This is a genomic window from Streptomyces sp. NPDC059649 (assembly GCF_042734445.1).
GTDB lineage: Bacteria > Actinomycetota > Actinomycetes > Streptomycetales > Streptomycetaceae > Streptomyces.
The window spans coordinates 1-57671 of record NZ_JBHWDV010000005.1 but is presented as its reverse complement, the minus strand read 5'-3'; the positions used below and the strand labels follow the sequence as shown (position 1 = coordinate 57671).

The following is a 57671-nucleotide window of genomic DNA, read 5'->3' as shown; positions in this document are numbered from 1 at the left end:
AAGGGGGCTGTCCGAGACGGCGCCTTCCCGGGACGGTGCCTTCCCGGGGTTCGCCCGTCCTCACAAGCTCCCGGTCATCCTGGCGAAGACCACCACATTGCCCGTGTAGCCGGACCCCGCCGCGTACGCACCGCCGCAGGTCAGCACGCGCAGCTCGGGGCGCCCGGTGCTGCCGTAGACCTTACGGGCGGGGAAGTCGCGCTTGTCGAAGATCCGGACGCCGTAGACCTCGAAGACCGCGGTCCGGCCGTCCGCACGGATCACCCGGATCGTGCTGCCCTTCGCCAGGCGGCCCAGCCCGTAGAAGACCGCGGGGCCGTTGTGGGTGTCGACGTGCCCGACGAGGACGGCGGTGCCCCGCTCCCCCGGGGCGGGCGCGTCCGCGTACCAGCCCGCCAGATTGGGGTTGCCGTCCGGTGGTGCCTCGATCCAGCCGTCCTTGTCCAGGCCCAGCGGCAGCACCGGCGCGGACACCGCGAGCGACGGGATGTCGACCTCGGCCGGGGCCGAGCGGGGCAGCGGCGCGGCCGCGGGGCCGCCCGCGCCACCGGGCACCACCGAGGTGGCGGCCCCCGGCTGCGGCGGCCCGTCCGGGTCGTCCGACAGCCCCTGCCGCAGCATCCCGAACCCCACCAGCCCGGCCAGCGCGAGCACCCCCCACCGCGGCCGACGCGCGACCGCGGCAGCCTCCCCCGCGGCCGCCTCCGGCGGAACCGTCGGGCTCATCGCTCACCTCCCGCACGCGGTGACCACCACCTGCATCTGACCCGGTCGGCACGCTAGGCCGTGCCCGGCCGGGGGGCGACACCGGACGACCGAACGGGTGGCGGTGCCGGGCCCGGTGCCGGTGCCGGGTCCAGGCCGGTCATGCGGGAGTCCGGGTCGGGCCCGGTCACGCGGGAGTTGCAGGACCGGGCCCGGTCGCGCGGGAGTCCCGGGCCGGGGACGATCACGCGGGAGACCTGAGCCGGGCGTCGGTGTGACCGGGCCGGGGACGGCCATGCGGGAGTCCGGGTCGGGCATGATCACGTCGCGGCCCGGGCCGGGCAGGTCACGCCGGGCCGAACACCGCGTCGGCGAGGCGCTCGACCTGGTCGGCGTCGGGCGACCAGCAGTAGAGCATCACCTCGTCCGCGCCGATCGCCCGGAAGGCGGCCACCGCCTCGCGGATCGCCGCCGGGGTGGTGAGCAGCCCCTTCACGACATGCTCCACGTAGTCGCCGGGGCTGTAGTACGCGTGCAGTTCGCGGCGGGCGCGGTCGAGCGTCTCCTCGGGGCCGAGGGCCGCGTTGACCTGGGCCAGCAGCCGCGGCCGGCCGTCGCGTCCGGCCCGCGACCAGGCCGCCTCCACGTTCCGGAACAGCCCGTCCATGTGCTGCGGGGGCAGCGCGGCCCCGAGGAAGCCGTCGCCCCAGCGGGCCACGCGTTCCATCACGGCCGGCACGAAGCCGCCGAAGAGCACCTCGGGCCCACCGGCCCGGGCCGGCGCAGGGCCGACCGGGCCGACGTCCGCGGAGAGCGGCTCACCGGCCCAGAGGCGCCGCAGGGTCGCCAGCTGCGCGTCGAGCCGCCGGCCGCGGCCGCGGAGGTCGACACCGGCGGCCTGATAGTCGTCGTCCCGGCCGCCGAGACCGATGCCGAGGGTGAAGCGGGAACCGGAGAGCAGATCGAGCGTGGCGGCCTGTTTGGCGAGCAGCGCGGTGCGGTGCAGCGGGGCGAGCAGCACCTCGGTCTGCAGCCGGATCCGGGAGGTGGCACCGGCCAGGGTGGCCAGCGTGATCAGCGGCTCCGGGTTGCTGAACACCAGCCGGTCGAGCAGGGCGAGGGTGGTGAACGGGGTGGCTTCGGCGCGCCGGGCCCAGCTCAGCAGCTGTGCGGGGTCGCCGATGGGAAGGCCGAGTCCTACGGACAAGGGAGTCCTCCAGAAGGAAGGGCGCCCGCCGGCCGACGCGCACGCCGCCGGCGCGCGCGTCGTGCGGGCAGGCACGATCGCGGATCGTCGTTGTCGCCCACTCATTCGGCCGCGCGTACGTAACGCGCCGGCTGCTCCCGTTCTGCGACGTCCTTCTGGAGAGCTGAAGTCAGAGTGCGCCCACTTTAGGACGGGCGAGGGCGGGGCCGCATCCGGTTTTCCGCCGCGGCGAACTCGCCTTTCCGCCGCGGTGAACTCGCCTTTCCGGCCTGCGCGTTCACCACCGACCAGGGGCGCGCACCCCTTGGAGCCGCCGCCTCAGGAGGTCAGCCACCCGCACCGACCGCCCGGCCGTAGGAGGTCTGCCACCTCCGCCCGACCGCCCGGCCGTAGGAGGTCTGCCACCTCCGCCCGACCGCCCCGCTATAGGAGGTCTGCCGCCTCCGCCCGGCCGTCGTCTCAGGCCGTCTGCCATCGCGCCCCGACCGCCGTCTTGGGAGGTCTGCTGCCCTGCCCGACCGTCGTCTCAGGTCGACTGCCACCCCGCCCAACCGCCCCGCGACAGGAGGTCTGCTGCCCCCCGCCCGACCGCCGCCTCAGAACGTCTGCCAACCCTGCCGGGCCGCCGCTGTCAGAACGTCTGACGCCCCGCCGGGCGGTCGCCGTCAGAACGTCTGCCGCCCCCGCCGGGCCGCCGCCACCGCCGGCGCCAGCGAGTGCGGCAGCAGCCGCCCGGTCCGTGCCGGCAGCCGCAGCTCCACCTCCACCCCCTCGGCGAAGCGGTACGGCCGGTGGGCCAGCACGCTCCCCAGATGGCGACGCAGCCGGGACAGCTCGGCGCGCACCGTCACCGTACGGCCGGCGTCCCCGAAGAGGTCCTGGGCCAGCTCGGCCGCGGTGCGCCCCTGCGGCTGCGCGGCCAGCACGAAGAGCAGCTCGGCATGGCGCGGCGACAGCTCGTGCGACCAGCTGCCGGCCGGCCCGCTGACCGTGATCGTCGAACCGTCCCGCCGACTGACGTCCAGTACGACCCGGGTCGGCGCCGATTCCCGCTCCGCCCGCCCGACCCGGATCAGCCAGCCGCCCGGCAGCGGCTCCAGGGCGCACATGCCGTAGCGCGGCAACCACAGCGGCCCGGCCTCCGGCGCCCTCGGCAGCGCCACCCGGTCCGGCGGCGTCAACCCCGTCACGCCCACGACCCAGCCGTTCGGATCGACGACCAACGCCTGACCGCCCAGCCGCGCCAGCACCGGCGCCGCGCTCGACCGCAGCCGCTCCAGGGCCCGGTGGTGCCGGGTGCGCAGCTCACCCTCGGCGAGCCGGGCGACCGCGGACACCAGCGAGAGCGTGGTGGGGTGGAAGGCGTGGGCCGGGCCGCTGACGTCCACGGTGCCCAGCAGCCGCCCGTCCCGCGGGTCGTGCAGCGGCGCCGCGGCACAGGTCCACTGATGGTGACTGCGTATGAAGTGCTCGGCGGAGTGCACCAGCACCGGGCGGCGGGCCACCAGGGCGGTGCCGATGGCGTTGGTGCCGACGACCTGCTCCGTCCAGTCGGCGCCCTTGTCGAAGCCGAGCCGGTCGGCCATCCGCCGTACCGGCGCGCTGCCCTCCCGCCACAGGACCCGGCCTTCGGCATCGGTGACGACCATGATCTGCTGCGCGGCGTCGGCGGCCGCCAGCAGCCCCTCGTTCAGCACCGGCAGCACCGGCGCCAGCTGCGACTTCTGCCGTCGGTGCTCCAACTCGGCGACGGGCAGCGGTTGTTGGGGCGGTTCGGCGTCCGGGTCGACACCGGAGTCCAGCGCCCGGCGCCAGGATTCGCCGATCACCGCGCGGGGGGATTCGGCCGGTCCGCCGGCCGCCCCGCCGGCGAGCGTGGCCTCGCGGGCGGTGGCGAGCCGGCGGGCGGTGGCGCGGATCTCCTGAGCCGACCAGACGGCGCTGTCGATCGTGCTGTCGCTCACGCTGCTCTCCGTTGTGCACTGTCCCCTGGGGGGTGACCCCCCGATCATGCCGGGGCTCACGGGTCCACGGGTTCGCGGGGTCACGGGTCGGCCCGACCCGGGGGGAGGCACCCTCCGGGCCCGTACGCCCATCGTGCCGTCACCAGCCTTCCGCCGAGGGCCCATTGCCCACATCGGCATCCGGGATGTGCTGCTATCGGGCGTCCATGGAGTGCTGTTATCGGGCGTTCCGGGACTGCTGTTGTCGAGCGTGCGGGAGGTGCGGCCGTCGGCGTGCGAGAGGTGCGGCCGTCGGCATCCGGGAGGTGCAGCCACCGCACCGGGGAGGCGCAGTCATGGGCACCCGGGACGTGCGAGTCATGGGCACCCGGGAGGCGCCGCGTCGGCATCGGGGAAGTGCACCCATCGGGACCAGGAGTGCAACGCACTGCAACCGTTGTGGCCTATGACGGGTAACCGGGACTCTGTGCCGGAGCGGCCGATGGCATCTCGCCACCGCGGATTCGCCGGTCACCCGTCGGAGAACCCGCCGGTTGTCGCCGGGGATCCCATCGGCCGCCGCGCGACGTCGGCACGGTGCGGGGAGGGGGCTCCATGGTGGCCGCTGCTCCGCGCGTCGTGGTGATCGGAGCGGGTGAGGGGGGACGAAGGGCACGGGCCGCCCGACTGGCCGGCCATTACGGGATACCCCTGCTGCCCGCCGTGGACATCCTGATCCAACGTCAGTCACCGCCCATCGACGGTTATGTGATCGACAGTCCGCCACAACTGCTCGACCGGGTTGCCGGGGTCGGTGGTCTGCTGTCCGTACTGGGCCTCGCCGACCTCGTCGTTCTGCTGCCCGGGCCGGGACGGAACGGCACGGACGAGACCTGCCGCGTGCTGCGCTACTGCGAGGCGCGCGGGGCGCTGCTGACCATAGGGGCGGACACCCCCGACGACGAGATCATCCTGGTCATCGACGCGGCACTGCGCGGGCGCGGCGACCCGGAAGGCCCACCCGGGACGCCCTGGCGGCCCTGAGACCGGGAGCGGTGCCGAGTCGGCGCGGCACCGCTCCCCGACCGGCGCGGCGGCGGCTTCCCCCTGTCCCCGTCCCTTCGCGAGGCCACGGCCCGGAGAGACGGGGAGCCGCCGCCGCGCCGAGGTTTTGGTGGACCGGGTCGAGGGGAGGGCGCGGGGGCCGGGGGAGACCGGCTCGCCGCGGCGTCGCCGCGAGACGGTCAGCGCCCGCCCTTGGTCGCCGCGAGACGGTCAGCTCCCCTGGTCGCCGCGAGGCCCTTCGAGGCCCTTAAGGGGCGGCCGAACGGATCCCGTAGGGGACACAAACGCCCCCTGCGGGGCCACAACGAGGGGACGGCGAGGGATATTCCCGGGCACGAGGACGAAGGAGATTCCCGGGCACGACGGCGAGGGAGATTCACGACGGTGACGGATATTCGCCAGCCCAGGCGCATGAGGTGCCGTTCTCAGCAATCCAGTACCGGTCGTGAGCGCTCCACCACCGCTGCCAGGTCCAGCGTGTGGGGCAGTGTGCCGAAGGCCGCGCCGGAGTCGCCGCCCAGGCGGGAGGCGCAGAAGGCGTCGGCGACCGCGGGCGGAGCGTGGCGCACCAGCAGCGAGCCCTGGAGCACCAGTGCCATCCGCTCCACCAGGCGGCGGGCCCGGGCCTCGATGCCCTCCAGGTCGGCGAGTTCGGTGAGCATCCCCTTGATCGCCCGGTCCAGCCGGTGGTCCGCGCCGCGCGCCGTACCGATCTCGGTCAAGTACGCGTCCAGCGCCCCCGGTTCGCGTCGCAGGGCGCGCAGTACATCCAGCGCCTGGATGTTGCCCGAGCCCTCCCAGATCGAGTTCAGCGGTGCCTCGCGCAGCAGCCGCGGCATCCCGGACTCCTCGACGTAGCCGTTGCCGCCCAGGCACTCCAGCGCCTCGGCCACCACCGGCGTACAGCGCTTGGTCACCCAGTACTTCGCCGTCGGCACCGCCAGCCGCAGCAGCTGCCGGTCCTGTTCGGTGCCGCCGTCGTACGCCGCCGCCAGCCGCAGCGCGAGCGTGGTCGCCGCCTCCGACTCCAGTGCCAGGTCGGCCAGTACGTTGCGCATCAGCGGCTGGTCGGTCAGCCGGCGGCCGAACGCCTCGCGGTACGCGGTGTGGTGCAGCGCCTGCGCCACCGCCTGCCGCATCACCGCCGCCGACGCGCTGACGCAGTCCAGCCGGGTGGCCGCGACCATCTCGATGATCGTCGCCACCCCGCGCCCCTCCTCGCCGACCCGGCGCGCCCACGTCCGCCCGTCGAACTCGACCTCCGCCGAGGCGTTCGACCGGTTGCCGAGCTTGTCCTTGAGCCGCTGGATGCGGAAGGAGTTGCGGGTGCCGTCCGGCAGCACCCGTGGCAGCAGGAAGCAGGTCAGCCCACCCCCAGCCGCCGGCCGGGACGTGTCCCCCGGCACCTGGGCCAGCACCAGGAACGCGTCGGACATCGGTGCCGAGCAGAACCACTTGTGCCCGGTCAGCACGTACTCACCGGGGGCCGACAGCGGTTCGGCGCGGGTGGTGTTGGCGCGTACGTCACTGCCGCCCTGCTTCTCCGTCATGGCCATGCCCGCCAGCGCGCCGCCCTTCTCGGCGGCCGGCCGCAGCTCCTGCTCGTAGATCCACGAGGTCAGCAGCGGCTCCCACTCGGCGGCCAGCTCCGGCTCGTGGCGCAGCGCGGGCACCGCCGCATGGGTCATCGACAGCGGGCAGCCGTGGCCCGCCTCGGCCTGGGTCCACACGATGAAGCCCGCGGTGCGGCGCAGATGGCCGTCCGGCCGCGACCAGGCGTCGTTCAGCCCGGCGCCGACGGCGTGGCCCAGCAGCCGGTGCCAGGCCGGGTGGAACTCCACCTCGTCGATCCGGTGGCCGTAGCGGTCGTGGGTGCGCAGCACCGGGGGATGGGCGTTGGCCTGCTCACCCCACTGCTGCGCGTGCGCCGAGCCGGCGGCTTCCCCCAGCCGGCCCAGTTCCTGGCGGACCTCGTCCAGCCGGTCGGCCGCGATGTACCGGGTGATGCCCTCGGTGAGGGCCGGGTCGCTCGCGAAGACGTCGTATCCGACCAGCGGCGGGGGCTGGTTCGTGACCGTGTGAGTGGTGGCTGCCATGCAGATACGGTAAGGAGGTGCAGCCGGAGAACGAACCAACCGAGCGACCCGCGGGCCGTCTGACCAGGGCCCGTGTGCTCTACCGCAACGTCTCCACGCGCCGGCTGGCCTGGCTGCTGCTCAAGGACATCGTCCACTCCTGCATGACCTACCGCGTCACCGGATTGGCCGCGGAGGCGGCGTTCTGGTGCCTGCTGTCGTTGCCGCCGCTGATCCTCGGGCTCCTCGGCGTGATCGGCTACACGCAGACCTGGATCGGGCACGACACCCTCGACAACATCCGGCAGCACATCCTCGGTGTGGCCGGCACGGTGCTCTCCGACAAGGGCGTGGACGAGATCGCCCGGCCGCTGCTGAACGACGTCTTCACCGGCCGCCGCCCGGACGTCATCTCGCTCGGCTTCGCCATCGCCCTGTGGTCCGGCTCCCGCGCCCTGAACGTCTTCGTCGACACCATCACGATCATGTACGGGCTCGACGGCCGCCGCGGCATCGTCAAGACGCGGCTGCTGTCGTTCGCGCTGTACCTCGCCGGGCTGCTGGTCGGCGCGGTCGCGCTGCCGCTGATGGTGGCCGGGCCGGACGCCGTGGTGAGCCTGGTGCCGGCCAGTGAGCATGTCGTCCGGGCGCTGTACTGGCCGGTCGTGCTGCTGCTGTCGGTCGCCTTCCTCACCACCCTCTACCACCTCTCCGTGCCCGTCCGGTCGCCCTGGCCGGAGGACATTCCCGGGGCGGTGGTGGCGCTCGGCATCTGGTTGCTGGGCAGTTTCCTGCTGCGGCTGTACCTGGTCTCGACGGTCGAGGGGCCCACGATCTACGGCTCGTTGGCGGCGCCCGTCGCGGTGCTGCTGTGGATCGGCGTCTCGGCCTTCGCGGTGCTGGTCGGGGCTGCGATGAACGCCTCCTTGGACCGGGTCTGGCCGTCGGCCGCCACCGCCGAGGCGCGCGAGGAGATGGCGCGGCGGATGGCGGAGAAGGTGGCGGAGAAGCGGGATGTGGAGTCGGGGAAGCGGGACACGGAGTCGGAGAAGCGGGACGCGGACGGCCCGGAGGGGCCGGAGGGGCCGGAGAACAGGTGACGGGCAGCGGGTGAGGGGCAGCCGGTGACGGACATCGGGTAGCGGGTATCGCGTAACAGCCTTACCCGTTCGAACCATTGACACCTCCCCGGATGGGCGCCGATGATCCTGGCCCACGAGCGAACGAAAGTTCACTAGGCGAACGGCTCTCCCCCCTGGAAAGCTCGAAGGATCGAGTTTTCGACGGTCCGGTGGTCCGGTGGTCCATTCGCCGCTTTCCGAAGACGAGGTGCCCATGTCGCCCATGCCACCCACGCCACCCACCGCTCCGCGCCATACCTTCCGCTCCGTCGCGCCCGTCCTGGCGCTGTGCTGGCTCGCCGTCTTCTTCGAGGGGATGGACGTCAACGTGTACGGCGCCGTCATGCCGCGGATGCTCGACGATCCCGGGCTCGGCCTCGGCCCTGCCACGGCCGGCACCATCGGCAGTTGGACCACCCTCGGCATGCTGGTCGCCGCGCTCGTCATCGGGCCCGTCACCGACCGCCTCGGCCGCCGCCCGGTCCTCGCCGTCAGCGTCGCCCTCTTCTCCGTCGGCTCGGCGATCTGCGCGCTCTCCGGCACGCCCGTGCCGTTCGGCGCCGGACGCTTCCTGGCCGGCCTCGGCTTCGGCTCCCTGCTGCCCATCTGCCTGTCCATGGTGCTGGAGTTCGCCCCGCCGCGCCGGGCCGCACTGGCCACCGGCCTGCTGATGACCTCGTACCACGTGGGCGGCATGGTCGCGACCGGCCTCGGGCTGACGCTCGCCCCCGCGTTCGGCTGGCGCTCGCTCTTCTGGGCCGGTGTGCTGCCCGCGCTGATCGCCGTCCCGCTGCTGCTGCGCCTGCTGCCGGAATCCCCCGGTGTGCTGCTCGCCAAGGGCCGTACCGCTGAGGCCGAGGCGATCGCCGACCGCTACGGCATGGTCCGCCCCACCCCCGCCGACGCCCCGGCTCCCGGAACCGGCGGTCGTCCGTCCGCCGTCCTGGCCCTCTTCCGCCCCGGCGCCCGCTGGGCCACGCCGCTCCTCTGGCTCGCCTCGTTCTGCGGACTGCTGCTGGTCTACGGCGTCGGCACCTGGCTGCCCCAGATGATGCGCGCCTCCGGATACGGCCTCGGTTCCTCGGTCAGCTTCCTGCTCGTCATCAACATCGGTGCCGTCGTCGGCATGTTCATCGCCGGCCGCACCGCCGACCGCTACGGCCCGGTGCGGGTCTCCGCCCTCTGGTTCCTGCTCACCGCCGCCGGCGCCCTGCTCCTGAGAGCACATCTGCCGCTCGCCCTCACCTACGCCGTGGTCGCGGTCACCGGTATCTGGCTCTTCAGTGCGCAGGTGATGGTCTACGCGGCCGCCGACCGGGTCTACCCGTCCGCCGACCGCGCCACCGGCATCGGCTGGGTCACCGGCATCGGCCGCACCGGCGCCGTGGTCGGCCCCTGGCTGGGCGGCATCCTCGCCGCCGGCGGCAACGACCAACTCGGCTTTGTCGCCTTCGCGTTGGCGGGTCTGGTGGGCGCCCTCGCCATCAGCCTGGTGCCGATGGCCCGCCGCATCGGCAGCGGGACGACCTCTCCGGCACCCGTGGGGCCGCAGGCAGGGGCACAGGCGGGGACACAGACAGGGGTGCAGGCGGAGTAGTGGAGTAGGGAGCAGCGGGGAGAGGCGGCGTGCGAGGGCGCCGGTCGTCGCTACGGGGGGCCACCACCGACAAGCCGACCACGCGATCGCCGATCATCAGCCATCGGCCACCGCCTGCCGCCCATCACCCGTCGGCCACCGCCCGCCGACCGCCAGCCACCGATCACCGCCCGCCGATCATCGACCGTCGCCCGCCTCCCCCCACCGCCCGCCGATCACCACCCCCCCCGCCCGCCAAGCACCCAAGGCCAACGGCCGAGATCAGGCAGGAGGCTCGCCGAAGTGCCTGATGCCGGTCGTTGGGTTGCCGACGAACCGCAGCGCGCGGTGGTCGAGGCCGCATACGTTCAGGAGCAGTTCCAGGGCGGCGTCCTCCTCGGGTGTCGCGCGGCCGAGCCACACCAGGACGACCTCCTGGCCGTCATGTCGGGTGAGGGCGAAGTCGATGGTCCGGATGCGGAACATGGCGAGCCGCATCGTGCCCAGGTCGTCCCAGCCGGGTTCGAGGGTCAGGCGGAGGCGGGTGGCGAGTGACTCCAGGGGCACCCGTAGGCCGGCGATCAGCCGGAAGTGTGCGGCGGCGTACTCCCATGCGCTGGTCTGGAAGGCCGGGTTGCGCTTTCCGCCCTGGTAGACGGGCGCCGCCTCCCAGTCCGGTTCAGGTGGCGGGACGGAGAGCGCCGTCACAGGACCGGGATCCGTACGTACCGGCCGGCCACCGCGAGGTCCGCCTCGATGGCGGTGGCCGTCTCGCGCAGGGCCGGGAGGATCGCGTCGCGGGTGCCGGCGGGGGTGGTGCGGCCCGCGTGGGTGGAGACGTTGACGGCGGCCACGACCTCGCCGGTGCGGTCGTGCACAGGGACGGCGAGCGAGCGCAGGCCCTCCTCCAATTCCTCGTCGACCAGGGCGTATCCGTCGGTGCGGACCTGCTGGAGGAGGGCGAGCAGGGCCTCCGGGTCGGTGACGGTGTGCCGGGTGAAGGGCCGGAGGTCGGTGAGGGACAGCCGGGCGGACACCTCGGCCGGCGGCAGACCGGCGAGCAGGGCGCGGCCCATGGACGTCGCATACGCGGGGAAGCGGGTGCCCAGGGTGATGTTGACGCCCATGATGCGCACGGTGGGGACCCGGGCGACGTACTGGATGTCGTCGCCGGAGAGGACCGCCAACGAGGCGGAGTCGTGCACCCGCTCGACCAGCGCGGCCAGATGGGGCTGTGCGATCGCCGGCAGTGTCAGGCCCGAGAGATGCGCGAAACCCAGCTCCAGCACCTTCGGCGTGAGCCGGAAGAGCTTGCCGTCGGAGGCGAGATAGCCGAGGTGCTCCAGGGTGATCAGGGCCCGCCGGGCGGTGGCCCGGGCCAGGCCGGTGGCCTCCGCGACGGCGGTGAGCGGAAGTGCCGCCCGACCGGCGCCGAAGGCGGTGAGGGTGAGCAGCCCGCGGGCCATCGATTCGACGAACTCGGGGCCCAGTTCCTGTTTGGAGGCCCGCATCCAGGAGGCATGGGAGGAGAGCCCGCCGGTGCTGGCGGTGGGAGAGGCGGCGCTCGTCGGGGGCTCCTGAGGGGCGGTCAGGGCGAGTTCCATCGCCGTGACCGTGTCGCGCAGCCGGGGGAGGACCGCACCGGGCAGCTCGGCGGCGGACAGCCGGCTGGTGTGGCTGACCACGCTGACCGCACAGACGACCCGGCCGGCGGGGTCCCGTACGGGCATCGCGACCGCGACCAGGCCCGGTTCGATGAGCTGGTCGTCCAGTGACCAGCCGGCCGCGCGGGCGGCGTCAACACGCTCCTCGAATACGACAGTTGAGGCGGCGGCGGGTGAGGAGGCCGCAGGTGAGGAGGTGGCAGGTGAGGAGGTGGCAGGTGAAGGGAAGCCTGACTCCGCCTCGTCGTGGGGGCGTGGGGGGACGGCCGGGAAGCCCGCGTCCGTCGGGTCGGCCGCGCGGCGGGCGCGCCAGCGCGCCCAGTCCGATGCGTCCCACGCGTCCGCGAACAGGGCCCCGGGCGCGCCGCGTTCGGCGGGCAGCAGATCGCCGATGCGGAAGGCGAGGGACATCGCGCGGCGGCGGGTGGCCTGGTGGACGAAGCGCACCCCGTCGCCGTCCGGGACCGCGAGCGAGACGGACTCGTCGAGTTCGTCGGCCAGCCGGTCGGCGAGTGGGCCGAGCCGGTCCGGGAGGCCGGACGCGGCGAGATAGGCGTTGCCCAGCTCCAGCAGCCGCGGCGCGAGCACCGCGTCCCGGCCCTCGACGCGTACGTAGCCGAGTCGGGCGAGGGTGCTCAGGACCCGGTCGACGGTGGAGCGGGCCAGGCCGGTGACCCGCACCAGATCGCCCACCGCCTGGCGGCCGCCGCCGGCCGACAGCTCCCGCAGCACGGTCAGGCAGCGGATCAGCGGACCCACCGCTTCCGGCGGCGCGGCCGGGGAGGACGGTGCGGTGGGGGCGGGGTGGGTCATGGCCTCTCCCTGGTGCGGTGATCTCGTCCGAACCGTACCGGGCGGACCGTTGACAGGGCCGCGGGCGGGGTCCAGACTCAGAGCGTCCTTCCATTATGAACTTAAGTTCACTACGCGAACAGGCGGCTTCCGTAGCCCGACCCGCATGAACGGCTCCTAATTTCTGGAACTCCCTGAACTGCCTGAACTACCTCAACTGCCTGAACTGCCTGAACTGCCTGAACTGCCTGAACTGACCCCGCTGTCCGGGCAACCCGGCAATCCCCATCCCTGGATCCACCCCTGGATCCACCCCTGAACCCGTCAGTGGCCCCCTAGCGCGCGCCCGCATCGTCGACAGAGGTTGGAGGACCTGGCCGATATGGCCGACATCCGTTCGTTGCACGAGGCCGTCGCGGAGCTGATCCACGACGGGGACACCGTGGCGCTGGAGGGGTTCACCCACCTCATCCCGTTCGCCGCGGCGCACGAGATCATCCGCCAGGGCCGTACCGGCCTCACGCTCGCCCGGATGACCCCCGATGTGGTCTACGACCAGCTGATCGGCGCGGGCGTGGCGGCGAAACTGGTCTTCTCCTGGGGCGGCAACCCGGGCGTCGGCTCGCTGCACCGCTTCCGGGACGCCGTCGAGAACGGCTGGCCCGGCCCGCTGGAGACCGACGAGCACAGCCACGCCGGCATGGCCAACCGCTACGCCGCGGGCGCGGCCGGGCTCCCGTTCGCCGTGCTGCGCGGCTACCGCGGCAGCGACATCCCCTCCCGTACGCCCACGGTCGCCACCGTGACCTGCCCGTTCACCGGCGAGGAACTGGCCGCCGTCGCCGCGCTCAACCCGGACGTCACGGTCATCCACGCCCAGCAGGCCGACCGGGCCGGCAACGTCCAACTGTGGGGCCTGACCGGTGTGCAGAAGGAGGCGGTGCTGGCCGCCCGGCGCGTCCTGGTGACCGTCGAGGAACTCGTCGACACCCTGGAGCCGCGCCCCGGCGGCCTCGTCCTGCCTACCTGGGTCGTCGACGCGGTCGCGGTCGTCCCCGGTGGCGCCCATCCCTCGTACGCGGCCGGGTACTCGGTCCGCGACAACGCCTTCTACCGCCGCTGGGACGGGATATCACGGGACCGGGCGGCGTTCGGCCGGTGGCTGGAGGGGATCAGAAGCGACCCCGCCACCTCTCCCGCCCCCTCTCCCACGTCAACCGCCCCCGCCACCCTGCCCGTTCCCCGACCCGCGCACGCCCGCGGGCACGCGCCCGTACTGGCTCCCGCTGCCGTCTCCGACCCCCGACCCGCGCCCGCCCCCGCGCCCCTACCGGCTCCCGCCGCCGTTCCCGATCCCGAGTCCCGACACACGCACGCCCCCGCCCCTGCCTCCGTACCGGCTCCCGCTGCTGTCCCCGATCCCGAGCGACGACCCGCACACACCCCCGCCCACCCCCACCCCCACCCCCACCCCCACCCCCACGCGCCCGCGACCGCGCCCCCGCCGGCATCCGTCCCCGCCCCGCCCTGGAGCCCCGATGAGCTCATGGAGGTCAACGCCGCCCGGGCGTTGGCCGGGGCGCGGACCTGCTTCGTCGGGATCGGGCTGCCCAGTACGGCCGCCAACCTCGCCCGCCGCACCGTCAATCCGGACCTGGTGCTGATCTACGAGTCCGGCACCATCGGCTCGAAACCGACCCGGCTGCCGCTGTCCATCGGGGACGGCGAACTGGCCGACACCGCAGACGCGGTGGTGTCCGTGCCCGAGATGTTCAACTACTGGCTGCAGGGCGGCCGGATCGACGTCGGCTTCCTCGGCGCCGCGCAGGTCGACCGGTTCGCCAACATCAACACCACCGTCGTCGACCGCGGCCCCGGCAAACCGGAGGGCCGGCTGCCGGGTGCCGGTGGCGCGCCGGAGATCGCCGCCAACTGCGGGCAGGTACTGATGGTCCTGCGGCACAGCCGCCGCAACTTCGTCGGCGCGCTGGACTTCGTGACCACCCTCGGCCACGGCAGCGGCCCCCAGGACCGCGCCGCGCTCGGACTGCCCGGCGCCGGCCCGACCGCCGTCATCACCGACCTCGGCGTACTGCGCCCCGACCCCGGCACCGCCGAGCTGGTCCTGACCGACCTGCACCCGGGCGTGACGGTCGAGCAGGTGCGCGCGGCCACCGGCTGGGACCTCAAGGAGGCCGACCGGATCGGCGTCACGGCCCCGCCCACCGCCGCCGAACTCGCCGCCCTGCGCGCCCTGAAAGCCGCCACCCCGCAGGTCACCCCTCAGACCACCCCCCAGGCCATCCCCAAGACCACCCCCCAGGGCATCCCCACATCCGGTACGCCCGGGGCGGCCGGCGCACGGAAGGACACCGCCACCCGATGATCATCGACCGGCCCCGGGACGTGTACGTCGTCGACGCCGTCCGTACCCCCTTCGGCAAATACGGCGGCGCACTCGCCGGTGCCCGTCCCGACGACCTCGCCGCGCATGTCGTCAGGGCCCTGGTGGACCGCGCGCCGGGACTGGATCCGGCCACCATCGACGACGTCTGGCTCGGCAACGCCAACGGCGCGGGCGAGGAGAACCGCGATGTGGCCCGGATGGCGGTGCTGCTCGCCGGGCTCCCGGTGTCCGTACCCGGCGTCACCGTCAACCGCCTCTGCGGCTCGGGCATGGAGGCCGTCATCCAGGCCGCCCGGGCCGTCGCGCTGGGCGACGCCTCGGTGGCCGTCGCCGGCGGCGTGGAGTCGATGAGCCGGGCGCCCTGGGTCCTGCCCAAGCCGGAACGCGCCTTCCCCGCGGCGCCGCAGACGCTGCACTCCACCACCCTGGGCTGGCGGCTGACCAACCCCAGGATGCCCGGCGAGTGGACCGTCGCGCTGGGGGAGGGAGCCGAGCTGATCGCCGACCGCGACCGGATCACCCGCGACCGGCAGGACGCCTTCGCGCTGGCCAGCCACGAGAAGGCGGCCCGGGCCCGGAAGGACGGCGCCTTCGACGCGGAGCTCGTGCCGTACGGGGACGCGGCGCAGGACGAAGGCATCCGCGAGGACACCTCGTTGGCGGCGCTGGGCAAGCTGCGACCGGCCTTCCGTACGGGGGGCGAGGCGGCGCACGGGTCCACCGGGCCGGCGGCCGGCGCGGGCACCGTCACGGCCGGCAACTCCTCACCGCTCAGCGACGGTGCGGCCGCGCTGCTGCTGATGGACGAGCGGGGACTGCGCGCCTCCGGCTGCACACCGCTCGCCCGGATCCGCAGCAGCGCGGTCACCGGCATCGAACCGCGGTACTTCGGGCTCGGCCCGGTCGAGGCGGCCACCCGGGCCCTGGAGAAGGCCGGGCGCGGCTTCGACACCCTGCACACCGTCGAGCTCAACGAGGCGTTCGCCGCCCAGGCGCTCGGCTGTCTGGCCCGCTGGCCCGAGCTCGACCCCGGCATCGTCAATCCGCGGGGCGGCGCGATCGCTCTCGGCCACCCGCTCGGCGCCTCCGGGGCACGGCTCGTCGGCACGGTCGCCCACCAACTGGCGGCCGCCGGCGCCGGAACGGGCCTGGCGACGCTGTGCATCGGCGTGGGACAGGGGCTGGCGATGGTGCTCGAAAGGTAGTTACCCGGCGGGCGCGGTGAGCCGCATGCTGCAAGGGCGCCGCTCGACGGACGTGACGGCAGTGGCCTCGTCACTGCTTGTTGCTCCCGCACCCTGAACCGCACGCACCTTGTTGCTCCCGCACCCGGAACCGCACGCACTGCCCCGGAACCGCCCGCGCCTGGAACCGCCCGCACCTGGAACCGCCGTATCGCCCCGGAACCGCCCGCACCGCCCAGGCATCCCCGGGGCTGGCCGGCCCGATCACCCGCACCGCCCCGGCCCCCGGGGCCGGCCCGATCACCCGCACCGCCCCGGCCCCCGGGGCCGGCCCGAGCACCCGCACCGCTCCGACCACCCGCACCGCCCCGACCACCCGCACGGAGAGGGCAGCCATGACCCTGACCCCGTTCACCCCCGCGACCCCGGCGTTCCTCCCCGGCGCGCCGCTTCCCGACCCCCGGCCGCTCGCCGCGCCCGTACCGCCGCTGCCCACCCAGGCCGACATCAGCCGGGAGATCGCCGCGCGGGCCGCCGCCGCCGACCGGGACCGTGCCGCCGGCGCCCCCGTCCCGGCGCACCCCGCGCGGGACTACACCCCGTACCGCAGCAGCACCGCCCGCCATCCCCGGCGGCCACCGGTCGAGATCGACCACCTGGCCGACCCGGAGGCCGTCGAGCTGACCGGCCCGGCGTTCGGCGTCACGGACGTCACCGACCTGGACGCCGACCTCACCCGGCAGCACCCGGGCGAACCGCTCGGCGAGCGGATCACCGTCACCGGGCGGATCCTCGACCGCACCGGCCGCCCGGTGCGCGGTCAGCTCGTCGAGATCTGGCAGGCCAACGCCTCCGGCCGGTACGCCCACCGGCGCGACCAGCACCCGGCCCCGCTCGACCCCCACTTCACCGGTGTGGGCCGCTGTCTGACCGACGATCAGGGCCGCTACACCTTCACCACCATCAAGCCCGGCGCCTACCCCTGGCGCAACCACGACAACGCCTGGCGCCCGGCCCACGTCCACTTCTCGCTCTTCGGCACGGCCTTCACCCAGCGGCTGATCACCCAGATGTACTTCCCCGGCGACCCGCTCTTCCCCTACGACCCGATCCTCCAGTCGGTCACCGACCCCGCCGCCCGCGCCCGGCTCGTCGCCGCCTACGACCACGAACTCTCCCGCCCCGAAAGGACCCTGGGCTACCGCTGGGACATCGTCCTGGACGGCCCGTCCGCCACCTGGACCGAGGAAGGCCGCTGATGCCCCGCGCCACCACCGAACCGGCCGGCACCCACCACCCGGCCGCCGCGCCCGAGCCCACCGCAGCTCCCGACCCGGCCGCGGGCACCGATCCGGCCGCGGGCACCGATCCGGCCGGCACCCCCACCCCGCCGCTGCCCCCGACGCCCTCGCAGACCATCGGCCCGTTCTACGGCTACGCCCTCCCGTTCCGCGGCGGCGAGCAGATCGCTCCGGCCGGCCGGCCCGGCACGATCACCCTCCACGGCCGGGTGCGGGACGGTGACGGCGCCCCGGTGCCGGACGCCCTGCTGGAGTTCTGGCAGGCGGGCCCGGACGGCAGCCTGACCGGCGCGCCCGGCTCGCTGCGCCGCGACCCGGTCACCGGCGCCGTCATCGGCCGGCACGGCCTGGACTTCACCGGATTCGGCCGGGTCCCGACCGACGCCGACGGCCGCTACGTCCTGCACACCCTGCCCGCCACCGCCCCGGCCGGCCACCCCGGTGCCGCGCCCTACCTCGCCGTCTGCGTCTTCGCCCGCGGGCTGCTGCACCACCTCTTCACCCGTGTCTACTTCCCCGAGCACACCGAGGCCCACGCCGGCGACCCGCTGCTGTCCCGGCTGCCCGCCGACCGGGCCCGCACCCTGCTCGCCCACCCGGACGGCCCGGACCGCTACCGCTTCGACGTCCAGTTGCAGCAGACCGCCGACGGCACCTACGAGGAGACGGTCTTCCTTGCGTTCCGATGACCGGGCTCGTTCCGATGACCGGCCCGATTCCGATGACCGGAACCGTTCCGGTGACGGGCTGTCCCACGACCGCCGTTCCACCACCCCGCCCGCCCCCGATGCCCCACCGCACCCACAACCATCCCCACACCCCCACGACGACGCCGACCTGGGGCTGCTCGCGCCGTCCCGGGCCGGCTCCGCCGTGGCCTCCGCCACCGGGGACGCCGCATACCTGCGCGCCCTGCTCGACGCCGAGGCCGCGCTGACCCGCGCCCAGGCCGCCGTCGGACTCGCGCCGGAGGAGGCGGCCGTCGTGGTCACCGCCGCGGCGGCCGAGCCCGGCCGTCACGACCCCGGCACGCTCGCCACGCGGGCCCGGGCCGCGGGCAACCCGGTCGTCCCGCTCGTCGCCGACCTGACCGCCGCGGTCGCCGCCCGCGCACCCGAGGCCGCCGACTACGTCCACCGCGGCGCCACCAGCCAGGACATCCTCGACACCGCCACCATGCTGGTCTGCACCCGGGCGCTGGACCTGGTGCTGACGGACCTGGCCCGGACCGCCGAGGCGCTGCGCCGTACCGCCGCCGCGCACCGGGACACGCCGATGGCCGGGCGGACGCTCACCCAGCACGCCGTGCCGACCACCTTCGGCCTCAAGGCCGCGGGCTGGCGCAGCCTCGTGCTCGACGCCCATGACCGGCTCACGGCCGTCCGCTCCGCCCTGCCCGTCCAACTCGGCGGCGCGGCCGGCACCCTGGCCGCCTTCCACGCCTACGCCGAGGCCGAGCCCGCACCGCCCGCCGCGGGCCCCGACCTCGACCCCGACCCCGGCACCGACCCCGGCACCGACCCCGGCCCCGGCCCCGGCCCCGGCACCGGCCCCGGCACCGACCCCGGCACCGGGCTGCTCGCCGCCTACGCCGCCGAGACCGGGCTCGCCGCACCCGCCCTGCCCTGGCACACCCTGCGCACCCCGGTCGCCGATCTCGCCGGGGCGCTCGCCTTCACCGCGGGCGCCCTCGGCAAGCTCGCCGCCGATGTCCTGACCCTCTCGCGCACCGAGATCGGTGAGCTTGCGGAGGGTAGCGGCGGTGGATCGTCCGCCATGCCGCACAAGGCCAATCCGGTGCGGGCCACGCTGATCGCGGCCGCCGCCCGTCAGGTCCCGGCGCTCACCGCGGTGCTGTACGGCGCGCTGGCCGCGGAGGACGAGCGTCCGGCCGGCGCCTGGCACGCCGAGTGGCAGCCGCTGCGGGACGCCCTGCGGCTGGTGGGTGGCGCCGCCCGGGACGCCGCCGAGCTGACCGGCGACCTCCGGGTGCGTCCGGACCGCATGCGGCGCAACCTCGACGCCACCGGCGGCCTGGTCGTCAGCGAACGCCTGGTCGCGGCCCTCACAGCCCGGACCGGCCGCGGCGAGGCCCGCCGCCTCCTGGACGCCGCGGCCCGCCGCACCGCCGAGCAGGGCGTGCCCCTGGCCACGGCCCTGCAGGAGGCCCTGCCCGAGGCCTTGCCCGAGGCCATGCCGGAGGCCCCGCCCGAGGCTCGGCTGCCGGCAGACCCAGACCCAGACCCAGACCCAGACCCAGACCCAGAGCCGGACCCACGCCCCGGTCGACGGCTCGACCAACGCCCCGCTCGACGGCCCGACCCACTCCCCGGTCGACAACTCGACCAACGCCCCGATCGACCACTCGACCAACTCCTCGACCAACTCCTCCACCAACTCCTCGACCCGACCGGCTACTTGGGCTCCGCCGGTGCCCTCGTGGACCGGGCGCTGGAACGTACCGTGCACACCCCGCAGGAGCCCGTATGACCCGCCCGTCCGCCGGTTCGCCGCCGCATCACACCCTCGACGGTCCGGACGGCGCCCCACCGCTCGTCCTCGGCCCCTCCCTCGGCACCGAACTCGGCGTCTGGGATCCCCAAGTCGCCGACCTGGCACGGCAGTTCCGCGTCGTGCGCTGGGACCTGCCGGGCCATGGAGGGACGCCCTCCGTCGCCACCACCACGATCCCCGCCCTCGCCCGCGGGGTCCTCGCGCTCGCCGACGGCCTCGGCATCGGCCGTTTCCGTTACGCCGGGATCTCGCTCGGCGGCGCGGTGGGCGCCTGGCTCGCCGCCCACCATCCCGAGCGGATCGCCTCGCTCGTACTGATCTGCTCCTCGGCCCGGTTCGGCGAACCGCGGGCCTGGCACGAACGGGCCGCGCTGGTAAGGGAGTCGGGGCTCGGGCCGGTCGCCGACACCGCCGCCGGCCGCTGGTTCACCCCGGACTTCGCCGCCTCCCCACCGGCCGCCGCGCTGGTCAACACCCTGCGGCGGCGCATCGCCCCCGCCGGCTACGCGGCCTGCTGCGACGCCCTCGCCGGCTACGACCTGCGCGGCGACCTCGCCCGCATCGCGGCCCCCACCCTGGTCATCGCCGGCCGCACCGATCCGGCCACCCCGCCCCCGCACGCCCGCGAGCTCGTCGACGGCATCCCCGGTGCCGGCCTCCTCGAACTGCCCGGCGCCGCCCACCTCGCCAACGTCGAACGCCCCGCCGCCGTCCTGGCCGCCCTCCTCGGCCACCTCGCCGCACCGCCGGACGCCCCGGGTGCCGTCCGCGTCCCCGTCCCGTACCCCTCGGAAGGAACCGCGCCGTGACACCCCCACCGCCCGTCCGCTCCACCACCGTCGGCATCATCGGCGGCGGCCCCGCCGGACTGCTGCTGGCCCGTCTGCTGCACCGGTCCGGCATCGACTGCGCCGTCCTGGAGAGCCGCGACCGCGGCTACGTGGAGCGGCGGCAGCGCGCCGGCATCCTCGAACAGGGCACCGTCGACGTGCTGCGCGGCTGCGGAGCCGGGGCGCGGCTGGACCGCGAGGGCCTGGTCCACGACGGTATCGAGCTGCGCTTCGCCGGGCGGGCCCACCGCCTCGACTTCCCCGAGCTCACCGGCGGCCGCCGGGTGACCGTCTACGCCCAGACGGAGGTCGTCAAGGACCTCATCGCCCTCCAACTCGCGGACGGCGCACCGCTGTTGTTCGGGGCGGAGGCGCTCACCGTCGAAGGGGTGGACGGGGACCGCCCGGCCGTCACGTACCGGTACCAGGACCGCGTGCACACCCTGCACTGCGACTACGTCGTCGGCTGCGACGGCTTCCACGGCGTGGCGCGCCGGGCGGTGCCGGAGGGCGAACGCCGCACCTACGAGCGCGGCTACCCGTACTCCTGGCTCGGCGTGCTCGCCGACGCCCCGCCCTCCGCCGAGGAGCTGATCTACGCCCACTCCCCGCGCGGCTTCGCGCTGTTCAGCATGCGCAGCCCGACCGTCAGCCGGCTCTACCTCCAGGTGCCCAACGGCACCGACCCGGCGGACTGGCCCGACGAGCGGATCTGGGGCGAACTGGAGACCCGCGCGGCCGTCGACCCGGCCACCGGCGCCGCCTCCTGGAAGCTGACCCGCGGCCCGATCACGGCCAAGTCGGTGCTGCCGATGCGCAGTTCCGTCACCGAACCGATGCGGTACGGGCGGCTGCTGCTGGCGGGCGACGCGGCGCACATCGTGCCGCCGACCGGGGCCAAGGGCCTCAATCTCGCCGTCGCCGATGTCACCGTCCTCGCCCGCGCCCTGGACCGTCTGCACACGACCGGTTCGACGGAACTGCTGGACGCCTACTCCGCCACCTGCCTGCGCCGGGTCTGGCGCGCCGAGCACTTCTCGGCCTTCATGACGACGACCCTGCACAGCGCCCCGGACCAGTCGCCGTTCGACTCCCGGCTGCAGCTCGCCCAGCTCGACCGGATCGCCACCGCCCCGCACGCCGCGGCCGAACTCGCCGAGAACTACACCGGACTGCCGCTCCCCGCGGACCCGGCGGGGTGCTCGTCGCGGTAGCGGACCAGCAGCATCGCCGCGTCGTCGTGCAGCGGGCCCTCGGCGTGCTCGACCAGGTCCTCGCGCACCGCGCGCAGGGCGGCCTCCGGGTCGGCGTCCTTGAGCAGCGCCGCCCGGTCGTCGAGCGGATAGAACCGGTCGAACGCGTCGCGCGCCTCGCTGACCCCGTCGGTGTAGAAGAGCAGTTGGTCGCCGGGGCGGAACGGCACCTCGTAGGGCAGCGGGGCGTCCGCGGCGTGCCAGGTGAGGCCGAGCGGCAGGGAGCGTTCCGGCGGGGCGGCGAAACCGACCGTGCCGGCGGGGCGGACGACCAGCGGCGCCGGATGGCCGTAGTTGAGGAGCGTGGCGTACGGGCCGTCACCGACCTCGGCGAGCACGGCCGTCACGAAGCGTTCGCCGGACAGATGGCGGTTCAGGGCCCGTTCGACCCGCTCGCCGACGGCCGGCAGATCGGGTTCGTCGTACGCCGCCTCGCGGAACGCGCCGAGCACCACCGCCGCGCTCTCCACGGCCTCCAGCCCCTTGCCCTGGACGTCGCCGACGATGATCCGGACACCGGCCGGCGAGGTCACCACCTCGTACAGGTCGCCGCCGATCCGGGCCTCGGCCACCGCCGACGTGTAGGAGACCGCGATCCGCAGCGGTCCGGCGCTGCGCGGCACCGGGCGCAGCAGCACCCGCTGGGCCACCTCGGCGATCGAGCGGACGCTGGCCAGTTCGGCCTCCCGGCGCTGCCGCATCACCGCGGCGACCACCCCGGCCGCGGTCACCCCGGCCACCGACAGCAGCGCGGTCAGCCCCCGCCGGCTCTCGAACAGCCCGTTGTAGACGCCGAGCCCGAGGCAGAGCACGAACGCGGTCAGCCCGGCCAGCGCGGTCCGCCGCCAGCCGCCGACCAGCCCGGCGAACGCGGGCCCGAGGGACACCAGCGGCAGGAAGCCCACACCGGGCCCCGCGGTCAGGTCGACGGCGGAGACCACGGCCATGACCGTGTAGGGGAGCACGGACAACACACGGGAGCCGGTGCAGCGCTCCCCGTTCTCCAGGGCCAAGGCGTTCTCCGACGGTGTGGTGTTGAGGTGATCGGGTGGCGGGGCCGTCGGCCGCCGGACTGTCCGAAAACGGCCCCCGGACCCCCGACCTGAGCATATGCAACATATGCCGTATCGAAATACCTCGGCCGGGCCCGTTACCGAATCGCAGTGGCGCGGACCGTCTCCGGTCACGAACGCCGGATCTTACGGACCCATGACACGGTCGTCGTGGCGCGGGCCGTACCGCCCGGCCGCGCCTAGCGTGACCGGCATGCGCGTACTGGTCACCGGCGGTGCCGGATTCATCGGATCGCAGGTCGTCGACGCCCTCCTGGCCCGCGGCCACGAGCCCGTCGTCCTCGACGCACTGCTCCCCACGGCACACCGCGAAGCCCCGCCGGCACGGCCCGGCACGCACCGGATCGTCGCCGACGTACGGGACCGGCCGGCCGTCGAGGCCGCCCTGCGCGGTGTCGACGCGGTCTGCCACCAGGCCGCCATGGTCGGCCTGGGCAAGGACTTCGCCGACGCCCCCGAGTACGTCGGCTGCAACGACCTGGGAACCGCCGTCCTGCTGGCGGCGATGGCCACGGCCGGGGTCCGGCAGCTGGTCCTCGCCGGATCCATGGTGGTCTACGGGGAGGGCCACTACACCTGCCCCGCACACGGGGCGGTGCGTCCCGGCCCGCGCGCGGTGACGGACCTGGACGCCGGGCGGTTCGAACCGCGCTGCCCGCACTGCGGCTCCGAACTGCGGCCGGGACTCGTCGACGAGACCGCGCCCACCGATCCGCGCAACGTCTACGCGGCCACCAAGCTCGCCCAGGAACACCTCGCCGCCTCCTGGGCCCGGGCGACCGGCGGCCGGGCCGTCGCGCTGCGCTACCACAACGTCTACGGCCCCGGCATGCCGCGCGACACCCCCTACGCCGGGGTGGCCGCCTTCTTCCGCTCCGCCCTGGCCCGCGGCGAGCCGCCGACCGTCTACGAGGACGGCGGCCAGCGGCGGGACTTCGTCCACGTCCGGGACGTCGCGGCCGCCAACGTGCTGGCCCTGACCGCCCTGCCGGACCGGGCGGCCGCCACCTTGACCGCGTACAACACCGGCAGCGGCGTCCCGCACACCGTCGGCGAGATGGCCCGGACGCTGGCCGCGGCCTACGGCGGACCGGCGCCGGTGGTGACGGGGGAGTACCGGCTCGGCGACGTGCGCCACATCACCGCGTCGTCGCGGCGGATCGCCGAGGACCTCGGCTGGCGGGCGGCGACCGGATTCGAGGAGGGCATGGCCGAGTTCGCCCGGGAGGAGATGCGGACCGCCGCACGCACCGGGCCGGGCACGCCCTTCCCCCTCGCACCGAGACCCGCCCCGGTGGACGTCGTCCTGCCCTGTCTGGACGAGGCCGCCGCGCTCCCGTGGGTACTGTCACGCATCCCGGCCGGCTGGCGCGCGATCGTGGTGGACAACGGTTCCACCGACGGCTCCGCCGAGCTCGCCCGCGAACTGGGCGCCACCGTCGTCCACGAACCGCGCCGCGGCTTCGGCGCCGCCTGCCACGCCGGACTGCTGGCCGCCGACGCGGACATCGTCTGCTTCTGCGACTGCGACGCCTCCCTGGACCCGGCGCTGCTCGTCCCGTTCGTCCGCGCGGTCCGCGACGGCGACCGCGATCTGGTGCTGGGCCGCCGGCGCCCCCAGGGACGCGGCGCCTGGCCGCCGCACGCCCGGGCCGGCAACCTCGCCCTGGCCCACCTGCTGCGCCGGCGCACCGGCCTGCGGCTGCACGATCTCGGCCCGCTGCGCGCCGCCCGGCGCACCGACCTCCTCGGGCTCGGCCTCACCGACCGCCGCAGCGGCTACCCCCTGCAGATGGTCGTGCGGGCCGCCGACGCCGGCTGGCGGATCGAGGAGCGTCCGGTGCCCTACCGGCCGCGCACCGGCCGTTCGAAGGTCACCGGCACCTGGCGGGGCACCTGGCAGACGGTCCGCGACATGCGGGCCGTCCTCAGTCAGCCCCCGCTGACCGCCCCGGCGCGGGAGACGGCCCGATGACCCGCCCCGCGGACCGTACGCCGCCCCCGAACGGGCCGACCGCGCTCCTGGTCATCGCCAAGGAACCGGTGCCCGGCCGGGTCAAGACCCGGCTGACGCCGCCCTACACCCCCGACGAGGCCGCCCAGTTGGCCGCCGCGGCCCTGCACGACACCCTCCTCGCCGTCCGTGGCATGCCCGCCCGGCGGCGGACCGTGGTGCTCGACGGGCGTCCCGGCAACTGGCTGCCGGACGGCTTCGAGATCCGGCCGCAGTGCGCCGGCGGCCTCGACGAACGGCTCGCCGCGGCCTTCGCCGCCAGCCCGGGACCCACCCTGCTGCTCGGTATGGACACCCCGCAGGTGACCGCCCAACTCCTCGCGCCGGCCCTGGAGTTGACCGCATGGAGCCATCATGACGCGTGGTTCGGCCCGGCCGAGGACGGCGGCTTCTGGGCGCTCGGTCTGGCCGACCCCGACCCCCGGCTGCTGCGCGGCGTCCCGATGTCCACGCCGGACACCGGCGCCGCCCAGCGCGCCCGCCTGACCGCGGCCGGCCTCCGGGTCGGCGACCTGCCGGCCCTTCGCGACGTCGACACCGCCGCCGATGCCCGCCGGGTCGCCGCCCAGGCCCCCGACGGCCGCTTCGCCGCCACCCTCGCCCGGCTGGCACCGGTGACCGGCCGATGAGCACCACCGTCCCCGCGGCCCCGCCGCACTGGGGGGCCGACGCCTACGCCGAGGCGCTGCACCGCGGCCACGGTCCGCTCTATCTGCGCCGCACCGACGGCTGGTTGCTGCCGCTGGACGTGGAACGCTGGTGCGCCCCGGCGGACGCCGCCGACCTCGCGGCGCTGCGCCGCTGCGAGGGCAGCGTCCTGGACATCGGCTGCGGCCCCGGACGGCTGGTCGCCGCGCTCACCTCCCGGGGCAGGCGGGTACTCGGCATCGACGTCAGCCCGGCCGCGGTCGCCCGTACCACCGCGTCCAGGGGCGCGGCACTGCGCCGCTCGGTCTTCGACGCCCTTCCGGAGGAGGGGAGTTGGGGCACCGCGCTGCTCCTCGACGGCAACATCGGCATCGGCGGCGATCCCCGCGCCCTGCTCGCCCGCACCGCCGCGCTGGTCCACCGGACCGGGCTGCTCATCGTGGAGACCGTCCCCGCGGACGTCGACGAACGGGTCCGGGTCAGCGTCGCCGGCGATCCGTACGCGGACCACCACACCGGCGACCCGTTCCCCTGGGCCCGGGTCGGGACGCCGGCGCTGCTGCGGTACGCCGACGCCGCGGGCTGGACACCCGTCGAGCGGTGGACCGCCACCGGCCGGACCGGTCAGTCACCGTCCGCCGCACGCTGCTTCGTCGCCCTGCGGCGGCGCCGCAGCGTGCCCACCGCCCGCCGGGGTTGAACCGTACGGCACAGCAACCACAGGGCGGAGACCGCGAACAGCACGGCGGTGATCAGCAGCCAGCGGCCCAGGAAGACCCCGGCCGGCAGCCCGGTAGCGCGCTCGTAGTGCTCGGCCCAGGCACCGCCCGCCGAATAGGCGAGGAGCGGGAACCACACCAGCAACAGCAGCCCCGACAGTGCGGCGGGGACCCGGACGAAGGCCGTCCACGGCCGATGGCGGGCGGTCCCCGCCGTGCACCGGACCACCGCACGGTCGGCGAGCGCGTACAGCGGCAGCAGCACCAGATCGTGCAGCAGCGCCGCCCCCACGAACCACACCACCACCAGCGGCCACCGCCCGCCGGCCAGCAGCCGCACCCCCGCATAGCCGGTGAGCGCGAACGACCCGAGCATCAGCACCAGATGCAACGGCCCTTCGCCGTACCAGCGGTGCCGGCGCAGCCGCCGCCACCCACGCACCGCGGCGGCGCGCCCCGGCATCCGTACCCGTCGCACGCCGCTCACCCCTCCCCGAACGAGAGCCGCGCCACCCACTTGGTGTTCAGCACCCCCGGCGCCGCCGGCACGATGATCCGCGCCGGATGGCCGTGGTCCCGCGACAGCTCCGCGCCGCCCACCCGCAGCGCGAGCAACGACCGCGGATCGCGCACCTGGTCGCCGCTCAGCGCGGCCCGGCGGAACGCGCCGTGCAACTGGAGCGACTCCACCAGCACACCGGGCGGCCGGTCACCGAGGCCCACCAACGCGGCAAGCTCCCGCAACCGCACCCCGCCCCACAACTGGTCGTCCGTCGACCAGCCCTCCACACAGGCGATCGGCAGCGCCGCCTCGTGCTGCGGCAGCCGCAGCAGTTCGGCGCGGGTGAGCCGCACCCGCCGCCCGCCGCCCTCCACCGTCAGCCGCCAGTCCTCACCGGTGTCCTGCGCCCGGATGCCGACGGCCGCCGCGGTCTTGTTGATCTGGAACCCGTTCGGCCCGCCGCCCGGATCCGCGCCCCCGTGCGGCGCCAGCAGCGCGGTACGCCGCCACCAGCCGCCCAGGCTCTGCCCCGCCGTCGTCACCAGCAACAGCAGCGACCCGGCGCCGACCAGACCCAGCGCGCCCCGCCGGCTCACCGTCGGGCGGTCCGGACGGACCGCCACCAGCCCGGTCTCGTCGTCCTGCGCCGCCGGATCGGTCCGCTCCCGCAGCGCCCGTACGGTCCGCGGCAGCCGCAGCACCACATGGGCCACGAACGCACCGATGAACACCCACGCGCCGTAGAAGTGCAGCCGGTAGAACGACCCGGGGAAGAGGTACGCCAGCTGGACGTTGAGCAGCCCGGTGACGAACTCGAACAGCGCCCCGCCCACCAGCAACAGCAGCGACAGCCGCTCCACCGCATCCCCCGCCGACCGCGCCGGCGGCATCCGGAACAGCTTCGGGATCACCGACCACAGCTTCGCCAGCAGCACGGGCACGAGGACCACACCGAGGGTCACATGTACCCCCTGGGTCAGGCGGTAGAGCCAGCGCGGGCCGGTGGGCCAGCTGAAGAGGTAGAACCCCAGCAGACCCTTCTCGGGCGTCTGGTCGTTGACACCACCGGCCAGGTCGGGGTTGTACGCGGCGTACGACAGCAGACCGGTGACGAACAGCAGGGTGATCCCGGCCAGCAGGACCACGCCGAGCAGCGCGGTCAGCCGCGGGCCGCGCAGCGGACTGCGCCAGAACGACGGGGAGGTGGGCGGGAGCAGGCGGGATGCGGCCATGTGCCGACGGTATGCCGGGACCGGCGCTCCGAGCGGGCCGCAACGCATGACGAAAGTCTGACGTCGGCGGAACGGCGCCGCCCCGGGCCGCCCACCGCGGCCTAGCGTGCCGGTGTGACCCACCGTGAGATCCGGCCGGGCCGGGCGACCTTCCGTGCGGAACCCGACCAGCGCGCCGCGTGCCGCGCCGATCTGCTGGCCGCCGCGGCCGGCGCCCTCCTCGTCGCGCTCGCCGCCGTCATCGGCACCGTCATCGAGCACGCCAACGGCAGCCTGCACGTGAACTGGCCGCCGCTGTACGCCTCGTGGTTCCCGCACCTGGGCCCCGGCACCCCCGCCGCGGTCGCCGTCGCCGTCCTCGTGATCGCCTACGGCCCGCCGCTCGCCGCCCGGCTGCCCTGGCGGGCCCTGGTCCTCACCGGCTGGGCCGCCGCGCTGAGCTGGACGACCGCACTGGCCCTGATCGACGGCTGGCAAACCGGTGTCGCCGGCCGGCTCACCACCGCCTACGAGTACCTGACGGTCATCCGCCGCTTCGACGACCTCGGCCCGGCGCTGCGCGGCTTCACCGGGCACATCCTCAACAACGCCCCGGACCACTGGCCCGCCCATGTCGCAGGGCACCCGCCGGCCGCGATCCTCACCTTCGTCGGGCTGGACCGCCTCGGCCTGGGCGGCGGCGCCTGGGCCGGCGTCTGGTGCCTGGTCACCGGCGCCTCCACCGCGGCCGCCGTCCTCATCGCCCTGCGCGCCCTCACCGACGAGGCCACCGCACGCCGGGCCGCGCCCTACCTCGTCCTGGCCCCGGCCGCCGTATGGATGGGCACCTCCGCCGACGGCTACTTCGCTGCGGTCGCCGCCTGGTCACTCGCCCTGCTCGCGCTCGCCGCCACCCGACGTACCGGCCCCCGGCCACCGCTGGGTGGGGAGGCCCCCGGCGCCAGCCGGAGGAGCGCCCTCTTGCCCGCGGCCGCCGCCCTCGGCTCAGGGCTCCTGCTCGGTCTGACCTGCTACCTCTCCTACGGACTCACCCTGATCGTGCTGATCGCCGCCGCGGTCCTGCTGCTCGCCCGGAGCGCCCGTCCGCTGCCGCTGGTGGCGGCCGGGGCGGCGGCCGTCGCGGTGGCCTTCACCCTCTCCGGTTTCGACTGGTGGGAGGGGTACCGGCTGCTGGTCCAGCGCTACTACCAGGGCGCCGCCGCGGTCCGCCCGTACGCGTACTGGGTGTGGGGCAACCTGGCCTGCGCGGTGCTGATCACCGGTCTCGCCACCGTCGCCGCGCTGCGGCGCACCCTCGCGGCCGCCCCGGCCGCCCTGCGGCAACTCCGCCCGCGCACCGACCCGGGCCCCCACCGGACCGGCCCGCCGCCCACGCCCGCCGACCGCCTGGCCGTACTCGTCCTGGCCGCGCTGCTCGCCCTCCTGGTGGCCGACCTCTCCGGTATGAGCAAGGCGGAGACCGAGCGCATCTGGCTCCCCTTCGCGCCCTGGCTGCTGGCCGCCTGTGCCCGGCTGCCGGCGTCCCGGCGGCGCCACTGGCTGACGGCCCAGGCCGTGCTGCCGCTGCTGGTCAACCACCTGCTGTACACCGGCTGGTGACGGCGCGGGCGGCCCGCCGGACGGCCCCGGCCGCTACCGCGTACGGACCGGCCCCGCGTCAGGCCAGATACGTCCGGGCGGAGTTCACCCGGCCGGGGCGCAGGATGCGGATCGGGCCGAGGTTGCAGGACGGGCATTCGTTGCGGGTCAGCGGGGACGGAACCCGGGCACCGCGCGAGAAATAGTCGGCCCGTCGATGGCCCGCCAGATCCGTGGTGTGCCGGATCTCGTACTCCTCCTCCCAGCCGTGTCCGCAGTGCAGACAGACGAAGGAGTACGCCTCGTGAACCGTCTCGGTGTCCCGTTCCATGGTCACCACGCCCTCTCCCCGGACCCGCCGCTCGGGCGGCGGCGCCGGATGCACGCCGGTCCCGGCCATGCCGTACCTCCCATTATTGCGCCGTACAAAGAGAAGCGCGGGGCCGGATTTCCGGGCCGTCCCGAGGCCCGGCGCGGGCCGGTCCAACCTCGTCGGTACCAGCCGTGACCAGGCACGATGCCGGTACGGGTATAAAGGCGCCATGGGGAACGAGGCACACCGCGCACCGCGGACCGGCGAGGCGGCCGCGCCCGGGGACGAGCGCGCGCCGGACGGCGTCGAGGACCTCGACCAGGACGCCGAGGAGGTCATCGCCGCCGTGCTGACCGCCTCCCGCCTGCTGGTCGCGATCTCGGCCCGGGCGCTGGCCGGGGTCGATCCCTCGCTCACCCTGCCCCAGCTGCGCACCCTGGTCGTGCTCGACAGCCGGGGCCCGGTCAAGCTCGCCACCCTGGCCGCCGCGCTCGGGGTCAATCCCTCCACCGCGATGCGGATGGTCGACCGGCTGGCGGCGGCCGGCAGCGTCACCCGCAAGGCCAACCCCGGCAACCGCCGCGAGGTCGTCCTGGAACTGACCACCGAGGGCCGTGCCCTCGTCGCGCAGGTGCTCGCCCACCGGCACGCCGAGATCGCCGCCATCGTGGCCCGGCTGCCGGCCGACCAGCGCGCCGGGCTGGTCCGCTCCCTGCGTGCCCTCGCCGAGGCCGCGGACGAGCCACCGGTACCGCCCCGGCCCGCACCACCGCCGGAACCGGCCGCACCGTGACCGGCCGCTGCCCGGCTTCCCCGCGTCCCCGGCCGCACCGTGCCGGCTGCTGCCCGGTTTCCCTGCGTCCTTGGCCGCACCGTGCTGGCTGCTGCCCGGCTTTCCTGCGTCCCCGGCCGCACCGTGCCGGCTGCTGCCCGGTTTCCCTGCGCTCCCGGCCGCACCGTGCTGGCTGCTGCTCGGTTTCCCCGCGTCCCTGGCCGCACCGTGCCGGCCGCTGTCCGGCTTCCCCGCGTCCCCATCCGCGGGTTCCGGTCAGCCGCGCCGTTCCTCCAGTGCCTGGTACACCGCCTTGACCAGACCGCCGTTGCGCGGGTCGTCGCCCGCCGTCCCGCCGCCGTACTTGTTCATGGTGTACGCGTACGACAGCCGGTTCTCCGGGTCCACGAAGGCGTACGAGCCGCCGGCCCCGCCGTGCCCGAACGCCCGCGGGTTGGGGCCCAGCCGGCACTGGTGGTTGAGCATGTAGCCGAGGCCCCAGCGCAGCTCGAAGCCCGGCGGGGCGAGCGACCCTATGGCCAGATCGGGCTCCCCGGGCCGGCTCTGCGACCGGCGCATCTCCTCCAGCGTCCCGGCGCCGACCAGCTCCCCGCCCAGCAGCGCGCCGTACACCGTCGCGAGCCCGTGCGCGGAGGCGTGCGCATTGCCGCCCGGGAGCTCCGCCGAGCGGTAGGCCGCGCTGTTGACGTCGCCGGTCGGGATGGACATCAGGGAGAGCATCACGACCGCCATCGGATGGTCGTCCAGTGACCGGAACGGTGGCCTCGGCGCACCGGGCAGCCGCTCGGCGAGCAGCGACTCGTCCAGCTGCCCGACCATGTCCGCGCAGGAGGCGTGCTCCTCCACCGGGGTCCCGATGAACACCCTGGCCCCCAGTGGCTCCGCGATCTCGCTGCGCAGGAACGAGCCCACCGACTGCCCGGTGATCCGCCGGACGACCTCGCCGACGAGATAGCCGAAGGTCACCGCGTGATAGCCCTGCGCGGTCCCCGGCTCCCACCACGGCTCGGTGGCCGCCAGCACCGTGCAGACCTCGTCCCAGTCATAGGCGCGGCCGGGCGGCAGCGGTGTGCGCGGGGCGATCAGACCGGAGCGGTGGCTGAGCAGCCAGCGGACGGGTAAGTCCTGCTTGCCGGCCTGGGCGAACTCCGGCCAGTAGCGGGCGACCGGCGCATCGAGGTCCAACTCCCCGCGGTCCACGAGCAGATGGGCGCAGAGCGCCGTCATCCCCTTGGATGTCGAGTAGACGTTGACCAGGGTGTCCCGTTCCCAGTCGTGCGTCCGGTCGGCGTCCTTGTGGCCGCCCCACAGGTCGACCACCGGCTCCCCGTCCAGGGTCACGGTGACCGCGGCCCCGATCTCTCCGTGCCGCCGGAAATTCCGCTCGAAGGCCTCCTGTACGCCCGCGAACTCCGGTGCGCAGTGGCCCTTGACGTTGACGATGGCTGGTCCCACGGCTGCCTCTTCTCGCGTCGCCCGGTGCGCTCATCCCGTACGCAGGGGTGTGCGTACGTACGCCTGTACCTGCGAAACGGCGTCCCTACGGGATGATCCGCCCAGTTCGATGCCCGTGGCAACCATATGGACCCGGACGGCCGAGAGCGGCGTGTCAGAAGGCCGGGAAGGCCGGGAGGCTGGGAGGGCCGGGATGCGGAGGGGAGGCGGGGATGCGGGGGAGGCCGGAATGTGGGGGAGGTGGATTCCTGGGCGGCGGAATGCCTGGGAGGTGGGCCGTGGCCGGATCTGGCCCCCGCCGGCACGTACGGGCGCGCCGCACCTGCACCATGGTCATCATGACCACCACCGCCGCCGCCGACGAGGCTGATACGACGTCTACGGCCCTCAGCGACACGGCCGACACGACGTGTGAGGCCCTCAGGGACGACGCCGATACGGGTGCGGGTCTCATGGGCGACGCCGCCACCGGTGCCGGTCTTAGGGGAAACGCTGATACGGGCGTCGGCCCCATGGGCGACTCCGACTCCCGCACCGACACCGACGCCAGCGCCGACGCCGGGGAGGTCGGTGGGGGCGCGGGGCCTGGTGCGCCGGTCGCCCCCGTTGAGGCGCTGCTCCTCGTCGACATCCAATCGGCCTTCGTCGCGGGCGAGGCCGCGGTGCCGGACGCGGCGCGGGTGCTCGACCGGAGCCGTGATCTGCTGGCCCGGGCCCGCGCCGCCGGGGCCCTCGTCGTCCACCTCCAGAACGACGGCGAGCCCGGGGCCGTCGACGCACCGCACACCCCCGGCTGGGAACTCCACCTGCCCGTCGAGCCGGGGCCGCGCGAGACCGTGATCCGCAAGACGCAGGACGACGGCTTCGAGGGCACGACGCTGGGCGACCTGCTGGAGGCGGCGGACGTGGAGGGGCTGACGATCTGCGGGGTGCTCTCCGAGATGTGCGTCAGCGCGACCGCCCGCACGGCCCTGGCCCGCGACTACCGCGTGGTCCTGCCGCACGACGCACACGCCACCTACGACATCCCCGCGGCCCCGGGCATCAGCGAGGTCGTCCCGGCCGCGATGAACGCCCGCGCCGCCGAATGGGCGCTGGGCGACGAGATCGAGATCATCGCCCGGGCCACCGACGTCACCTTCACCGCGCCGTCCCGCGCCGGCCGGGACCGGTGACCGACGGGACCGGTGGCCCGCCCGGGAGGGTGGCCGCCGGGGCCGTTGACCGGCGCGACCGGTGGCCCGCCGGGAGCGGTGGCCGCCGGGGCCGGTGATGCACCCGCAGTCGTGACCGCCCGAAGCGGTGACCGCCGGGGCCGGTGATCCACCCGCAGTCGTGACAGCCGGAGTGGCGACTACCGGGACTGGTGATCCACCCGGAACCGTGACCCGGACCCGGGGGCCCGTGACCCGGCGGGGCGTGCCTTCGCGCCGCGGTGCCGTGGTCAGTTCTGGTTCTTCTCCAGTGCGGTGACGTACGCGCCCATGAAGTGGTCCCGGACGCCGTCGGACGTGGGCGCGAGCAGGTCGGCGGTGAATCCCTTGGCATGGTCGAAGAGCCCGGTGATCACCGGCATGGCGGTGTGGATCTTGCCCCTGGAGTCGATGTAGCGCAACGACGAGACATGGTGGAACGCGGGCTCCGGCGGGAGCTGGGGCACGATGTCGTTGTTGTTGACGAAGCGGTACATCCGGTCGGTGAAGGCCGCGTCGAACTCCTCCGTCAGCAGCCGGTCGCAGGTCCGCGGCTGGCCGAAGGTGTAGACGCCGGTGGCCGTCAGATACGGCTCTTCGAAGTGCAGCCGGGCACCGGCCAGCATCGCCAGCGCACCGCCCAGGCTGTGGCCGGTGAACCAGACGGTCTGGCCGTTGTCCCGGAACTCGTCGATGGCGGCGTGCACCTGCGGCCACACGGACTCCAGCGCCTCACCGAAGCCGTAGTGGACGTACCCCTTGCCGCCGGGGCCCGGCCAGGGCGGGGTGGTCGTGTCGGACAGCCAGTCGCGCATGTTCGCCGGTTCGGTGCCCCGGAAGGCGGTGATGATCATGTCGCGGCCGCCGAGGGTGTACGCCTGGGTGTCCTCCAGCGGGAACGGCGGCCGGAAGGTGGTGTGGTGGTGGCGCACCTGCTCGAAGCCCCAATCCCGGGCGGCTTTGTCGATGGCCGGCTCCTCCTTGTACGCGAGCTCGGCGGCGCGCGCCATACAGAGCGCATGGCGGACGCTGTAGCTGGTGACCTTCTGGTCGATGACGGTGCTGGTCAACGTGGGCTCCTTGGGGACGGAGTGAGGGGGACGACGGGGGAGGCAGGGGGTTGGTTGGCGGTGGGCGTACTCGTGCATGCACTGCGCGTGCACTGCTCGTGCACGTACTGCGGTGGATTGCCGGCGGTGCAACGGGAACAAGAGGCAGCGGGAACAAGGGGTGCGCGGCGCCGGCGGCCGCGGGCGATTACAGAATGCGCGCTGTGATTACTGAGCGTAACGTCTGTAGGTCCCGCCGCGCCGTTGCGCCCGTTTAAACCACTCGTTCGAGCCTCGGGTCGCACAGAGCGGGCCGGGGGGCGAGCCTGGAAGCGTCCGGCTCCCAGAGGAAGGCCCACAGAGGAAGGCCCCACAGTGAACAGCGCGGAACAGGCGTCACACGCGGAACATGTATCGGCCGAGGTGGTGGTGGAGCTGGAAAGCTGCGCGACGCAGGACGCGCACGCCGTCTTCAGCGCTCTGCGGACCGCCTTCGCCTCCGACCGGGCCCCCGACGACGTGCCCGAGGAAGTGGCGGGTGCCGGGCCGACGGTGTGGACCTCGACCATCGACGTGAGCGAGCACAAGGCCGAGGCCGAGCCCCGCAGACTGACGGCGCCGGTGCTGGTCAGCCTCCAGGGCGGCTACTGGGCGGTCGACCAGCTGTGCAAGGGCCTGGAGCCGGCGTTCACGGTGCACATCCTGGGCATGGCCGCCGGCGACCAGGAGAAGGAGGTCGAACTCCGCCTGGAGTCCCGCTAGAGCGGCCACCGGCCCAGGCGGCCGCCTGGAAAGCCCGGGCAAGGACGACCGACCCTGTTAGTGGGGCGACCGGCCCGCTGGTGAGGCGATAGGGCCCGCAAATGAGGCGACCGGCCCCGCGGATAGGGCGACCGACCGTCCTCACCCGCCCACCCCCCGAAGGGGGGTGGGCGGCGGGGAAAACCAAAAGAGGGGCAAGCGAAGCGCAAGCAGAACGAGGGTGAAGCGCAAGCGGAATCCCGTGTGGGAGAACGCAACAACGAAACGCCCCGAGCGGGAGACCGCAACAAGCGGGAATCCCACGGAAGACGACAACAAGCGGAACCCCGTGGGGGAGAACGCAACAAGCGCAACAAGCGCAACCAACACAACAAGCGCAACAAGCACAACGGCCCCCGGTGCACGCCGCCACGGGCCACGCAAGGGGGGTCCGGAGCAAGGAAAGGCAGAAGCGAGTGCAGCCGACCAATCAACCGGCGGATGCCGGAGGGGCGCGGGCGGCCGGCGCCGCGCGTGCCGGGACCGGTGCCGGAACGCACACCGGGACGCATACCGGGACGGCCACCGCCCGGCCCGCCCCGTCCGATCGGCCCGCCGAAGCGGCGGCCGAGGAGCGTTCCGCGCTGGTTCTGTACGTCAACGGGACCCCGTACGAGCTGACCCTGGACCACCGGACCACGGTCCTGGACGTGCTCCGTGAGCACCTCGGTCTCACCGGGGCCAAGAAGGGCTGCGACCACGGGCAGTGCGGCGCCTGCACGGTGCTCGTCGACGGGCGGCGCGCCAACAGCTGCCTGATGCTGGCCGTGGCCCAGGACGGACGGCACATCACCACCATCGAGGGGCTGGCGGACGGGGAGCGGCTGCATCCGCTCCAGGAGGCGTTCGTGGAGCGGGACGCGCTGCAGTGCGGCTACTGCACCCCGGGCCAGATCTGCTCCGCCGTCGGAGTGCTCCAGGAGGCGGCCGACGGCTTTCCGTCCTACGTCACCCCCGCCGACGCGCCCCAGGGCGGGCCGGTGGAGCTGACCGCCGAGGAGATCCGCGAGCGGATGAGCGGGAACCTGTGCCGCTGCGGCGCCTACCCCCGGATCGTCGAGGCGGTCCATGACGTGTCCACCGACCAGGGAGTGACGTCATGAAACCGTTCGGATACGTGCGGGCGACCAGCGTCGAGGAGGCCGTACGGGCCGCCGAGGGACAGCCGGGAGCCCGCTTCCTCGGCGGCGGCACCAACCTCGTCGACCTGATGAAACTGGGTGTGGAGCGGCCCGGTCTGCTCATCGACGTCACCCGGCTGCCGCTGGACCACATCGAGGAACTGCCGGACGGCGGGCTCCGCATCGGGGCGATGGTCAGCAACAGCGCCCTGGCCGCGGCGGCCCCCGTGCGGGAGCGCTACCCGGTGCTGTCGCAGGCCGTGCTGTCCGGCGCGTCGGGCCAGCTGCGCAACACCGCGACCACCGGCGGCAATCTGCTGCAGCGCACCCGCTGCCTGTATTTCCAGGACGTCTCCAAGCCCTGCAACAAGCGCGAGCCCGGAACCGGCTGTCCGGCCCGTGAGGGCATCCACCGCGACCTCGCCGTACTGGGCCACTCCGCGCACTGCGTCGCCACCCAGCCGTCCGACATGGCGGTGGCGCTGGCCGCGCTCGACGCGACCGTCGAGCTGCACGGCCCGGACGGCGACCGCAGCGTGCCGGTGACCGAGTTCCACCGGCTGCCCGGCGACCACCCCGAGCAGGACACCGTGATCCGGCCCGGCGAACTGATCACGGCCGTGCAGCTGCCGCCCGTGGACGGCGGGGCCCGGTCCCGCTACCGCAAGGCCCGTGACCGCGCGTCGTTCGCCTTCGCGCTCGCCTCCGTCGCCGCCGTACTGGAGGTCGGGGACGGTGTCGTACGGCGTGCCGCGCTGGCGTTCGGCGGGCTCGCGCACCGGCCGTGGCGGGCCCGCGCGGCCGAAGAGGTGCTGCAGGACGCCCCCGCCACCGAGGACACCTTCGCCCGCGCCGCCGAGACCGAACTCGCGGCCGCCGAGCCGCTGCGCGACAACGGATTCAAGGTCCCGCTGGCCCGCAACCTCGCCGTCGCCGTCCTGGCCGAACTGGCGGCCCCACCCGCCCGCGGCTGACCTGCCCCGTCACCGTCTCCCATCCGCCCGCTCGCCCGAAGGACCCGCTCATGAGCCCCCACACCTTCCCGCTCGGCCCACCCCCGTACCCCCTGGGCGAACCGCTCGTCCGGCGGGAGGGCCGGCAGAAAGTCACCGGCGCCGCCCGTTACGCGGCCGAACACACCCCGCCGGGCTGCGCCTACGGCTGGCCGGTCGCCGCGGGGATCCCGCGCGGCCGGGTCGCCGCCGTGGACACCGCGGAGGCGCTCGCACTGCCCGGTGTGATCACGGTGCTGACGCACGAGAACGCGCCCCGGCTCGCCGCCGCCGAGGACCCGACGCTGTCGGTGCTCCAGGAGGACCGGGTGCCGCACCGCGGCTGGTACGTGGCGCTCGCGGTCGCCGACACCCTCGAAACGGCGCGGGCGGCCGCCGAGGCCGTCCGGGTGACGTACGAGACCGACGACGGCTGCGACGTCCTGCTGCGGGCCGACCACCCGCGGCTGTACGAGCCGGAGACGGCCAACGGCGGGTACCCGGGGACGCGGGAACGCGGCGACTTCGAGGGGGCGTTCGCCGCCGCGCCGGTCACCGTGGACGCGACCTACCACGTGCCCCCGCTGCACAACCACCCGATGGAGCCGCACGCCTCGACCGCCCACTGGAGCGAGGGGCATCTGACGGTGTACGACTCCAGCCAGGGGGCCACCAAGGCGTGTGAGGACCTGGCCGCCCTCTTCAAGCTCGACAAGAGCGAGATCACCGTCGTCTCCGAACACGTCGGCGGCGGCTTCGGGTCCAAGGGGACGCCGCGCCCGCAGGTCGTCCTGGCCGTGATGGCCGCGCGCCACACCGGGCGGCCGGTCAAGGTCTCCGTGCCGCGCCGGGAGATGCCCGCGGTCGTCGGCCACCGCGCCCCGACGATCCAGCGGGTCCGGCTGGGCGCCGGCAAGGACGGCGTGATCACCGCGCTGTCCCACGAGAGCGCCACCCACACCTCGACCGTCACGGAGTTCGTCGAGCAGGCAGCGGTGCCCAGCCGCGTCATGTACACCTCGCCGAACAGCCGCACCGTGCACCGCGTCGTCCCGCTCGACGTACCGACCCCCTCGTGGATGCGCGCCCCGGGCGAGTGCCCCGGCATGTACGCCCTGGAGTCCGCCATGGACGAACTCGCCGTCCAGCTGGGCATGGACCCCATCGAACTGCGGATGCGCAACGAACCGGACACCGAGCCGGACAGCGACCGGGCCTTCAGCAGCCGGCACCTGGTGGGCTGTCTGCGCGACGGCTCCGAGCGGTTCGGCTGGCTGCCGCGCGACCCGCGCCCCGGTGTGCGGCGCGAGGGCGATCTGCTGCTCGGCACCGGGGTCGCCGCGTCCACCTACCCCGTCCTGATCGCCAGTTCCGACGCCGAGGCGCACGCCGACCGCGACGGCACCTTCCGGATCCGGGTGAACGCCACCGACATCGGCACCGGCGCCCGTACCGTCCTCGCGCAGATCGCCGCCGGCGCGCTGATGGCACCGGAGGACCGGGTGCACATCGAGATCGGCAACAGCGATCTGCCGCCCGCGATGCTGGCCGGCGGCTCGGCCGGCATCGGCTCGTGGGGCTGGGTGGTCCACAAGGCGTGTACGGCGCTGCGGGCGCGGCTGCGGGACCATGTCGGGCCGCTCCCGGCCGACGGGTTCACGGTCGCCGCCGACACCCGCCAGGAGACCTCCGAGCGGTCCCCGTACGCCCGGCACTCCTTCGGTGCCACGTTCGCCGAGGTGCAGGTCGACACCGTCACCGGGGAGGTGCGGGTGCGCCGCCTGATGGGCGTGTTCGCGACCGGCCGCATCCTCAACCCCCGTACCGCGCGCTCCCAGTTCGTCGGCGGGATGACCATGGGCCTGGGCATGGCGCTCACCGAGGGCAGCGAGGTGGACCCGGAGTTCGGCGGCTTCGCCGGCTGCGATCTGGCCGGCTACCACGTGCCGGCCTGCGCCGACGTGCCGCGGATCGAGGCGTACTGGGTCGAGGAGGAGGATCCGCATCTCAACCCCATGGGCAGCAAGGGCATCGGTGAGATCGGCATCGTGGGCACCGCGGCGGCCGTCACCAACGCCTTCTGGCACGCGACTGGAGTAAGGCTGCGCGACATCCCGCTCACCCCGGACAAGGTGCTGTCCCACTTGTGAGAGGGCCGTATCAGGTGAGCGCCGGGGGCTCCGGCGTGCCGTGAGCTGTTGCGGGCCCCCGGGGGCCGGGTCAGCATGACACATGACCCATACGTACCAGATGCTCACTCTTCGTGTTCGGGGTTCGTTGGTCCAACGAGGTGAAGGACGTGAGCCTCTCGCGGTGAGGAGCCACGACATGACACTTCCCAGCGACCGGCACTACACGGTCGAACTGCATGCATCGGCGGAACGCGTGCCCCAGATCCAGCGGATCCTGGCCGCGCACCTGAGGTATTGGGACCTCGAGCTCCATATCCCGCCCGTATGCCGGGGAGTGGCGGAACTCCTGACCAACGTCCATCGCCACATCGGCCCGGAGGCCCGCTGTGTGGTCGAACTCCGTTGGTCCGGCCGCAATCTGACGACCTCCGTCGCCGACGAGGGGCCGCGACTGCCGAAGCTGATGAGCGCCGCCGGGGGCGGGCTCTCCCGGGTCGCCGCGCTCAGCGACAGCTGGGGCACCTGCGGCACCCCCGACGGCAAGGTCATCTGGTTCACCCGGCGCGTCGAGGCGGCCCGCAGGACGCCGCTGGCCGGCCGCGCCCCGCTGCGCAGCGTGCCCGACGAGAAGGGCCAGCCGGTGGTTCCGCCGGCCGTACCGGCCGAGCCGCTCGCCGAGCCCGCCCGCCTCGCCTGAGACGGCCGCGACAGGGCGGGGCCACGGTCACCGAACCCGGCGAGGCGTCCGCCGCGGCGCGTCCCGGAACGCCTCGCCCACCGGCCGATATCCGCCCCTCGAAGGGTCGTTGACCCGGACGCCGGCCGTCCGCTGCGGTTACGATCGCGGCATGGCAACGGCCCGGAGCCTCAACTGCGTGCGGCGGCACCGCCCTTCGGCGGTCCCGTTCCCGCTGCTGTGGCTGGCCGCGCTGCTGCTCGGCGTGCTCATCGCCCACGGCGCGCGGATGGAGAGCGCCGAGGGCCATCCGGTGAGCGCGGTGCCGATCGCGGCCTCCACGGCCGCCAACGCCGGCACCTGGCTCGCGCCCGATGACGCCGGCGCCTGGCTCGCGCCCGTCTCCGCCGGCACCTGGTTCGCGTCCCACGCCGCCGGCCCCGTGGAGCATCCGCATCACCCCGGTGACCGGCACTCCGACGAGCTCTGCCTCTCCGGCCAGCCCCCGCAGGGCGCCCCATTGGCGTCCCCGTGCGCCCGCCCGCTGACCGCCCTGTCCCGGCCCGCGCCGGTACCGGTCCACCGCGGCCCCCTGCCCGGCGCCGCCGCCTCCCTTCCTCCGCCGAGCGGCGCCCCCGCCTCCGTCGTGCAGCAGGTCTAGATTCCGGCCACTTCCGGATCAGCCCTGCCGTTCCCGCCTGCCCGCGGCCCTGAGCGTGTGCTCCGGCCGTGCCGCGGCGGCAGCCCTACGGAGGCCCCGTGCCCTGCCGCGCCCTCGTTTTGTTCCGTACGCCGTTCGGTACGCCGTTCCGCATGTTGTCGCCCCGTGCGCCGTCGTCCCGTGCCTCGCCCCGCGTTCCGCTCCGGCTGACACCGCTGGTGCTGCTGTGCGTCGGCCTGCTGGCGGTGCTGTTCCCGTGTGCCACCGGTGCGGGTGGCCACCATCCTGCGGACGGTCCGCGGGCCGTCGCCGCCGCGCCGGGGCCGTCCTTACCCCCGGTGGCCGCGGCACCGGAGGCAGCGGCGGAGGAGGGCGGGCACCCGGCCGATGAGTGTCTGCCCGGGCCGTCCGGTCGGGTCCCGCAGGGACGTACCGCCGCGGGCGCGCCGGCGGCCGTCGCGCTGCCCGGTGTCCTCGGGGGAGCGGTGTGCGGAACGGGTCCCCAACTGGCCGGCGGGCGCGGGACGGACGCCTCGGCCGGGCCGGACCGGAGCGGCCGGGCGACTCTCCACGCCCTGTGCCGGTGCCGGAGATAGGAACCCGTGGCCGCGCCGGCCTGCCGTGCCGGCGCGGGACGAGCGTCCCTGTCCTCCCCACACCGAACGCGAGTGAGTCATGCACTCTCTTCCCACGACCACCGGCCACGTACTCCGCGGCCGCCCCGAACCCGGATCCGACGCACCGGTCCCGGTCCCGGCCCCGGCCCCGGCCCGCGCGATGAGCCCGGCCGCCCCCGCCGCCGGCATCCCCGGCCTGGTGGGCAACACCCCCGTGCTGTACGTCTCCGAGCCGCTCACCCCGCCCGGCCGCGGTTTCTGGGCCAAGCTCGAAGGCCGCAACCCGGGCGGCATCAAGGACCGGCCGGGCCTGCACATGGTCGAACGCGCCCGGGCCCGCGGCGAGTTGCGGCCCGGCGCCCGGATCATCGAATCCACCAGCGGCACCCTCGGCCTCGGCCTGGCGCTCGCCGGGATGGTCCACGGCCATCCGGTCAGCCTGGTCACCGACCCCGGTCTGGAACCCTCGATGACCCGGCTGCTGACCGCCTACGGCGCACACGTCGAGCTGGTCGCCGAACCGCACCCCACCGGCGGCTGGCAGCAGGCCCGCCGGGAACGGGTCGCCGAACTGCTCGCCGCCCACCCCGGGTCCTGGTGCCCCGACCAGTACCACAACCCCGACAACACCACCGCCTACCTGCCGCTGGCCCTCGAACTCGCCTCCCAGTTGGGCCACCTCGACGTCCTGGTGTGCAGCGTGGGCACCGGCGGACACTCCGCCGGCGTCTCCCGGGTCCTGCGCCAGCTCTACCCGGAACTCCGGCTGGTCGGCGTCGACACCATCGGCTCGACCATCTTCGGCCAGCCCGCCCGGCCCCGGCTGATGCGCGGACTGGGCTCCAGCATCTATCCGCGCAACGTCGCCTACGACCAGTTCAGCGAGGTGCACTGGGTCGCACCGGGCGAAGCGGTGTGGACCTGCCGCCGGCTGGCCTCCTCGCACTACGCCACCGGCGGCTGGAGCGTCGGCGCGGTCGCGCTGGTCGCCGGCTGGCTCGCCCGGACCGATCCGCCCGGCACCCGTATCGCGGCCGTCTTCCCGGACGGACCGCAGCGCTATCTGAGCACGGTCTACGACGACGAGTACTGCGCCGCCCACGGGTTGCTCGGCACCCCGCCGGCGGACGGGCCCGAGACCCTGCACCGGCCCGGGGAGCGGGAGGTGACGGCCTGGAGCCGGTGCGCCGAGGTCGTCGATCCGCTCGGGCTGCCCGGGTCGCCGGAGGTGGTCCGGTGAAGGGCACCCTCGCGCAGTGGCGTTCCTACGAGCGCAGCGCCCAGCTGCTGATGGTCAATCAGTTCACCATCAATCTGGGCTTCTACATGCTGATGCCCTATCTGGCCGCGCATCTGTCCGGCACGCTCGGCCTGGCCGGCTGGCTGGTCGGACTGGTGCTGGGAGTACGGAACTTCAGCCAGCAGGGGATGTTCCTGGTGGGCGGCACCCTGGCCGACCGGTTCGGCTACAAGCCGCTGATCGTGGCCGGCTGTGTGCTGCGCACGCTCGGCTTCGCGACGCTCGGCCTGGTGGACTCGCTGCCGGCGCTGCTCGCGGCGTCCGCGGCGACCGGGCTGGCCGGGGCGCTGTTCAATCCGGCCGTCCGGGCCTATCTGGCGGCCGCGACCGGGGACCGCAGACTGGAGGCGTTCGCCCTCTTCAACGTCTTCTACCAGGCGGGGATCCTGCTCGGCCCGCTGGTCGGCATGGTGCTGACCGGCGTCGGGTTCCGGGTCACCTGCCTGGTGGCGGCGGGGGTCTTCGCGCTGCTGAGCGTCGTGCAGATCCGTGCGCTGCCGGCCCGCGGCGGCCGGGCGGAACGGGACCGCGCCGCCGGCCGGCACACCGGCGTGCTCGCCCAGTGGCGGGGCGTCCTGGCCAACCGGTCGTTCCTGCTCTTCTCCGGTGCCATGACCGGCTCGTACGTGCTGTCCTTCCAGGTCTACCTGGCGCTGCCGCTGGAGGTGAAACGGCTGGGCGGCGAGGGGCCGTTCGGCACCGCGGCGGTGGCCGCGCTGTTCGCCGTCTCGGGGCTGAGCACGATCCTGGGGCAGACCCGGGTGACCCGCTGGTGCAAGGCCCGGATGCCGGCCGGACGGGCGCTCGCCGCGGGGCTGCTGACCATGGCGCTGGCGTTCCTGCCGCTGCTGGCCGCCACCGCGCTGCCGGTCCCGGACGCCGGCCCCGGGCGCTGGGCGCTCGCGGCCGTACCGCCGGCGCTGTCCGCGCTGCTGCTCGCGGTCGGCACGATGATCACCTACCCGTTCGAGATGGACACCATCGTCCGGCTCTCCGGTGACCGCCTCGTCGCCACGCATTACGGGCTCTACAACACCTTCTGCGGAATCGGGATAACCCTGGGCAATCTGCTGACCGGTGCCGCCCTGGACGCCTCCCGGTCGGCCGGGCTGCCCGCCCTGCCCTGGCTCGCCCTCCCCGCGCTCGGCCTGGCGTGCGGCGCCGCCCTCCTCGGGCTGCACCGCACCGGCCCCGGTCACCCCACGGCCCCCGCGCCGCCCCTCCCGGCCGTTCCGGCCGCTCCGACCAGGGAGTTCGCTGCCCGTACGGCGATCCGACACACATGTGTCACCCCCCCTTCCCTGAGGCTCGTTCCTCTTGGGACACTTCGCTGACGCCCGTCATCGCACGGCACCTCACACAACCGAACAGCTCTGTCTCCCAATTCACCCACCACCCCCACATATCGCGAGGTCCTCAGACTCATGCCTGAACTCAATCGGCGGCGTTTCCTCCAGATCGCCGGCGCCACCGCGGGTGCCTCCGCACTGTCGAGCAGCATCGCCCGCGCCGCTGCCATCCCCGCCACGCGCCGCTCCGGCTCCATCAACGACATCGAGCACGTCGTGGTGCTCATGCAGGAAAACCGTTCCTTCGACCACTACTTCGGCACGATGAAGGGCGTCCGCGGCTTCGGTGACCCGCGCCCGGTGACGCTGTCCAGCGGCAAGCCGGTGTGGCACCAGCCCGACGGCGGCAAGGAGGTGCTGCCCTTCCACCCCGACGCCGAGGACCTCGGCATGCAGTTCATCGCCGGCCTCGACCACGACTGGGCGGGCGGCCACAAGGCGTTCAACAACGGCGCCTACGACCAGTGGGTGCCGGCCAAGAGCGAGCGCACCATGGCGTACCTCAAGCGGCAGGACATCCCGTTCCACTACGCGCTCGCCGACGCCTTCACCATCTGCGACGCCTACCACTGCTCGTTCATCGGTGCCACCGACCCCAATCGCTATTACATGCTGTCGGGGCACGTGGGCAACGACGGCAAGGGCGGCGGGCCGGTCCTGGGGAACCAGGAACTCGGGTACGACTGGACGACCTACGCCGAGCGCCTGGAAACGGCCGGGGTCTCCTGGAAGGTTTACCAGGACATCGGTGACGGCCTGGACGCGGCCGGCGGGTGGGGCTGGATCGACGACGCCTACCGCGGCAACTACGGCGACAACTCGCTGCTCTTCTTCAACCAGTACCGCAACGCCAAGCCCGGCGACCCGCTCTACGACAAGGCGCGCACCGGCACCAACGCCAAGGCCGGCGACGGCTACTTCGACCGGCTCAAGGCCGATGTCAAGGCCGGCAAGCTGCCGCAGGTTTCCTGGATCGCCGCCCCCGAGGCATTCTCGGAGCACCCCAACTGGCCGGTGAACTACGGCGCCTGGTACATCTCGCAGGTCCTGGACGCGCTGACGTCCAACCCCGAGGTGTGGAGCAAGACCGCCCTGTTCATCACCTACGACGAGAACGACGGCTACTTCGACCACGTCGTTCCGCCGTACGTCCCGTCCTCCGCGTCGCAGGGCCTGTCCACCGTGGACACCGCCCTGGACTACTTCCCGGGCAACGCGTCCTACTCCGCCGGGCACTACGGCCTGGGCCAGCGCGTGCCGATGCTCGTCGTCTCCCCGTGGAGCACCGGCGGCTTCGTGAACTCCGAGGTCTTCGACCACACGTCGATCATCCGCTTCATGGAGCGGCGCTTCGGCGTGCACGAGCCGAACATCTCGCCGTGGCGGCGCGCGATCTGCGGCGACCTCACCTCCGCCTTCGACTTCCGCGGCAAGGACACCGACCCCGCGCGGCTCCCGGACACCGACGGCTACCAGCCGAAGGACAACCAGCGGCACCCCGACTACGTCCCCAAGGCGCCCGCCAACCCCGCCCTGCCCAAGCAGGAGGCCGGCTCGCGCCCCACCCGGCCGCTGCCCTACGCCCCGCTGGTGGACGGCTCCGCCGACCCGGCGGCAGGGAAGTTCACCCTCACCTTCAGCGCGGGTAACGCGGCCGGCGCGTGCTTCCACGTCCGGTCGGGCAACCGCACCGACGGGCCCTGGACGTACACCACGGAGAAGGGCAAGAAGATCTCCGACACCTGGAACACGAAGTACTCCAAGGACGCCTACGACCTGTCGGTGTTCGGCCCGAACGGCTTCCTGCGGACCTTCCAGGGCCCCGGCAGGACCGCCGGTCCCGAGGTGACGGCGCGCCACGACAAGGCGACCGGCAACCTCAAGCTCACCCTGAAGAACGCCGGCAGCGCCGACTGCCACCTCACCGTCACCAACGCGTACGGCGGCGCCAAGGAGACGTTCAAGGTGCGCGCCGGCGCCACCGTCGAGCACACCGTGGAACTGCGGGCCAGCAAGCGCTGGTACGACCTGACGGTGGTGTCCGACACCGACCGTACGTTCCTGCGTCGCCTGGCCGGCCACGTCGAGACCGGCGCGGTCGGCGTCAGCGACCCGGCCCTCATCACCGGCTGACCGCACACCGGACGGGGCGCCCGCCGCACGCGCGGGCGCCCCGTCACGGCACGTCCACCGGGGCGACGCCCGGTGACACGCGCGCCCTTACGCGCCGATGGCCTGCCCCCGACGGCCCGTCAGCTCCTAGCGTGGCGACCACAAGCGGCCAGAGCGGACCGAAGGGAACCACGTGCGCTACACACTGTTCGGCAGGACCGGCCTGCGGGTGAGCGAGCTGAGCCTGGGGACGATGACGTTCGGCGAGGAATGGGGCTGGGGCACCCCCAAGGACACCAGCGCCCGGATCCTGAACGCCTACGCCGACGCCGGCGGCAACTTCCTCGACACCGCCAACAACTACACCGAGGGCTCCTCCGAGCGGATGCTGGGGGAACTCCTGGAGGGCCGCCGGGACGCCTTCGTCCTGGCGAGCAAATACACCTGCGTCACGCGCAAGGGTGACGCGAACGCGGCGGGCAATCACCGCAAGAACCTGATCCGCTCGGTCGAGGACAGCCTCGCGCGGCTGCGGACCGACCACCTCGACGTGCTGTGGGTGCACGCCCGGGACAACTTCACCCCGGTCGAGGAGGTCATGCGGGCGCTCGACGACGCGGTGCGGGCCGGCAAGGTCCTCTACGTCGGCGTCTCCGACTGGGCGGCCTGGGAGATCGCCCAGGCCAACACCCTGGCCGAACTGCGCGGCTGGACCGCCTTCGCCGGCTCGCAGCTGCGCTACAACCTGCTGGAGCGGACCCCGGAGCGGGAACTGCTGCCGCAGGCCCGCGCCTTCGACCTGGCCGTACTGGCCTGGGCGCCGCTGGCGGCCGGCAAGCTCACCGGCAAGTACCGCCGCGGCGAGCGGGGCCGGCTCACCGTCGTCGAGTCCGAGGTCGCCCGGGACCACAACGCGGAGGAGACCATCGGCGCGGTGCTGGAGGTCGCCGAGCAGGGCGGCTGGAGCCCGGCGCAGGTGGCGCTGGCCTGGCTGCGCGGGCGGCCCGGCAACATCATCCCGATCATCGGCGCCACCAAGGAGAGCCAGCTCGCCGACAACCTCGCCAGCGTCGATGTGGAGCTGGACCCGGACGCCAGGGACCGGCTCGACCGGGTGAGCGCGGTGCCGCTGGGCTTCCCGCACGACTTCCTCCGGGAGCCGGGCATCCTGGACACCGTCTACGGCGACCGCTGGCCGGACATCGAGGACCGGCGCTCGACCTACCGCCGCACGGCCGACGGGATCCGCTGACCGACCCGCCTTCCGGCCCGGCCGGGGCCGGAAGGCACCGCATCTTCGGTGACTACTTCAGGGCGCTCCGCTGCTGCCACTGCTGCCAGGTCTCCTGCCAGACCTCCAGGCCGTTGCCGACGTCGGTCTTGTTGGGGTTGGAGGTGCCCTTCACCTCGACCGTGGAGCCGATGGTCAGGAAGTCGTAGACCTTCTTGGCGTCCGAGGTGGTCATGCCGAAGCAGCCGTGGCTGTTGTTGACCACACCGATGGACTTGTTCCACGGGGCGGAGTGCAGGAAGGTCCCGGACGCGGTGAGGTGGGTGACCCACTGCGAGTCCAGCATCCACTCGCTGCCGTGGCCGATGGTGGCCGAGTCCATCGTCTCGGCGGCGTTCTTGCTGCGGACGGTGTGCACGCCGCCGCGGGTCGGGTCCTGCGGGGAGCCGGCCGAGCCGGTGACGCTGCCGACGTTCTTGCCGTCCTCGTACATCGTCAGGCGGTGCCCCGGCACGTCGATGACGGCCTTGCGGTCGGAGCCGATGGTGAAGCCGAAGTTGTAGTCGCGGGCGAACCAGCCGCCGGTGTCGCCCGAATTGATGCCGGACAGTGCGCCCTTGACCGAGACCTTGGTGCCGCTCGGCCAGTAGTCCTTGGGGCGCCAGTCGATCCGGTCCTTGCCGGAGTAGTCCTTGACCCAGCCCCAGGCGCCGGTGACCTTCGGCTGGGTGGTGACCTTCAGTGCCTTCTCGATCTCGGCGCGCCGGTCCTTGGCTATCGGGTGGTCGAAGAGGACCGATATCGGCATTCCGGTGCCGACGGTCTGGCCGCCGCCCGGGGTGTTGGTCAGCTTGTTGATCTTGTCGGCCTTCTCGGTGGTGAAGGTCGAGCTGGCCGCGGCCTTCCGGCCCTGGTCGGAGGTCGTCCGGGTCCGTACGGTGTAGGTCGTCGCCGGCCTGACCTTGCCGTCGGAGGTCCATGACGTGCCGTCACCGGACATCCGGCCGTCGACCGTGCCGCCCTTGTCGTCCTTGACGTCGACCGAGGTGAGCTTGCCGCCGGCGGCCCGTACGGATATCGCCGAGCCGAGCTTGGCCGCCTTGCTGCCCGCGGCCGGTGTGACGGTCACCTTGGCCGGCGGTTCGTCGGCCTTGGTCGAGCCGGCGCCGCCGCCGCACGCGGTCAGCAGACCGCCCGCCGCTGCGAGGACGGGTATCAACCGGGCGGGGTGGCGACGGAGTGCGGCGTGCACGGGGGTCCCTCCAAAGCAGAACGCTGACAGTGGCGGGGCCCGGCCCTGGGAAGGGGGGAACCGTCAAGGCTGCCCATGCACCCGCCGCCTATGCAGAGGGTGTGTCCGCTGTGGAGGTTGTCCGTCGCGCCGTAATTTCAGGACACGGTTCGATATCGCGCGGTGTGCGGTGGCCGCAGCGAGTGGTGTGCGGTGGCCGCGTCAGCTGGCCGGGGCCGGGGTCTCCCCGCCACCGCCCGGTTGGGACCCGCTTCCCGACGATCCGCCACCGGTGGAGGAACCGCCCGTTGTGGAACCACCCGGGGTGGAGCCGCCGGGCGACTCGCCGCCCGTGGACGATTCGCCGCCGGTCGTGCCCTCACCGGGGGTGCTCGGTGTCTCGGGCGTCGTCCCGCCCTCGGAGCTGGAGCCACCACCGGTGCTGCTCTCCGGCGGGGACGAACCACCGGAGGGCGGCGTGCCCGGTTCCGTCGTCGGGGAACCCGGTGCGGTCTCGCCCGGCGAGGGCGGTCCGTACGGGCCCATCGAGGCCGGGGGACCGCTGGGCGTCTCCTCCGGCGGGGCCGACGAGTGGTCACCGGCCGCGCCGGTGTCGCCCCTCGGCCGCTTGAACCACTGGCCGGTCTTCGGGTTCCGCAGGGTGAATTCCTGGACCTCGGACTTGGCGGGCTTGACGACGACCGCGTTGGTCGCCTGGTAGCCGGGCCAGGTCTCGCCGGTCGTCTTGGCGCCCTTGGCCAGCGCCTCCGGCTCGGTCAGCGGATTGCCGCACTTGCAGCGCACCCGCGGGACCCCGTAACTGTCGACCAGGACGGCGGTGCCGGCCTGCAGGACCGACTGGAAGGGGTACGCCTTGCCGTCCTTGTAGCCGTGGTTGGTGACCCGGGTGTCGTAACCCAGCTGTACCGGCGTCATCGACCGCAGGTACGACGGGACGTCACCGGGCGCCTTGTTCAGCACCTCGGCGAACGCCTGCCGTTTCGCCGGCTGGTCCTGCAGGTACTTGATCTGCTTCTCGACGTCGCAGCTCGCGGTGTGCTCGGTCCCGCCGTAGAGGCCCGGCATCGAGCCGGCGATCCGGGCGTTGGTGCCTTGGGAGGGCTTCACGGGGCGGGCCGAAGGGGCCGCACCGGACTCGTTCGCCGTGGACTTGGTGACGGGGTTCTGGCCGGTCGCGCCGGCCGGTTCGGCGAACAGCTCGGCCGAGGCGGAGCCGCCGCCCGGCCGGGTGAGCACGAGCGTGATGATCACCGCCGCGACGACGGCGGCAGCCACGATGGCGATGCGGGGCGCGGAGCGCCACCAGGGGCCGCCGCCCCCGGCTCCGCCGCCCCAGCCGCCGCCCCCGCCGCGGTCGCCCGGGGGCCTCGGCCCTTCCGGCCCGCTGGGTTGCGGTTGCGGTTGCGGGCGCCAGGCTCCGGAGCCCACCTGTGTCGGTTCGTGCGAGGGCCCGGACGGCCGGCCCGAGAGGGGGCCCGTGGGCGGCCCCGTGGGGTGACTGTCGGGCGGCGGTGAAGATGTCACGGGTCCCTCTTCCGGCACAGGGCCATCCGGCCATGCGGATGTGGTGCTTTTTATTCCCCTTATAGGCAATTGTCTGCCTCAGATCGCCGCCGTCCGCAAGCCGGGCGACGCAGGCGTGCTCAGACCCGCGTGCTCAGGGGTGACGGCGGTCCCACGGGGGCTTGCCTACGGTGGCGGGCACGTTCGACTGATGAGGTAATTGCGGCAGTTGTCGCGATCACTGGATGCCGGGGAAGGCGAGGAGGCACCGCGTGAGCCAGATCCGAGGCCCCGCTCCGGCCGGTCCCGGACCGGTCCGCCCCGGCGGCGTACCGCCCGCCCTCCGGGCCTGGGCGCAGGCCCTCGGTACGGCCGCGGCCGGCCTCGTGACCATGATCGTGGTCGCCGCGCTCGGCCTGTGGGCGGCCGGCGCCACGAACCTGCCGGGCGGTGCGTTCCCCTCGGTGGTCGCGGCCACCGTCGTGGTCGCCGCCGGCGGCTCGGTCGGCCTGACCGGTGACGCCGGGATCATCGCCGAGGCGGCCGCCGCGCTCGACGTCGTACCGCTGTCGGTGACGCTGGCCGGTGCGCTGGTGACCGCCGCCGTCTTCCTGCTGCCGCTGCGTCACCGGGCGGTGGCCGGCACCGCGGAACTGCTCGCCCGGGTCGCCCGTACGGCCGTGTGCTGGCTGGTCCTGTTGCTGCTGATCGCGCTCGCGGCCCGGCACAGCTTCCAGATCTCGGTGGGCAACGAGCTCGCCGACGAGATCGGCGCCGAACTGGGCACCACCCCCACCGTCGGCTTCCGCCCCGACCTCGGCGCGACGCTGGGCTTCGGCCTGTTGTGGGTGCTGGCGGTGCTCGCGCTGACCTTCCTGGTCTCCCGCCGCGCCCCGCTCTCCGCCCGGCTGCTGCACCATCAGGACTCGCTCCGGCCGCCCGCCTTCGCCATGGTGCTGACCCTGCTGGTCTACGTGGCGATCGCGCTGGTCGTCGCCCTCATCGAGCTGATCACCGGCGACCATCCGGCGGACACCCTCGCGGTGGTCTTCCTCGGGCTGCCCAACCTCGCCTGGATGGCGCTCGGCATCGGGACCGGCGGCGGCTGGACCGGGCATATCGACAAAGCGATCGGGCTGCCCCTGCCGCAGGTCCTGGACCGGGTACTGCGCACCCACGAGCAGGGCACCCTCGACCTCGGCTCGCTCGCCGAACAGGACGGCCGCGCCTGGTGGCTGCCGGTGATCGCGGCCGTGGTCCTGCTGACCGCCGCGTTCCTGGCCGCGGTCCGCTCGCCGGCCCGGCTGCCGGCCTGGCGGCACGCCGTGGACCTGGCGGTGGCGCTCGCGCTGACCCTGTTCGTCGTCGGCATGCTCACCCGGATCTACGCCCACTACGGGCTCTCCCTGATCGGCATCGGCGACCTCGGCGGCAACCTGGGCGGCGAGGTCACCCTGCAGCCCCAGCTCCTCCGGCTGGTGGGGGTGGGCGCCGCCTGGGGGCTGGTCACCGGCTTCCTCGGCAGCCTGCTGGCCCGGGGCGTACGACACCGCGGCGAGGTACGGAACAACGGCCCGGGCCGCCGCCCGGCAGGCCGCTGAGGCCTGTGCGAGGGGTCGGGCCTCAGTGCGTCCGGCCCCGGAACACCGGGGCCGCCCAGCGCGGCGGGGGCGGCGGGTGCCGGGTGTCCCGGTCCAAAGGCGGGCCGTCGGTCGCGGTGTCCCCGGTCTGCCGGGAGATCACTGTCGGCGGATGGTCCTGCGGAGCTTGCGGTGCCGCCGGTTCCGTCCGCCCGGCCGCGCGCACCGCCGCCACGAAGCCCCGGCAGGTCTCGTACCGGTCGTCCGGCGCCTTGGCCAGCGAGCGGGTGAAGACCGGGTCGACGGCCGGCGGCAGATCCGGCCGCAGGGTGGTGAGGACCGGCGGCGCGGCGTTCATGTGGGCCCACAGCAGCGCCATGTCGTCCTCCCGCCGGAACGGCGGCGCCCCGGTCAGCATCTCGAAGACCACACAGGCCAGGCTGTAGACGTCGCACCGGCCGTCCACCGGCCGGCCCGAGATCTGCTCGGGCGCCACGTAGTCCAGCGTGCCGACGAACTGGCCGACCCTGGTGAGCCCGGTCAGCGACAGCGACTTCTTCGTCAGCCCGAAGTCGGTCAGATAGGCGTGCTCGGGGCGGTCGCTGTCGGTCCCCTCGGCGATCAGGATGTTGCCCGGTTTGACGTCCCGGTGCACCAGGTCGTGCGCATGCGCCGCGTCCAGCGCGGAGGCCACCTGCAGCGCGATCCGGCACGTGGTCTCCAACGAGAGCGGCCCCTCCCGGGCCAGCAGCGCCGCCAGGTCCTTGCCCTGGACGTACCGCATGGCGATGTAGAGCATGCCCTCGGTCTCGCCGGCCTCGAAGACCGGCACGATGTGCGGATGGTCGATCGCCGCGGCCACCCGCGACTCGTGCGCGAACCGCTGCCGGAAGCTGTCGTTGCGGGCGAGCTCGGGCGCCAGCAGCTTCACCGCCACGGTCCGGCCCAGCCGCAGGTCCTCCGCCCGGTAGACCACCGCCATGCCGCCCCGGCCGATCTCGTCCTGCAGCAGGTACTCGGCGATCCGGCGCCCGCGCAGCCCCGACGAGTCGGGCGCCGTGGTGCGCGACCGGTCCCGCTCGTCCGGTGCGCCGTTCACAGGTACTCACCCGGCGGGGGAGTGGCCGACTGGGAGGTGGCCGGTGTGTCGTCCGCGCTGCCCTGCGACGACGGCCGGGCCCCCACCGCGTACGTCTGCAACGACACCCCGTCGCAGTAGCACCACCGCTCGTGCCGGGCGTCGTACAGCCAGATCGCGTCGCCGTCCACGACCACCCCGATCCGTTGGCCCCGGGTCCGCTCGGTGAACGATTCGCCGTCCAGCTGACCGGCCGCCAGCTCCTCGACCAGCCGCCGGTAGTGCACCAGCGCGCCCTCCGCCGCGCCCAGCAGCGGCCGCGGGTCCGCGGTCCGGGCGGCGGGCTGCGCGGCGGACGGCGGATCGCGCGGGATCGACAGCAGCAGCCGCCCGTCCACCCAGGCCGACCAGCCGTTGGAACACAGGGCCAGTGCCCAGTCGCCGCGCCGCTCCAGGACCTGGACCGGCAGCAGCGGATCGAGCGGCGCGCTGGGCATGGTGGCGTCCGGGGCCGACCAGGTCGCCATACCCTCCGGTGGGACGACATGACTGGGGAGGAACGCGGGGGCGGTCACAGGCGGCTCCTCGCTGCTACTCGCGCATGATCTCGGGTTCGTGCCGCCGCAGCAGCCGGGTGACCACGAAGCCCGCGACCAGCGAGAGCACGACCATCATGCCCATGTCGAGCAGCCAGATCCCCGCGGTGTGCCGGAACAGCGGGTCCGCGGTGAGGTTGTCCGGAATCAGCCGGTGCAGGTCGATGGTGCCCGCCATGGCACCCAGCGCCCACCGCGAGGGCACCAGCCACGCCAGCTGCTCCAGCCCCGGCACGCCGTTCAACTTCAGCAGCGCACCGCAGAACACGACCTGGACGATCGCGAGGAGGACCAGCAGCGGCATGGTCACCTCCTCCTTGCGCACCAGCGCGGACACCACCAGGCCGAGCATCATCGCGGTGAACGCCAACAGCGCCACGGCGAGGATGATTTCGACCAGGGCGGGCAGCAACACCCCTTTTCCGCCCGGCACGTTCAGTTTGACCCCGGTCAGTGCGACCAGCGTCAGCACCACCGCCTGGACGACCGTGATCAGCCCGAGCACCAGCACCTTGGACATCAGGTACGCCGAGCGGGACAGGCCGACGGCTCTCTCCCGTTGGTAGATCGTCCGTTCCTTGACCAGTTCGCGCACCGCGTTGGCGGCGCCGGTAAGCACCGCCCCGACGCACAGGATCAGCAGGGCGTTGAGCGCGCTGTCCGGCGTGAGCGCGGACCCGGCCAGGGCGTGCGCCATCGCGCCCATCACGAACGGCAGCGCCACCATGATGATCAGGAAGGTCCGGTCCGCGGTCAGCGCCGCCGCGTACCGGCGCACCAGCGTGCGCAGCTGGGCGCCCCAGCTCTGTGGTTTGTGCGCGGCCACCGACCCGGCCGGCGCCTCCGGGACGCGCGGCGGCTGGTGGGTGTCCATCGCGATGTAGCGCCGGTGCTGCGGCGAGGCCCGGTAGGTGCCCGCCCAGTCCCTTTCCCGTTCGTTCTCGAAGGCCTCGAACGCCTCCGGCCACTGGCTGAACCCGAAGTACTGCAGCGCCTCCTCCGGCGGCCCGTAGTACGCGATGGTGCCGCCCGGTGCCAGGACCAGCAGCCGGTCGCAGACGTCCAGGCTGAGCACGCTGTGGGTGACGACGATGACCGTACGGCCGTCGTCCGCCAGGCCGCGCAGCATGTGCATCACCGACCGGTCCATCCCGGGGTCGAGCCCGGAGGTCGGCTCGTCGAGGAAGAGCAGCGACGGCTTGGTGAGCAGCTCCAGGGCCACGCTGACCCGCTTGCGCTGTCCGCCCGACAGGCTGTGGATCGGCTGGTCCACCCGGGCGTCCAGGCCCAGTTCGTGGATCACCTCCGCCACCCGGGCCTGCCGTTCGGCCCTCGCGGTGTCCTCGGGGAAGCGCAGCTGTGCGGCGTAACCGAGCGCCCGGCGCACGGTCAGCTGCAGGTGCAGGATGTCGTCCTGGGGCACCAGCCCGATGCGCTGGCGCAGCTCGGCGTAGTCGCGGTAGAGGTCGCGGCCGTCGTAGAGGACCGTGCCGTCGTCCGCGGGACGCAGGCCGGTCAGCGCGTTGAGCAGCGTCGACTTGCCCGCGCCGCTCGGGCCGACCACGGCGAGCAGCGTCTTCTCACCGACCGGGAAGGACACCCGGTCCAGCAGCGTCTTCTCCGTCCGGTGGCCACCGTCGACCCGGACGGTCAGGTCCTGGACGTCCAGTGAGACCTCGCCGGTGTCGATGAACTCTTGCAGTTCGTCGCCGACCAGCGCGAACGCGGAGTGGCCGATGCCGACGATGTCGCCGGGGATCAGCGGGGCCCGGTCGACCGGCTGGCCGTTGAGGTAGGTGCCGTTGTGGCTGCCCAGGTCGATGATCTCGAAGCCTTCGGGGCCGGCCCGCAGCTCGGCGTGCCGGCGGGAGACCGACAGGTCGTCGACGACCAGGTCGTTGTCGGGCGCGCGGCCGATCCGGGTGGTCCGGGCGGCCGGGATCGGCCGTACGGAACTGGGGCTGCGGAAGGTGTGGGTGCCGGCGGGGTGCGAGACCGCGGACGGCCGCCCGACCGGCTCCGGACGGGGCACCTGGGAGAGCACCGCGCAGGGCCCGTCGGCCGGGTTCCCGAACCGGATCACGCTGCCCGGCCCGACCCCGGACTCCTGGACCCGCCGCCCGTCCGCGAAGGTGCCGTTCGTACTGCCCTCGTCCCGCACCGTCCAGTGGCCGGCCTCGGCCCGCAGCACCGCGTGGTGCCAGGAGACCCGGGCGTCGCTCAGCACGACCTCGCTCTGCGGGTCCCGTCCCACGTGGTAGACCCGGCCGGGATTCATGACCTGGGTGCCGCCGTCGGACTCGACGACGAGCTCGGGCGCGGTGGGCGTCTCCGGCCGCTCAGCCATACCAGAATTTTACGGCGACGGCCCGGGCCGCGCCCGTCCGCGCACCTCCGCCGCTCTCTTCCCATATCGCCGCCATCACCGACAAAAGCCCCGCAAGACCGCCACCCAAAACGGGAATTCACGCAGTGATCCGGTTTTATGGCCGCGAAGGCAACCTTTATCGGTGCTTTATGCGAGCGAACGCCGCCGGTTACTCGCGAGGAAGGGTGAAGGTCAACTAAGGTGAGCGATTCCGATTGGTCGCCACCCGCAAATTCCATGGAAATGCCGGACTTTGCTGCGCTGATCGAAGGAAGTCCTGCCGAACCAGGACCAATGTGCAGCGCAGGGCTACGTGGTGTCGGCAACACCGGTCAAACGTCGGCTTTGTAAGACCCAGCCGGCCCGTCCGTTCACCGGGACGCGACGGCGCCGGTCCTTCTTATTCACCTACCTCGTGAAGGCAAGGCAGAGATGGCACGAGTCTCCCGACAGTATTCCCCGCAGTTCCCGGACCAGGGAACGCATCCGGTCGACGAGGTGCTCCCCGTCGGCAAACTCACCCTCTACGGTTTCCAGCACGTCCTCGCCTTCTACGCGGCCGCGGTCATCGTCCCGATCCTGCTCGGGAACGCCCTGAAACTCTCCCACGACCAGCTCGTCTACCTGATCAACGCGGACCTGTTCACCTGTGGCATCGCCTCGATCATCCAGGCCCTCGGCGTCTGGAAGATCGGCGCCAAGATGCCGCTGGTCCAGGGCGTCACCTTCACCGCCGTCTCCCCGATGATCGCCATCGGCCAGGGCGCGGGCGGCGGCACCGCGGGGCTGCTCGTCGTCTACGGCGCGGTGATCACCGCGGGCATAGCGACCTTCCTCTTCGCACCGTTCTTCAGCAAGCTGGTGAAGTACTTCCCGCCGGTCGTGATCGGCACCATCCTCACCATCATCGGCATGACGCTGATACCGCAGGCCCTGCAGGACGCGGCCGGCGGTGCGCAGCTGATCGGTAAGCCGGAATTCGGCGACCTGAAGAACCTCGGATACGCGCTGGGCACCCTGCTGTTCATCCTCGCCGTGGTCCGGATCGGCAAGCCGTACCTGAGCAGCCTCGCCGTGCTGCTCGGCCTCGTCGGCGGTACCGCGGTCGCCTGGGCCTTCGGTGATGTGGATTTCAGCGGGGTGCAGAATGCCGACTGGTTCGGGGTCAGCACGCCCTTCCACTACGGACTGCCGAAGTTCGAGCCGTTCCCCATCATCGCGATGGTCGTCGTCATGCTGATCACGATGGTGGAAACCACCGGTGACGTCTATGCCATCGGGGAGATCACCCGGAAGCGGGTGGACAACGACACGGTCGCCCGGGCACTGCGCGCGGACGGTGTCGCGACCCTTCTCGGCGGCATTTTCAATTCCTTCCCCTACGTGGCGTTCGCCGAGAACATCGGTCTGGTGCGGATGTCCAAGATCATGAGCCGGTTCGTCGTGGTCGCGGCCGGTGTCTTCATGATCGCCCTGGGACTGCTGCCGAAGGTCGGCAGCCTGGTCGCCGCGATCCCGCATCCGGTCCTCGGCGGTGCGGCGATCTCCATGTTCGGCATGGTCGCCACCGTCGGCATCCAGATCCTCGGCAAGGCGGACCTGCGCGAGGAGCGCAATGCGCTGATCCTGGCGGTCAGCCTCGGCGCCGCGATGCTGCCGACCGCCGTCGCCCCGTTCTTCGACCGGATGCCGGACGGTCTCCGGGCCGTTCTCAACAGCGGGATCACGCTGGGCGGTCTGACCGCGATCCTGCTGAACCTGCTCTTCAACGTCTTCACCCGGCGCAACACGGTGGAGATCGACTGGGACAACATCGAGGACGACGCGGAGGAGCCGGCGGACGCCGGGTACCCGTCGCCGGGCGACCAGGAGCCGGTGGGCCCCGCCGACCCGCTGGGCTTCCCCGGCCCGGCGGCCGCCCCGTACGACCCGCAGGGCTCGGTCGCGCACTTCCCGACCGACCCGGCCCGGCACTTCCCGCCCGGCCCCCGGCGCCCGCAGGGACCCCAGCACCCGCAGGACCCCCAGGGCCCGCACTGGGGCCGCTGAGCGCACCCCTGGACGCGCGGCGGGCGGGGAAGGGCCCGCACCCCTCC

The 57671-nt window shown here is 73.6% G+C and carries 45 protein-coding genes and 3 pseudogenes; 31 read left to right on the top strand and 17 right to left on the bottom strand.

Annotation, left to right across the window (positions count from 1 at the left end):
- Positions 1–60: 60 nt before the first annotated feature.
- The 3 genes from ACFV1J_RS09955 to ACFV1J_RS09945 form a co-directional block, all read right to left on the bottom strand.
- Positions 61–726, bottom strand: a complete 666-nt coding sequence (locus ACFV1J_RS09955; protein WP_385856794.1) for a class F sortase — start codon at positions 724–726, stop codon at positions 61–63.
- A gap of 325 nt (positions 727–1051) precedes the next feature.
- A complete protein-coding gene (locus tag ACFV1J_RS09950; protein ID WP_385856793.1) occupies positions 1052–1912 on the bottom strand; it encodes an LLM class flavin-dependent oxidoreductase in 861 nt (286 codons plus the stop codon).
- 665 nt (positions 1913–2577) lie between these two features.
- A complete protein-coding gene (locus ACFV1J_RS09945) occupies positions 2578–3876 on the bottom strand; it encodes a GAF domain-containing protein (RefSeq protein ID WP_385856792.1) in 1299 nt (432 codons plus the stop codon).
- A gap of 594 nt (positions 3877–4470) precedes the next feature.
- Here ACFV1J_RS09945 and ACFV1J_RS09940 point away from each other — a divergent pair.
- Entirely contained in the window at positions 4471–4899 is a 429-nt protein-coding gene (locus tag ACFV1J_RS09940; RefSeq protein WP_385856791.1) for a hypothetical protein, read from the top strand.
- Between the two features lie 446 nt (positions 4900–5345).
- Here ACFV1J_RS09940 and ACFV1J_RS09935 read toward each other — a convergent pair whose 3' ends face one another.
- Complete coding sequence (locus ACFV1J_RS09935; protein ID WP_385856789.1) at positions 5346–7016, bottom strand: acyl-CoA dehydrogenase family protein; 1671 nt, start codon at positions 7014–7016, stop codon at positions 5346–5348.
- Positions 7017–7033: 17 nt separating this feature from the next.
- Between ACFV1J_RS09935 and ACFV1J_RS09930 the strand changes: the two genes are divergently transcribed.
- Positions 7034–8095 (top strand): YihY/virulence factor BrkB family protein, encoded by a 1062-nt coding sequence (locus ACFV1J_RS09930; RefSeq protein ID WP_385856788.1) that lies wholly within the window; start codon positions 7034–7036, stop codon positions 8093–8095.
- Positions 8096–8339: 244 nt separating this feature from the next.
- Complete coding sequence (locus ACFV1J_RS09925; protein ID WP_385856787.1) at positions 8340–9713, top strand: MFS transporter; 1374 nt, start codon at positions 8340–8342, stop codon at positions 9711–9713.
- A gap of 261 nt (positions 9714–9974) precedes the next feature.
- Here ACFV1J_RS09925 and ACFV1J_RS09920 read toward each other — a convergent pair whose 3' ends face one another.
- Together ACFV1J_RS09920 and ACFV1J_RS09915 are read right to left on the bottom strand one after the other, a co-directional pair.
- Entirely contained in the window at positions 9975–10400 is a 426-nt protein-coding gene (locus ACFV1J_RS09920) for a hypothetical protein (protein ID WP_385856786.1), read from the bottom strand.
- Positions 10397–12169 carry an IclR family transcriptional regulator C-terminal domain-containing protein gene (locus ACFV1J_RS09915; RefSeq protein ID WP_385856785.1) on the bottom strand — a complete coding sequence of 591 codons (1773 nt, stop codon included), beginning with the start codon at positions 12167–12169 and terminating at the stop codon, positions 10397–10399. Before ACFV1J_RS09915 ends, ACFV1J_RS09920 begins: the two co-directional genes overlap by 4 nt.
- 361 nt (positions 12170–12530) lie before the next feature.
- On the opposite strand from ACFV1J_RS09915, the pseudogene ACFV1J_RS09910 reads away from it, so the two are divergent.
- The 8 genes and pseudogenes from ACFV1J_RS09910 to ACFV1J_RS09875 form a co-directional block, all read left to right on the top strand.
- Positions 12531–13316, top strand: a pseudogene (locus ACFV1J_RS09910) (CoA transferase subunit A); the annotation flags it as partial.
- A gap of 378 nt (positions 13317–13694) precedes the next feature.
- Positions 13695–14450, top strand: a pseudogene (locus ACFV1J_RS09905) (CoA-transferase subunit beta); the annotation flags it as partial.
- 80 nt (positions 14451–14530) lie between these two features.
- Positions 14531–15760 carry a thiolase family protein gene (locus ACFV1J_RS09900; protein ID WP_385856784.1) on the top strand — a complete coding sequence of 410 codons (1230 nt, stop codon included), beginning with the start codon at positions 14531–14533 and terminating at the stop codon, positions 15758–15760.
- Positions 15761–16134: 374 nt separating this feature from the next.
- Positions 16135–16998: a protocatechuate 3,4-dioxygenase subunit beta gene (pcaH, locus tag ACFV1J_RS09895; protein WP_385856783.1), complete on the top strand. Its 864-nt coding sequence runs from the start codon at positions 16135–16137 to the stop codon at positions 16996–16998.
- A complete protein-coding gene (gene pcaG, locus ACFV1J_RS09890) occupies positions 16998–17729 on the top strand; it encodes a protocatechuate 3,4-dioxygenase subunit alpha (RefSeq protein WP_385856782.1) in 732 nt (243 codons plus the stop codon). Before pcaH ends, pcaG begins: the two co-directional genes overlap by 1 nt.
- A gap of 148 nt (positions 17730–17877) precedes the next feature.
- Entirely contained in the window at positions 17878–19530 is a 1653-nt protein-coding gene (locus tag ACFV1J_RS09885) for a lyase family protein (protein ID WP_385856953.1), read from the top strand.
- The gene (gene pcaD / locus ACFV1J_RS09880; RefSeq protein ID WP_385856781.1) at positions 19527–20363 is read left to right on the top strand and encodes a 3-oxoadipate enol-lactonase; all 837 of its coding nucleotides are present in this window, start codon (positions 19527–19529) and stop codon (positions 20361–20363) included. The genes ACFV1J_RS09885 and pcaD overlap by 4 nt, the downstream gene beginning before the upstream one ends.
- A complete protein-coding gene (locus ACFV1J_RS09875) occupies positions 20360–21598 on the top strand; it encodes a 4-hydroxybenzoate 3-monooxygenase (RefSeq protein WP_385856780.1) in 1239 nt (412 codons plus the stop codon). Before pcaD ends, ACFV1J_RS09875 begins: the two co-directional genes overlap by 4 nt.
- Here the strand turns inward: ACFV1J_RS09875 and ACFV1J_RS09870 are convergent.
- Entirely contained in the window at positions 21547–22584 is a 1038-nt protein-coding gene (locus ACFV1J_RS09870; RefSeq protein WP_385856952.1) for a PP2C family protein-serine/threonine phosphatase, read from the bottom strand. The genes ACFV1J_RS09875 and ACFV1J_RS09870 overlap by 52 nt on opposite strands.
- Positions 22585–22903: 319 nt before the next feature.
- On the opposite strand from ACFV1J_RS09870, the pseudogene ACFV1J_RS09865 reads away from it, so the two are divergent.
- The 4 genes and pseudogenes from ACFV1J_RS09865 to ACFV1J_RS09850 form a co-directional block, all read left to right on the top strand.
- Positions 22904–23971 (top strand): annotated as a pseudogene (locus ACFV1J_RS09865) (NAD-dependent epimerase/dehydratase family protein); the annotation flags it as partial.
- 33 nt (positions 23972–24004) lie between these two features.
- Positions 24005–24685, top strand: a complete 681-nt coding sequence (locus tag ACFV1J_RS09860; RefSeq protein WP_385856951.1) for a glycosyltransferase family 2 protein — start codon at positions 24005–24007, stop codon at positions 24683–24685.
- Entirely contained in the window at positions 24682–25353 is a 672-nt protein-coding gene (locus ACFV1J_RS09855; RefSeq protein ID WP_385856779.1) for a DUF2064 domain-containing protein, read from the top strand. The genes ACFV1J_RS09860 and ACFV1J_RS09855 overlap by 4 nt, the downstream gene beginning before the upstream one ends.
- The gene (locus ACFV1J_RS09850) at positions 25350–26072 is read left to right on the top strand and encodes a class I SAM-dependent methyltransferase (protein ID WP_385856778.1); all 723 of its coding nucleotides are present in this window, start codon (positions 25350–25352) and stop codon (positions 26070–26072) included. Before ACFV1J_RS09855 ends, ACFV1J_RS09850 begins: the two co-directional genes overlap by 4 nt.
- Here the strand turns inward: ACFV1J_RS09850 and ACFV1J_RS09845 are convergent.
- Both ACFV1J_RS09845 and ACFV1J_RS09840 read right to left on the bottom strand, forming a co-directional pair.
- Complete coding sequence (locus ACFV1J_RS09845) at positions 25997–26554, bottom strand: hypothetical protein (RefSeq protein ID WP_385856950.1); 558 nt, start codon at positions 26552–26554, stop codon at positions 25997–25999. The two genes, ACFV1J_RS09850 and ACFV1J_RS09845, sit on opposite strands and share 76 nt — an antisense overlap.
- A 20-nt stretch (positions 26555–26574) precedes the next feature.
- Positions 26575–27825: a molybdopterin-dependent oxidoreductase gene (locus ACFV1J_RS09840; RefSeq protein ID WP_385856777.1), complete on the bottom strand. Its 1251-nt coding sequence runs from the start codon at positions 27823–27825 to the stop codon at positions 26575–26577.
- Between the two features lie 114 nt (positions 27826–27939).
- On the opposite strand from ACFV1J_RS09840, the gene ACFV1J_RS09835 reads away from it, so the two are divergent.
- Positions 27940–29424, top strand: a complete 1485-nt coding sequence (locus tag ACFV1J_RS09835) for a hypothetical protein (protein ID WP_385856776.1) — start codon at positions 27940–27942, stop codon at positions 29422–29424.
- Positions 29425–29482: 58 nt separating this feature from the next.
- Here the strand turns inward: ACFV1J_RS09835 and ACFV1J_RS09830 are convergent, their stop codons facing one another.
- A complete protein-coding gene (locus tag ACFV1J_RS09830; protein ID WP_385856775.1) occupies positions 29483–29803 on the bottom strand; it encodes a hypothetical protein in 321 nt (106 codons plus the stop codon).
- A 142-nt stretch (positions 29804–29945) separates the two neighbouring features.
- Here ACFV1J_RS09830 and ACFV1J_RS09825 point away from each other — a divergent pair, with 142 nt between their 5' ends.
- On the top strand, positions 29946–30509 hold the full coding sequence (locus tag ACFV1J_RS09825; RefSeq protein ID WP_385856774.1) for a MarR family winged helix-turn-helix transcriptional regulator: 564 nt from the start codon (positions 29946–29948) through the stop codon (positions 30507–30509).
- A 255-nt stretch (positions 30510–30764) separates the two neighbouring features.
- On the opposite strand, the gene ACFV1J_RS09820 is transcribed toward ACFV1J_RS09825, so the two are convergent.
- Positions 30765–31964: a serine hydrolase domain-containing protein gene (locus tag ACFV1J_RS09820; protein ID WP_385856773.1), complete on the bottom strand. Its 1200-nt coding sequence runs from the start codon at positions 31962–31964 to the stop codon at positions 30765–30767.
- Between the two features lie 512 nt (positions 31965–32476).
- Here ACFV1J_RS09820 and ACFV1J_RS09815 point away from each other — a divergent pair.
- On the top strand, positions 32477–33139 hold the full coding sequence (locus tag ACFV1J_RS09815) for an isochorismatase family protein (RefSeq protein ID WP_385856949.1): 663 nt from the start codon (positions 32477–32479) through the stop codon (positions 33137–33139).
- 269 nt (positions 33140–33408) lie between these two features.
- Here ACFV1J_RS09815 and ACFV1J_RS09810 read toward each other — a convergent pair whose 3' ends face one another.
- On the bottom strand, positions 33409–34227 hold the full coding sequence (locus tag ACFV1J_RS09810; protein ID WP_385856772.1) for a lipase family protein: 819 nt from the start codon (positions 34225–34227) through the stop codon (positions 33409–33411).
- Between the two features lie 354 nt (positions 34228–34581).
- Here ACFV1J_RS09810 and ACFV1J_RS09805 point away from each other — a divergent pair, with 354 nt between their 5' ends.
- The 11 genes from ACFV1J_RS09805 (at position 34582) to ACFV1J_RS09755 (ending at position 47219) form a co-directional block, all read left to right on the top strand.
- Positions 34582–34968: a hypothetical protein gene (locus ACFV1J_RS09805; protein WP_385856771.1), complete on the top strand. Its 387-nt coding sequence runs from the start codon at positions 34582–34584 to the stop codon at positions 34966–34968.
- 455 nt (positions 34969–35423) lie between these two features.
- Positions 35424–36110, top strand: a complete 687-nt coding sequence (locus ACFV1J_RS09800) for a (2Fe-2S)-binding protein (RefSeq protein ID WP_385856770.1) — start codon at positions 35424–35426, stop codon at positions 36108–36110.
- The gene (locus tag ACFV1J_RS09795; protein ID WP_385856769.1) at positions 36107–37102 is read left to right on the top strand and encodes an FAD binding domain-containing protein; all 996 of its coding nucleotides are present in this window, start codon (positions 36107–36109) and stop codon (positions 37100–37102) included. Before ACFV1J_RS09800 ends, ACFV1J_RS09795 begins: the two co-directional genes overlap by 4 nt.
- Before the next feature lie 50 nt (positions 37103–37152).
- Positions 37153–39270 (top strand): xanthine dehydrogenase family protein molybdopterin-binding subunit, encoded by a 2118-nt coding sequence (locus ACFV1J_RS09790; protein WP_385856768.1) that lies wholly within the window; start codon positions 37153–37155, stop codon positions 39268–39270.
- A 178-nt stretch (positions 39271–39448) separates the two neighbouring features.
- Positions 39449–39949: an ATP-binding protein gene (locus ACFV1J_RS09785; RefSeq protein ID WP_385856767.1), complete on the top strand. Its 501-nt coding sequence runs from the start codon at positions 39449–39451 to the stop codon at positions 39947–39949.
- Between the two features lie 151 nt (positions 39950–40100).
- The gene (locus ACFV1J_RS09780; RefSeq protein WP_385856766.1) at positions 40101–40589 is read left to right on the top strand and encodes a hypothetical protein; all 489 of its coding nucleotides are present in this window, start codon (positions 40101–40103) and stop codon (positions 40587–40589) included.
- A gap of 152 nt (positions 40590–40741) precedes the next feature.
- A complete protein-coding gene (locus tag ACFV1J_RS09775; RefSeq protein ID WP_385856765.1) occupies positions 40742–41185 on the top strand; it encodes a hypothetical protein in 444 nt (147 codons plus the stop codon).
- A gap of 181 nt (positions 41186–41366) precedes the next feature.
- Positions 41367–42446 (top strand): PLP-dependent cysteine synthase family protein, encoded by a 1080-nt coding sequence (locus tag ACFV1J_RS09770; protein ID WP_385856948.1) that lies wholly within the window; start codon positions 41367–41369, stop codon positions 42444–42446.
- Positions 42443–43840 (top strand): MFS transporter, encoded by a 1398-nt coding sequence (locus tag ACFV1J_RS09765; protein WP_385856764.1) that lies wholly within the window; start codon positions 42443–42445, stop codon positions 43838–43840. Before ACFV1J_RS09770 ends, ACFV1J_RS09765 begins: the two co-directional genes overlap by 4 nt.
- 90 nt (positions 43841–43930) lie before the next feature.
- On the top strand, positions 43931–45988 hold the full coding sequence (locus ACFV1J_RS09760) for a phosphocholine-specific phospholipase C (protein WP_385856763.1): 2058 nt from the start codon (positions 43931–43933) through the stop codon (positions 45986–45988).
- Positions 45989–46160: 172 nt separating this feature from the next.
- Complete coding sequence (locus ACFV1J_RS09755) at positions 46161–47219, top strand: aldo/keto reductase (RefSeq protein WP_385856761.1); 1059 nt, start codon at positions 46161–46163, stop codon at positions 47217–47219.
- A 52-nt stretch (positions 47220–47271) separates the two neighbouring features.
- Here the strand turns inward: ACFV1J_RS09755 and ACFV1J_RS09750 are convergent, their stop codons facing one another.
- Both ACFV1J_RS09750 and ACFV1J_RS09745 read right to left on the bottom strand, forming a co-directional pair.
- Positions 47272–48450 (bottom strand): Ig-like domain-containing protein, encoded by a 1179-nt coding sequence (locus ACFV1J_RS09750; protein ID WP_385856760.1) that lies wholly within the window; start codon positions 48448–48450, stop codon positions 47272–47274.
- 201 nt (positions 48451–48651) lie between these two features.
- On the bottom strand, positions 48652–49725 hold the full coding sequence (locus tag ACFV1J_RS09745) for a DUF6777 domain-containing protein (RefSeq protein ID WP_385856758.1): 1074 nt from the start codon (positions 49723–49725) through the stop codon (positions 48652–48654).
- Positions 49726–50225: 500 nt separating this feature from the next.
- Between ACFV1J_RS09745 and ACFV1J_RS09740 the strand changes: the two genes are divergently transcribed.
- Entirely contained in the window at positions 50226–51554 is a 1329-nt protein-coding gene (locus ACFV1J_RS09740; protein WP_385856757.1) for a streptophobe family protein, read from the top strand.
- Between the two features lie 22 nt (positions 51555–51576).
- Here the strand turns inward: ACFV1J_RS09740 and ACFV1J_RS09735 are convergent, their stop codons facing one another.
- The 3 genes from ACFV1J_RS09735 to ACFV1J_RS09725 are packed head-to-tail and all read right to left on the bottom strand — an operon-like array spanning position 51577 to position 55554.
- Positions 51577–52632: a serine/threonine-protein kinase gene (locus ACFV1J_RS09735; RefSeq protein ID WP_385856756.1), complete on the bottom strand. Its 1056-nt coding sequence runs from the start codon at positions 52630–52632 to the stop codon at positions 51577–51579.
- Positions 52629–53186, bottom strand: a complete 558-nt coding sequence (locus ACFV1J_RS09730) for a hypothetical protein (protein WP_385856755.1) — start codon at positions 53184–53186, stop codon at positions 52629–52631. The genes ACFV1J_RS09735 and ACFV1J_RS09730 overlap by 4 nt, the downstream gene beginning before the upstream one ends.
- Before the next feature lie 16 nt (positions 53187–53202).
- Positions 53203–55554, bottom strand: coding sequence for an FHA domain-containing protein (locus tag ACFV1J_RS09725; RefSeq protein ID WP_385856754.1), 2352 nt, complete (start codon positions 55552–55554; stop codon positions 53203–53205).
- A 453-nt stretch (positions 55555–56007) separates the two neighbouring features.
- Between ACFV1J_RS09725 and ACFV1J_RS09720 the strand changes: the two genes are divergently transcribed.
- Positions 56008–57624 (top strand): nucleobase:cation symporter-2 family protein, encoded by a 1617-nt coding sequence (locus tag ACFV1J_RS09720; RefSeq protein WP_385856753.1) that lies wholly within the window; start codon positions 56008–56010, stop codon positions 57622–57624.
- The last annotated feature ends 47 nt before the right edge of the window (positions 57625–57671 follow it).

Excerpts from the sequence above, each read along its gene's own strand:
- ACFV1J_RS09955 (WP_385856794.1), bottom strand. The coding sequence starts at position 726 with ATGAGCCCGACGGTTCCGCCGGAGGCGGCCGCGGGGGAGGCTGCCGCG.
- ACFV1J_RS09940 (WP_385856791.1), top strand. The coding sequence starts at position 4,471 with ATGGTGGCCGCTGCTCCGCGCGTCGTGGTGATCGGAGCGGGTGAGGGG.
- ACFV1J_RS09935 (WP_385856789.1), bottom strand. The coding sequence starts at position 7,016 with ATGGCAGCCACCACTCACACGGTCACGAACCAGCCCCCGCCGCTGGTC.
- ACFV1J_RS09925 (WP_385856787.1), top strand. The coding sequence starts at position 8,340 with ATGCCACCCACGCCACCCACCGCTCCGCGCCATACCTTCCGCTCCGTC.
- ACFV1J_RS09915 (WP_385856785.1), bottom strand. The coding sequence starts at position 12,169 with ATGACCCACCCCGCCCCCACCGCACCGTCCTCCCCGGCCGCGCCGCCG.
- ACFV1J_RS09900 (WP_385856784.1), top strand. The coding sequence starts at position 14,531 with ATGATCATCGACCGGCCCCGGGACGTGTACGTCGTCGACGCCGTCCGT.
- pcaH (WP_385856783.1), top strand. The coding sequence starts at position 16,135 with ATGACCCTGACCCCGTTCACCCCCGCGACCCCGGCGTTCCTCCCCGGC.
- pcaG (WP_385856782.1), top strand. The coding sequence starts at position 16,998 with ATGCCCCGCGCCACCACCGAACCGGCCGGCACCCACCACCCGGCCGCC.
- pcaD (WP_385856781.1), top strand. The coding sequence starts at position 19,527 with ATGACCCGCCCGTCCGCCGGTTCGCCGCCGCATCACACCCTCGACGGT.
- ACFV1J_RS09870 (WP_385856952.1), bottom strand. The coding sequence starts at position 22,584 with ATGGCCGTGGTCTCCGCCGTCGACCTGACCGCGGGGCCCGGTGTGGGC.
- ACFV1J_RS09855 (WP_385856779.1), top strand. The coding sequence starts at position 24,682 with ATGACCCGCCCCGCGGACCGTACGCCGCCCCCGAACGGGCCGACCGCG.
- ACFV1J_RS09850 (WP_385856778.1), top strand. The coding sequence starts at position 25,350 with ATGAGCACCACCGTCCCCGCGGCCCCGCCGCACTGGGGGGCCGACGCC.
- ACFV1J_RS09845 (WP_385856950.1), bottom strand. The coding sequence starts at position 26,554 with ATGCCGGGGCGCGCCGCCGCGGTGCGTGGGTGGCGGCGGCTGCGCCGG.
- ACFV1J_RS09840 (WP_385856777.1), bottom strand. The coding sequence starts at position 27,825 with ATGGCCGCATCCCGCCTGCTCCCGCCCACCTCCCCGTCGTTCTGGCGC.
- ACFV1J_RS09830 (WP_385856775.1), bottom strand. The coding sequence starts at position 29,803 with ATGGCCGGGACCGGCGTGCATCCGGCGCCGCCGCCCGAGCGGCGGGTC.
- ACFV1J_RS09825 (WP_385856774.1), top strand. The coding sequence starts at position 29,946 with ATGGGGAACGAGGCACACCGCGCACCGCGGACCGGCGAGGCGGCCGCG.
- ACFV1J_RS09815 (WP_385856949.1), top strand. The coding sequence starts at position 32,477 with ATGGGCGACTCCGACTCCCGCACCGACACCGACGCCAGCGCCGACGCC.
- ACFV1J_RS09795 (WP_385856769.1), top strand. The coding sequence starts at position 36,107 with ATGAAACCGTTCGGATACGTGCGGGCGACCAGCGTCGAGGAGGCCGTA.
- ACFV1J_RS09790 (WP_385856768.1), top strand. The coding sequence starts at position 37,153 with ATGAGCCCCCACACCTTCCCGCTCGGCCCACCCCCGTACCCCCTGGGC.
- ACFV1J_RS09785 (WP_385856767.1), top strand. The coding sequence starts at position 39,449 with ATGACACTTCCCAGCGACCGGCACTACACGGTCGAACTGCATGCATCG.
- ACFV1J_RS09780 (WP_385856766.1), top strand. The coding sequence starts at position 40,101 with ATGGCAACGGCCCGGAGCCTCAACTGCGTGCGGCGGCACCGCCCTTCG.
- ACFV1J_RS09775 (WP_385856765.1), top strand. The coding sequence starts at position 40,742 with ATGTTGTCGCCCCGTGCGCCGTCGTCCCGTGCCTCGCCCCGCGTTCCG.
- ACFV1J_RS09770 (WP_385856948.1), top strand. The coding sequence starts at position 41,367 with ATGAGCCCGGCCGCCCCCGCCGCCGGCATCCCCGGCCTGGTGGGCAAC.
- ACFV1J_RS09760 (WP_385856763.1), top strand. The coding sequence starts at position 43,931 with ATGCCTGAACTCAATCGGCGGCGTTTCCTCCAGATCGCCGGCGCCACC.
- ACFV1J_RS09725 (WP_385856754.1), bottom strand. The coding sequence starts at position 55,554 with ATGGCTGAGCGGCCGGAGACGCCCACCGCGCCCGAGCTCGTCGTCGAG.
- ACFV1J_RS09720 (WP_385856753.1), top strand. The coding sequence starts at position 56,008 with ATGGCACGAGTCTCCCGACAGTATTCCCCGCAGTTCCCGGACCAGGGA.